The 56,892-nt window shown below is 67.4% G+C and carries 50 protein-coding genes (1 of these 50 only partly in view); 19 read left to right on the forward strand and 31 right to left on the reverse strand.

Going from position 1 to position 56,892, the window contains the following annotated elements; all coding sequences use genetic code 11:
* The first annotated feature begins 290 nt into the window (after positions 1-290).
* Positions 291-1,025 (forward strand): YoaK family protein, encoded by a 735-nt coding sequence (locus AC1DDO_RS15630; RefSeq protein ID WP_476972209.1) that lies wholly within the window; start codon positions 291-293, stop codon positions 1,023-1,025.
* A 17-nt stretch (positions 1,026-1,042) separates the two neighbouring features.
* Here the strand turns inward: AC1DDO_RS15630 and AC1DDO_RS15635 are convergent, their stop codons facing one another.
* The 5 genes from AC1DDO_RS15635 to AC1DDO_RS15655 form a co-directional block, all read right to left on the reverse strand.
* Positions 1,043-1,642, reverse strand: coding sequence for a TM2 domain-containing protein (locus AC1DDO_RS15635; RefSeq protein WP_476972210.1), 600 nt, complete (start codon positions 1,640-1,642; stop codon positions 1,043-1,045).
* A 118-nt stretch (positions 1,643-1,760) separates the two neighbouring features.
* A complete protein-coding gene (locus AC1DDO_RS15640) occupies positions 1,761-3,119 on the reverse strand; it encodes an MFS transporter (RefSeq protein ID WP_476972211.1) in 1,359 nt (452 codons plus the stop codon).
* 213 nt (positions 3,120-3,332) lie between these two features.
* Entirely contained in the window at positions 3,333-4,697 is a 1,365-nt protein-coding gene (locus AC1DDO_RS15645; protein ID WP_476972212.1) for a diacylglycerol/lipid kinase family protein, read from the reverse strand.
* Between the two features lie 170 nt (positions 4,698-4,867).
* Positions 4,868-5,203: a cupin domain-containing protein gene (locus AC1DDO_RS15650; RefSeq protein ID WP_441410024.1), complete on the reverse strand. Its 336-nt coding sequence runs from the start codon at positions 5,201-5,203 to the stop codon at positions 4,868-4,870.
* A 60-nt stretch (positions 5,204-5,263) separates the two neighbouring features.
* On the reverse strand, positions 5,264-5,581 hold the full coding sequence (locus tag AC1DDO_RS15655; protein WP_476972213.1) for an acylphosphatase: 318 nt from the start codon (positions 5,579-5,581) through the stop codon (positions 5,264-5,266).
* Positions 5,582-5,840: 259 nt separating this feature from the next.
* Here AC1DDO_RS15655 and AC1DDO_RS15660 point away from each other — a divergent pair, with 259 nt between their 5' ends.
* Positions 5,841-6,125, forward strand: a complete 285-nt coding sequence (locus AC1DDO_RS15660; RefSeq protein WP_476972214.1) for a YegP family protein — start codon at positions 5,841-5,843, stop codon at positions 6,123-6,125.
* Positions 6,126-6,199: 74 nt separating this feature from the next.
* On the opposite strand, the gene AC1DDO_RS15665 is transcribed toward AC1DDO_RS15660, so the two are convergent.
* Together AC1DDO_RS15665 and AC1DDO_RS15670 are read right to left on the reverse strand one after the other, a co-directional pair.
* Positions 6,200-7,123 carry a hypothetical protein gene (locus AC1DDO_RS15665; protein ID WP_476972215.1) on the reverse strand — a complete coding sequence of 308 codons (924 nt, stop codon included), beginning with the start codon at positions 7,121-7,123 and terminating at the stop codon, positions 6,200-6,202.
* A gap of 61 nt (positions 7,124-7,184) precedes the next feature.
* Positions 7,185-7,931, reverse strand: a complete 747-nt coding sequence (locus AC1DDO_RS15670; protein ID WP_476972216.1) for a hypothetical protein — start codon at positions 7,929-7,931, stop codon at positions 7,185-7,187.
* A 200-nt stretch (positions 7,932-8,131) separates the two neighbouring features.
* On the opposite strand from AC1DDO_RS15670, the gene AC1DDO_RS15675 reads away from it, so the two are divergent.
* Entirely contained in the window at positions 8,132-9,385 is a 1,254-nt protein-coding gene (locus AC1DDO_RS15675) for a mechanosensitive ion channel family protein (protein ID WP_476972217.1), read from the forward strand.
* A 134-nt stretch (positions 9,386-9,519) separates the two neighbouring features.
* A complete protein-coding gene (locus AC1DDO_RS15680) occupies positions 9,520-11,358 on the forward strand; it encodes an alpha-glucosidase (RefSeq protein ID WP_476972218.1) in 1,839 nt (612 codons plus the stop codon).
* A 316-nt stretch (positions 11,359-11,674) separates the two neighbouring features.
* Here AC1DDO_RS15680 and AC1DDO_RS15685 read toward each other — a convergent pair whose 3' ends face one another.
* A complete protein-coding gene (locus AC1DDO_RS15685) occupies positions 11,675-12,472 on the reverse strand; it encodes an alpha/beta fold hydrolase (RefSeq protein WP_476972219.1) in 798 nt (265 codons plus the stop codon).
* A 143-nt stretch (positions 12,473-12,615) separates the two neighbouring features.
* Positions 12,616-13,512, reverse strand: coding sequence for a pullulanase X25 domain-containing protein (locus AC1DDO_RS15690; protein WP_476972220.1), 897 nt, complete (start codon positions 13,510-13,512; stop codon positions 12,616-12,618).
* Between the two features lie 296 nt (positions 13,513-13,808).
* On the opposite strand from AC1DDO_RS15690, the gene AC1DDO_RS15695 reads away from it, so the two are divergent.
* Both AC1DDO_RS15695 and AC1DDO_RS15700 read left to right on the forward strand, forming a co-directional pair.
* Positions 13,809-14,645: a CPBP family glutamic-type intramembrane protease gene (locus AC1DDO_RS15695; protein WP_476972221.1), complete on the forward strand. Its 837-nt coding sequence runs from the start codon at positions 13,809-13,811 to the stop codon at positions 14,643-14,645.
* A gap of 9 nt (positions 14,646-14,654) precedes the next feature.
* The gene (locus tag AC1DDO_RS15700) at positions 14,655-15,272 is read left to right on the forward strand and encodes a hypothetical protein (protein WP_476972222.1); all 618 of its coding nucleotides are present in this window, start codon (positions 14,655-14,657) and stop codon (positions 15,270-15,272) included.
* A 62-nt stretch (positions 15,273-15,334) separates the two neighbouring features.
* Here the strand turns inward: AC1DDO_RS15700 and AC1DDO_RS15705 are convergent, their stop codons facing one another.
* Entirely contained in the window at positions 15,335-17,071 is a 1,737-nt protein-coding gene (locus tag AC1DDO_RS15705; protein WP_476972223.1) for a SulP family inorganic anion transporter, read from the reverse strand.
* 186 nt (positions 17,072-17,257) lie between these two features.
* On the opposite strand from AC1DDO_RS15705, the gene AC1DDO_RS15710 reads away from it, so the two are divergent.
* Positions 17,258-18,232, forward strand: a complete 975-nt coding sequence (locus tag AC1DDO_RS15710) for an aldo/keto reductase (RefSeq protein WP_476972224.1) — start codon at positions 17,258-17,260, stop codon at positions 18,230-18,232.
* Between the two features lie 71 nt (positions 18,233-18,303).
* Here the strand turns inward: AC1DDO_RS15710 and AC1DDO_RS15715 are convergent, their stop codons facing one another.
* Complete coding sequence (locus AC1DDO_RS15715) at positions 18,304-19,368, reverse strand: adenosine deaminase (protein ID WP_476972225.1); 1,065 nt, start codon at positions 19,366-19,368, stop codon at positions 18,304-18,306.
* A gap of 45 nt (positions 19,369-19,413) precedes the next feature.
* Here AC1DDO_RS15715 and AC1DDO_RS15720 point away from each other — a divergent pair, with 45 nt between their 5' ends.
* Both AC1DDO_RS15720 and AC1DDO_RS15725 read left to right on the forward strand, forming a co-directional pair.
* Entirely contained in the window at positions 19,414-22,110 is a 2,697-nt protein-coding gene (locus AC1DDO_RS15720) for an excinuclease ABC subunit UvrA (protein WP_476972226.1), read from the forward strand.
* A gap of 259 nt (positions 22,111-22,369) precedes the next feature.
* Entirely contained in the window at positions 22,370-23,023 is a 654-nt protein-coding gene (locus AC1DDO_RS15725; protein WP_476972227.1) for a transglycosylase family protein, read from the forward strand.
* Between the two features lie 133 nt (positions 23,024-23,156).
* On the opposite strand, the gene AC1DDO_RS15730 is transcribed toward AC1DDO_RS15725, so the two are convergent.
* Positions 23,157-23,729: a hypothetical protein gene (locus tag AC1DDO_RS15730; protein WP_476972228.1), complete on the reverse strand. Its 573-nt coding sequence runs from the start codon at positions 23,727-23,729 to the stop codon at positions 23,157-23,159.
* A gap of 145 nt (positions 23,730-23,874) precedes the next feature.
* On the opposite strand from AC1DDO_RS15730, the gene AC1DDO_RS15735 reads away from it, so the two are divergent.
* Positions 23,875-24,768 carry an MSMEG_6728 family protein gene (locus tag AC1DDO_RS15735; protein WP_476972229.1) on the forward strand — a complete coding sequence of 298 codons (894 nt, stop codon included), beginning with the start codon at positions 23,875-23,877 and terminating at the stop codon, positions 24,766-24,768.
* Positions 24,769-24,891: 123 nt separating this feature from the next.
* Here AC1DDO_RS15735 and AC1DDO_RS15740 read toward each other — a convergent pair whose 3' ends face one another.
* The gene (locus tag AC1DDO_RS15740) at positions 24,892-25,353 is read right to left on the reverse strand and encodes a hypothetical protein (protein ID WP_476972230.1); all 462 of its coding nucleotides are present in this window, start codon (positions 25,351-25,353) and stop codon (positions 24,892-24,894) included.
* A 217-nt stretch (positions 25,354-25,570) separates the two neighbouring features.
* Here AC1DDO_RS15740 and AC1DDO_RS15745 point away from each other — a divergent pair, with 217 nt between their 5' ends.
* The gene (locus tag AC1DDO_RS15745) at positions 25,571-26,539 is read left to right on the forward strand and encodes a response regulator transcription factor (RefSeq protein ID WP_476972231.1); all 969 of its coding nucleotides are present in this window, start codon (positions 25,571-25,573) and stop codon (positions 26,537-26,539) included.
* A 111-nt stretch (positions 26,540-26,650) separates the two neighbouring features.
* Positions 26,651-27,832: an ATP-binding protein gene (locus AC1DDO_RS15750; RefSeq protein WP_476972232.1), complete on the forward strand. Its 1,182-nt coding sequence runs from the start codon at positions 26,651-26,653 to the stop codon at positions 27,830-27,832.
* Positions 27,833-27,847: 15 nt separating this feature from the next.
* Here the strand turns inward: AC1DDO_RS15750 and AC1DDO_RS15755 are convergent, their stop codons facing one another.
* The 3 genes from AC1DDO_RS15755 to AC1DDO_RS15765 all read right to left on the reverse strand — a co-directional run bounded on the left by AC1DDO_RS15755 (position 27,848) and on the right by AC1DDO_RS15765 (position 29,661).
* Positions 27,848-28,213, reverse strand: coding sequence for an Hpt domain-containing protein (locus AC1DDO_RS15755; protein ID WP_476867197.1), 366 nt, complete (start codon positions 28,211-28,213; stop codon positions 27,848-27,850).
* Positions 28,210-28,791, reverse strand: a complete 582-nt coding sequence (locus AC1DDO_RS15760; protein WP_476867198.1) for a signal peptidase I — start codon at positions 28,789-28,791, stop codon at positions 28,210-28,212. Before AC1DDO_RS15760 ends, AC1DDO_RS15755 begins: the two co-directional genes overlap by 4 nt.
* A 258-nt stretch (positions 28,792-29,049) precedes the next feature.
* Complete coding sequence (locus AC1DDO_RS15765; RefSeq protein WP_476867199.1) at positions 29,050-29,661, reverse strand: TasA family protein; 612 nt, start codon at positions 29,659-29,661, stop codon at positions 29,050-29,052.
* 189 nt (positions 29,662-29,850) lie between these two features.
* On the opposite strand from AC1DDO_RS15765, the gene AC1DDO_RS15770 reads away from it, so the two are divergent.
* The 6 genes from AC1DDO_RS15770 (at position 29,851) to AC1DDO_RS15795 (ending at position 35,625) form a co-directional block, all read left to right on the forward strand.
* On the forward strand, positions 29,851-30,762 hold the full coding sequence (locus AC1DDO_RS15770) for an SDR family oxidoreductase (protein WP_476867200.1): 912 nt from the start codon (positions 29,851-29,853) through the stop codon (positions 30,760-30,762).
* A 42-nt stretch (positions 30,763-30,804) separates the two neighbouring features.
* Positions 30,805-31,194 carry a DUF1622 domain-containing protein gene (locus tag AC1DDO_RS15775; RefSeq protein ID WP_476867201.1) on the forward strand — a complete coding sequence of 130 codons (390 nt, stop codon included), beginning with the start codon at positions 30,805-30,807 and terminating at the stop codon, positions 31,192-31,194.
* A 41-nt stretch (positions 31,195-31,235) separates the two neighbouring features.
* Positions 31,236-32,024, forward strand: a complete 789-nt coding sequence (locus AC1DDO_RS15780; protein ID WP_476867202.1) for an isocitrate lyase/PEP mutase family protein — start codon at positions 31,236-31,238, stop codon at positions 32,022-32,024.
* Positions 32,025-32,243: 219 nt separating this feature from the next.
* Positions 32,244-32,783: a PadR family transcriptional regulator gene (locus AC1DDO_RS15785; protein WP_476867298.1), complete on the forward strand. Its 540-nt coding sequence runs from the start codon at positions 32,244-32,246 to the stop codon at positions 32,781-32,783.
* A 5-nt stretch (positions 32,784-32,788) separates the two neighbouring features.
* Positions 32,789-34,501: an ABC1 kinase family protein gene (locus AC1DDO_RS15790; RefSeq protein WP_476867203.1), complete on the forward strand. Its 1,713-nt coding sequence runs from the start codon at positions 32,789-32,791 to the stop codon at positions 34,499-34,501.
* A 71-nt stretch (positions 34,502-34,572) separates the two neighbouring features.
* On the forward strand, positions 34,573-35,625 hold the full coding sequence (locus tag AC1DDO_RS15795) for an alpha/beta hydrolase (RefSeq protein ID WP_476867204.1): 1,053 nt from the start codon (positions 34,573-34,575) through the stop codon (positions 35,623-35,625).
* A 43-nt stretch (positions 35,626-35,668) separates the two neighbouring features.
* On the opposite strand, the gene AC1DDO_RS15800 is transcribed toward AC1DDO_RS15795, so the two are convergent.
* The 3 genes from AC1DDO_RS15800 to AC1DDO_RS15810 form a co-directional block, all read right to left on the reverse strand.
* Positions 35,669-37,441: a gamma-glutamyltransferase family protein gene (locus AC1DDO_RS15800; protein WP_476867299.1), complete on the reverse strand. Its 1,773-nt coding sequence runs from the start codon at positions 37,439-37,441 to the stop codon at positions 35,669-35,671.
* A gap of 351 nt (positions 37,442-37,792) precedes the next feature.
* Positions 37,793-40,264 (reverse strand): Tex family protein, encoded by a 2,472-nt coding sequence (locus AC1DDO_RS15805; protein WP_476972245.1) that lies wholly within the window; start codon positions 40,262-40,264, stop codon positions 37,793-37,795.
* Positions 40,265-40,405: 141 nt separating this feature from the next.
* The gene (locus AC1DDO_RS15810) at positions 40,406-41,020 is read right to left on the reverse strand and encodes an SOUL family heme-binding protein (RefSeq protein ID WP_476867205.1); all 615 of its coding nucleotides are present in this window, start codon (positions 41,018-41,020) and stop codon (positions 40,406-40,408) included.
* Positions 41,021-41,250: 230 nt separating this feature from the next.
* Here AC1DDO_RS15810 and AC1DDO_RS15815 point away from each other — a divergent pair, with 230 nt between their 5' ends.
* Entirely contained in the window at positions 41,251-44,931 is a 3,681-nt protein-coding gene (locus AC1DDO_RS15815) for a TM0106 family RecB-like putative nuclease (protein WP_476867206.1), read from the forward strand.
* A 355-nt stretch (positions 44,932-45,286) separates the two neighbouring features.
* Here the strand turns inward: AC1DDO_RS15815 and AC1DDO_RS15820 are convergent, their stop codons facing one another.
* The 12 genes from AC1DDO_RS15820 to AC1DDO_RS15875 all read right to left on the reverse strand — a co-directional run.
* A complete protein-coding gene (locus AC1DDO_RS15820) occupies positions 45,287-46,114 on the reverse strand; it encodes a triose-phosphate isomerase family protein (protein WP_476867207.1) in 828 nt (275 codons plus the stop codon).
* A 69-nt stretch (positions 46,115-46,183) separates the two neighbouring features.
* Positions 46,184-47,527 carry an MFS transporter gene (locus AC1DDO_RS15825; RefSeq protein ID WP_476867208.1) on the reverse strand — a complete coding sequence of 448 codons (1,344 nt, stop codon included), beginning with the start codon at positions 47,525-47,527 and terminating at the stop codon, positions 46,184-46,186.
* Between the two features lie 132 nt (positions 47,528-47,659).
* Positions 47,660-47,788, reverse strand: coding sequence for a hypothetical protein (locus AC1DDO_RS15830; protein WP_476867209.1), 129 nt, complete (start codon positions 47,786-47,788; stop codon positions 47,660-47,662).
* Between the two features lie 12 nt (positions 47,789-47,800).
* Positions 47,801-48,568: an SDR family NAD(P)-dependent oxidoreductase gene (locus AC1DDO_RS15835; RefSeq protein ID WP_476867210.1), complete on the reverse strand. Its 768-nt coding sequence runs from the start codon at positions 48,566-48,568 to the stop codon at positions 47,801-47,803.
* Positions 48,569-48,604: 36 nt separating this feature from the next.
* Positions 48,605-49,591, reverse strand: a complete 987-nt coding sequence (locus AC1DDO_RS15840) for a 3-hydroxyacyl-CoA dehydrogenase family protein (protein ID WP_476867211.1) — start codon at positions 49,589-49,591, stop codon at positions 48,605-48,607.
* A 2-nt stretch (positions 49,592-49,593) separates the two neighbouring features.
* Positions 49,594-50,076: a ribose-5-phosphate isomerase gene (locus AC1DDO_RS15845; protein ID WP_476867212.1), complete on the reverse strand. Its 483-nt coding sequence runs from the start codon at positions 50,074-50,076 to the stop codon at positions 49,594-49,596.
* Positions 50,073-51,845, reverse strand: a complete 1,773-nt coding sequence (gene dhaL, locus AC1DDO_RS15850; RefSeq protein WP_476867213.1) for a dihydroxyacetone kinase subunit DhaL — start codon at positions 51,843-51,845, stop codon at positions 50,073-50,075. Before dhaL ends, AC1DDO_RS15845 begins: the two co-directional genes overlap by 4 nt.
* Positions 51,846-52,038: 193 nt before the next feature.
* The gene (locus AC1DDO_RS15855; RefSeq protein ID WP_476972233.1) at positions 52,039-53,043 is read right to left on the reverse strand and encodes a sugar phosphate isomerase/epimerase family protein; all 1,005 of its coding nucleotides are present in this window, start codon (positions 53,041-53,043) and stop codon (positions 52,039-52,041) included.
* Between the two features lie 147 nt (positions 53,044-53,190).
* Positions 53,191-53,901: a GntR family transcriptional regulator gene (locus AC1DDO_RS15860; RefSeq protein WP_476867215.1), complete on the reverse strand. Its 711-nt coding sequence runs from the start codon at positions 53,899-53,901 to the stop codon at positions 53,191-53,193.
* Positions 53,902-54,067: 166 nt separating this feature from the next.
* Positions 54,068-55,138, reverse strand: coding sequence for an alkene reductase (locus AC1DDO_RS15865; protein WP_476867216.1), 1,071 nt, complete (start codon positions 55,136-55,138; stop codon positions 54,068-54,070).
* 78 nt (positions 55,139-55,216) lie between these two features.
* Entirely contained in the window at positions 55,217-56,275 is a 1,059-nt protein-coding gene (locus AC1DDO_RS15870; RefSeq protein ID WP_476867217.1) for a 2,3-butanediol dehydrogenase, read from the reverse strand.
* Positions 56,276-56,431: 156 nt separating this feature from the next.
* A protein-coding gene (locus AC1DDO_RS15875) for an NAD(P)/FAD-dependent oxidoreductase (protein WP_476867218.1) crosses the window boundary here: on the reverse strand, positions 56,432-56,892 show its final stretch. Its footprint extends 1,330 nt past the window's final position; 461 of the gene's 1,791 nt are visible here — the last part of the coding sequence; the start codon falls outside the window, past its right edge; its stop codon occupies positions 56,432-56,434.

Below are 56,892 nucleotides of genomic sequence, written 5' to 3' on the forward strand. Positions count from 1 at the left end.
ACACCCCAATCCGGGCAGAGGCTTGCGTGACCGCCATCCCCTGCCGCAGAAGTGAAAAGAACTCATCCTTCAGCGCATCGGGCGCCCGATAACCACTCGGCATGGCAACCTCCAAAAATCAGATGTTGCAACGACCGTATGATTCTGCGCTGCCGTGATGGGCGCTAAGTGACCCCGCGTTGCTATTCTGGCGTGCATCCCGTCAACCTCGACGCCGAGCTCATCACCCCGGCTCATCACCGTGGCGAACCGCCCCAGCGGGCCGCTCCTCCATCGACGAAAGACTTCCCATGCTTAGCCGCCTCAAGTCCGCCGAGCCCGCCCGGCTCCATTTGGTCCTCATGCTCGTGTTGACGTTCTCCACGGGCGTGATCGACGCCGTCGGCTACCTGGGCCTCGACCGGGTCTTCACCGGCAACATGACCGGCAACGTCGTGATCCTTGGCATGGCACTGATCGGCGCCGACAATCTGCCCGTCGTCGGCCCGTCCATAGCCCTGGCCGGATTCGTGCTCGGCGCCATCATCGCCGGCAGGTTCCTCAAGCCCGAGGCCGCCGGCTGGAGCAGGCGGACCACGGCCCTGCTCACCGCCGTCGGCATCTCCATGGCGGCAGTCGCCGTCGTACTGTTTGCCCATGCCCCCCACGCCGGCGATCCCGTAACCCTGGCCATCACGGGAGCCCTGGCCGTCGCGATGGGCCTGCAGGCGGCGACGGCACGGCACCTCAGCGTCAAGGACGTGACCACAGTGGTGGTGACGTCCACGCTCACGGGCCTGGCCGCCGACTCCCGCCTTGGCGGCGGCACGGGAGCGCACTGGGGCAGGCGGCTGGGCGCCGTGGTCCTCATCCTGGCCGGCGCAACCGCTGGCGCAGCCCTGCTCCACGTTCATGCGGGCTTCGGTGTGCTGCTGACGGCCGCGCTCACCCTGGTGGTAGCCGCCGTGGGTGGGCTGGCCCGGCCCCGGACGCCGCTCACAAATGCCGCCGCGGAGCCCCCGACCTCGCTGGTTTCCGAACGCTGAACGCCTAGCGGCCACCGTCAGTCGCGCAGCGGGATTCCCGTAGCGTCATTCCTGAAATAGGAGGCACCGGCGAAGATCATGATGCCCTCCACGAAGCCCCACAGCCCGACGAGGCCGAACGTGAAGATGCCGACGAAGACGGTCAGCAGAATCTGGATGATGCCGACCGTGGTGTAGCCCAGGTAGAAACGGTGGACTCCCAGTCCGCCCAGGAAGATGCCCAGGAGCCCGGCGACAAGCCGGGACTTTGGCTGCAGGTAACCGTAGGCCGGATGGGGCATCGGCGGCTGCTGTGACATGTGGGGGTACTGCATCTGATGCTGCGGCTGCTTAGGCGGGTAACCCTGGTACTGCTGGCCCGGGTACGGCTGCGGAGGCATCGCCGGCTGATACTGCTGGGGAGCCTGATACTGGACGGGATATTGCTCTTGGTACTGCCGAGGGGCGACCGGAGGGTACTGAATCGGAGCCGCCGGCGCGTACGGCTGCTCTGACGCGTACGGCTGCGCTGACCCGTACGGCTGCGCTGACTCGTTCGGCAGGACGGCGCCATCAGCGGGTGCAACGGGATGGGCCGGTTCGGCTGCGCCGCTGGTCGGTTCGGGATGCTGGGTCATGCTGGTGCCCTTTCGGTGAGGTGAGGATGCTGCCCGCGCCCGGGCGGCAGCTCACCGTCAACAGACGGCATTCCCCCCCAAGAATCCACGAACCGGATTCATTCTGACCGAACCTGCGCTACCGCCGTTCCCGCCACGCCAGCGACACCATGAAAACCACGGCGCCCAGCCCCAGCATGACGAACACCATCAGCCCCCAGTTCGCCTGGGTCACGCCGCTGCCGTAGAAGATGCCGATCAGCACGGTGGCCGTGATCGCGCCCAGGTAGCGGCAGGTCTGGAAGATCCCGGCGGCCACCCCGCGCTCCTCCGGCCGGGTGGACACGTACATGCCCTGGCTCGAGGAAATGGCGACCACGCAATACGGCAGCCCCAGCAACGCGGTCAGCGCAATCACCAGCGGGACGGCGAGGGATACCGTCAGCAGCCACATGCACGCCGACGCGAAAATGAGCAGCCCGACGCCGGCGATCAGCACCCGCCGCACGCCGAACCTGTCGATCGCGCGGACCGCGAACGGCGTCCCGACCACCGAGATCGCGGCGAGGGGCAGCATGAGGATGCCCACGACGCCGGGATCGTAGCCGCCCGCGGTCTGCAGCAGCTGCGGCAGGCCGAAGAACGCGAAGTAGTAGACGCCGTTGAACAGCGCGAAGCCCAGGTAGACCAGCAGCAGCGGCCGGTTCCGGCCCAGCAGCCGCAGGTCCAGGAACGGCGGCCTGAACCGCAGTTCCCGCCACGCGAACAGCGCCGCGAGGACCAGCCCTCCGCCCAGCAGCCACCACCGGTAGTCGGGCAGCACATTCAGCAGCGCCATCATCACCAGCACCAGGGCGCCAATGAAGGCCCCGATGCCCGGCAGGTCCGAGTCCCGGACCAGCTCCGAGACCCGCCCGCGTTCCCGGACACCGTCAGCCGGGGCAAACCGCCGGACCACGAAGATCGCCACCAGGGACAGCGGGACGTTGATCAGGAACAGCGCCTGCCACCCCACCAGGCTCACCAGCAGCCCGCCCACCACGGGCCCGACGGCGGCGGCCGAGGTATTCGCCATCTGGATCCGGCCCAGCGGCCGTGTGGACTTCACGTTCGCCTCCCGCGCCAGTGCAGCGACCATGACGACGGCGCTCGGGTAGGCGGTCGCGGTGCCAAGGGCCATGAAGGCCCGGGCCACGCAGAGGAGCGCGAAGTTCGGCGCGAAGGGAGCCAGCGCGCAGGTCACTGCCACCAGCGCCATGCCCAGCAGGAACAGCCTCCGCGGCCCGAAGCGGTCGGCGAGCCTGCCCATGAGCGGCTGGCCGGCCGCGGAGGTGAGATAGAACGCGGTAATCACCCAGGTGACCGTGGCGACGTCGAGCCCGAAGTCCTCGCGCAGCACCACCAGGGCGACGGCGATCATCGAGGAATTCAGCGGGTTCAAGGACGTGCCGAGGCTGAGTCCGGCGACAGCCAGGCCTGTCCGGGGAGAGTTGCTCACGGCAACAGTCTGTCCTACCCCGCCAGCCGAAATCGAACCAGGCGACACACGCCGCGGCGTCGGGCGGGTTGGCGCGTCACGCAGGGCAGACTTTGGACGCGGCGGCAGCGGGCCGCTCCCGGGAAACCGCGGCGGACCCGGCGGGCGGCACCGGAAAGTCTGCTGTACGTGACGCCTGCCCCGCAAAGACCGACATGTCAGCCGACGGCGACGTCACTCCCCTGCCGACGCCGGAGTGGACGGCGCGGGCGCGTTCAGGTGCCGCCCCCACGCCAGCTCACGGAGCCGGACCAGGTCCAGGGATGGCTGGGCCGGCGGGACGCCCGGACGATTCCGCGGAACCAGGACCCGCAGCGCGCGCGGTTCGATGGTGCAGCGGACCGGCGTGGTCATCAGCAGGGCCTCGCCGTCCACCCCGACGGGAATCTCGGGCACGTCGGCACCGACCACCACCTCCGGCGCGGTCCGTTGGATCAGGCCATGCTTCGTGGCCCGACGCAGCAGGCCGACCGCTTCCCGGGTGCTGGCCGCGGAGAGCGCCACGGCGCCAAGAACGCCGCGGTCCAGCCGGGTCCGGCGGCCCAGGCCTGCGAGGTCGTTGCTGCCGTAGGGACCGTTGCTCACCAGGACTGCCTGCGGCCCGTCAACGGTTACGCCGCCCACCTCGGCCCGCAGCCGTGCACCCTTAGCGCCCTTGATCAGGTCCGGAAGCATTTGCAGCACCGTCCCGGCCTTGTCATCGCGGTACGCCGGGCTCTGCACCACCTCGGCGTACACCCCGAACGATGAGTTGTTGACGAATGTGCGGCCATTGATCTTGCCGAGGTCGACGTGCAGCTCCACCCCGTCCTTGAGGGCATCCAGGCAGCCGCTCGGGTCCTCCCGGTCCAGCCCGAGATCCAGGGCGAAATGGTTGCGGGTGCCGGCGCTGATCACCAGGAACGGCAGGTTGTGCTCGGCCGCAATGCCCGCCACCAGGGCCTGGGTTCCGTCACCACCGGCGACGCCGAGCAGATCGGCTCCGCGCTCCACGGCCTGCCGGGTCAACGCATCCACATCCACCGGCCCCGGCCCCTCAAGAAGGGCCACCTCGGCACCGAGTTCCTCCGCCTTCCGCTGGAGGTCAAACTTCACCACTTTGCCTCCGCCGGACCGTGGATTCATCACCAGGAAGGCGTGCTCCCAGGTGGGAGCGGGGTGCTCCTCCATCGCCTTGCCCTCCCCCCGTTCCCGGAGGGCGGCGCGGGCACAGACCAATGCAACAAACACCAGTGCAAGGGAGATGATCACCTCCCGGAGCAGGCTGGCTTGGATGTACAGGACCACCACCACCAGCGGGGCCAGCACCGCCAGCGCCAGCGCGCACCAGCGCAGAAAACCGCGGCTGATGAGGAACCAGTAGATCGCGGCCACGGACACCAACACGGCGCCGAGTCCGGTCACCACCAGAGCAATCGTGCCGGCGAACCCCGCAGCCACCAGGGGGACAGCCACGGCGAGGACGACGGCGGCATAGGCCCCCCTGGCCCACCACCGCCGGGTTTCCGGAACCTCTTCCAGGGAAGGCACGGCAGTCATCTCGCACCTCCGGTTTGCAGAACGACGACGGCGGCCCACCCGGCACCCGCCGCGCGCTCCCTGTCACGCCTGGCGCGCAAATGCCCGGGCTCCCTGGCCTTCCTGGAATTCACTTTCGGCCTCTCCTTCGCCTCGTCGAATGGCTGCGGGCCACCCGGAATCGGGCCGGTTCAGGTCTTGATCTTGGCCACCGTCATGAGGATCGCCGAGTCTTCCTCGGCCTCCAGGCTGTGCAGCCCGTCCGGCACGATCAGCAGATCGCCGGTTTTGCCCTGCCACGATTCGTTGCCTGCCCGCAGGCGCACACAGCCGCGGAGCACAAACACGGTCGCCTCGCCCGGGTTCTGGTGCTCGCTCAGCTGCGTTCCGGCCTTGAACGCCATGACGGTCTGGCGCAGAACTTTCTCGTGCCCGCCGAACACCGTGTCCGCGGCCCGTCCGCTCCCTGCCGCGAGGGCAGCCGCGACCTGCTGCCTGGCTAAGGCATCGATCGATATTTTCTGCATGGGCACACGCTACTCGCCTCGCGCCGCGCTGCCGAGGGTCCTTCGCCCCGAACCCGGGACCTAGTACGCCACGTCGAATCCGGCGAACTCACCGGTCGCGGCCGAGACGGACTCTTCAACTTGCTCCACCCGGCCCGGTGCCTCCGGCGAGCGCAACCAGCGCCGCAACTCCAGCACCACGGACTGCGGCCCCTCGGCCACGATGCCCACGGAGCCGTCGATGTTGTTCCTGACAGTGCCGCTGAGCCCCAGCTCCTCCGCCTTCCGGACCGTCCAGTACCTGAAGCCCACGGCCTGGACCACCCCGGACACCCGCGCGTTCAGCCGCACGGGTTCGCCGGAATCGGCCGGAAACTGCGCGGGGCGTTTCTCCGTCATGCTCCCAATTTAGCGCCCGCGGGGCGTCCTAGTTCTTAGTCATACAGGGTTTAGTCCTACACGGTTCAGTCATGCAGGCGCAGGCATCCGGGCCCAGTCTGACCGCCCAGACACAAAGGGACTTTTGGCTCTTTCGAGCCCCCGTCGAGCGCGAAAAGCTGTTTTTTGCACTGCATCAGCTTGTCGAAGATCCGGCAACCACACATTGAAGTGCTCTCACCCTCCACCGGCAGTTACAACTGCCCGAAAGGACTCGACAATGGCTGGACAATTCGAAATCTTCACCGACGCGGAAGCAAACATCCGGTTCCGGCTACTCGCCGCTGACGGGACCGTGTTGGCCATTTCCAGGGCATTTGAGGACAAACGCCAGGCGGCAAACGGCATCATGGCCGTCCGCGAGTGCGCGGGCACCGGGCTGATCCGGGAGGTCCGCAGCACCACCCCCTGGGCCGGTCATCACGGCACTGATCATCAAAGCACGAGGACCGCTTCGCAGACACCGGCAATTCACCACCACCACCGGCACCTGCCCGCCGTCTAGCGCGAATCCAGTTCGACGGCCGGCCGTGCTGCCGGCCGCTATTGCGCCGCCCAGCCGGAGCCCGCCGCCCGAATCTACTTCGCGGGCTCCGTCGCGGCGCCCGTGCTCGAATCCTTGGCAGCCGGCCGGAGCGAGGTGATCATCCGCCGGACGTCCTGGTACTCCGCCGTGGTGACATAGAGCTTCGCCTTCTCCAGATACGGCAGCCCAGGGTCCCCCGGAGTCGTGTTGTTCGCCGGATCATAGGTCTGGCCGAACAGCGCGCCGCTGGGCGGCCAGAGGAAGAGCTGGAACATCGGGCACGACACCGGTTCGGTCACCTCCGGCATCATGGTGATGCCATAGGACGCGTACGTGGGCGGCGACGCTTTCGCCGCTGTGACGTCCCCGCGGCCCTCGAAGACGTAGCGAGGCACATTCTGGTCCGCCGCGCCGGGTTCGGCGAGCGCCTGCATCGGCTCGGAATCGATGAGCATGTACGGCTGTTGGTCGCCACATTCGGCGCCAGTGACCACATTGGTGCGCAGCGCGGCCATCTGCTTCCCGGCGGCGTTCACCACGTCCACGAACTCCCCGCCCAGCGGCGCCTCCCCGGCCGGGTCACGGATCACCCACGCGGCCGGATAGTCGAAACTCAGCGTCCCGTCCGACGTCGTAAACGTCTTCCAGGCGGACGACGACGGCGCCGCCCCCGACGGCGGTGAGGTTGCCGGCGTCGTGGTTCCGGTCGCTGTTCCCGGCGCTGTTCCCGGCGTGGATTCCGTTGCTGTTTCCGAGGCGGCCCCCGGAGACGCGGCCCCCTCTGCCTGCGTTCCGGGCTGGGTGGTTCCCGGAGCCGGGGCTCCGGACGTTGCGCCCGGCGCTGTAGCGGCACCGGAGGTCGCAGGCGGCCCCGCCGGCGAGCCGCAACCGGCCAGCAGCAGGGTTGCGAACATCAGGGCCGCCAGGACCGGCGCCGGAACGAACGGTGGCACGGATGCCGCGGGTCGCCGCCTCATACGCACCGCCTCGCCCCCGGTGCCGCTTTCCTGCCGCTGCTTCACCATCAGCCCGGGCGCCCTACTGCCCGGCCGGACGCAGCGAGGTGATCATCTTCCTGATGTCGTTGTACTCGGAGGTCTCCAGGTACGCCTCGGGAGTGTCGATATTGGGCTCGTTGCCTGGCGTGGCGTCAAGGGGGTTGTAGACGCCTCCGAATGACGCTCCACTAGGCGGCCAGGTGAAGAATTGGAAGATCGGGCAGGCATCGGGCCCCGACGGTTTAGGCACCGAACTGATGCCGTAAGCCATGACGTTGGCCTTGGTGGGGTCCTTCTCCGCCGGGTACAGCCGCAACTCAAAGATGAAGTGCGGCGTGACCCCCTGCTGGACCAGGGCCGGAACGGGCACCAGGTCAAACACGGAGTACGGGATCCGCTGCGGGCATTCCGCGCCGGTGGCCACGTTGGTCCGCAGCGTGGCCACTGACTTGCCGGCCGCGGTGAGGACCTCCACGAACACCGCGCCGGGAGTGGTCTCGGCGCCGCGGTCCTTGACGGTCCACTCGGCCGGGTGGTCGAACTGCAGTTTCCCGTCCGCGGTGGTGAAGATCTGCCAGTCCGCCGCCGTCGGTGCGGGCGTGGCCGGCGAGGACGGCGCCTCGGTCGGGGCGGCATCGCTGCTGCCCGGCGCGGACGTCAGCGGGGGGACTGAGGGAATCGCCGGCGACGTCGGAGCCGGGGTCGCGGGCGCGCCGCAGGCGCCAAGCAGTGCCGCAACCAAGAAACCGGCCGATACTGCCGAGCCGATCACGCTGAATCGACGCATGTCACCCTCCCCCCGGGATTCAAGTGGTCCGACCAATCTAGAACGTCAGGGGTGACAAACAAGTGCCAAAGGTCCCGGGGCGGGGGCGGGCCTTCCCGGGGCGGAGGCGGGCCTTGCCCCCGTCCGCAGCGGCGTGACCGGACCCACGTTGACATCCCGGCGATTTCAATTGCCTCCGGAAGCTTGCTAGAGCTTAAACAATGCAAGAGTTCCTGACACAAGCAATGCCGTTCCTGGCCATGGCCCTCGCCGCGGTTGCCGGACTCGTCCTGTCCTGGCTGGTGCGCAAGATTGTGCTCCGGCTCAACCGCAGCAAACCCGAACTGCGCGAGACATCCCGCGTGGCCCGGATGCCGTTGCGGCTGTCACTGTGCCTGATCGCCGTCCGGATCGCACTGGCCACCGCCACCGGGGACCTCGAATGGCGCCACGGCCTGGACCACTTGCTGCTGATTGCGCTCATAGCTTCCCTGGCCTGGCTCGCCATCGCCATGCTGCTGATCGTCGAGGCGATGGTCCTGACCCGGTACCGGGTGGATGTCGCGGACAACCGCCGCGCCCGGCGGCTGCGCACCCAGGTGATCCTGGCCCGGCGGATCGGCGTCGCCCTGATCGTGGTGGTGGCCCTGGGCAGCATGATGCTCACGTTCCCCGCCATCCAGGCCCTCGGCGCAGGGCTCCTGGCCTCAGCCGGCGTGATCTCGATCGTCGCCGGCCTCGCCGCGCAGACCTCGCTGGTCAACGTCTTCGCCGGCATCCAGCTCGCCTTCACGGACGCCATCCGGGTGGACGACGTGGTGGTGGTCCAGAAGGAATGGGGCCGGATCGAGGAGATCACCCTGACCTACGTGGTGGTCCACATCTGGGACGACCGCCGGCTGATCCTGCCCTCGACCTACTTCACCACCACCCCGTTCGAGAACTGGACCCGGCGGCAGTCCGAGGTCATGGGCACGGTGGAGTTCGACCTCGACTGGCGGGCCCCGGTCGAGGCGATGCGCGCCGAACTGAAAACGGTCCTGGCCGAGACGCCGTTGTGGGACAAGCGCGTGGGAATCCTGCAGATCACTGACGCCACCGCCGGCTTTGTCCGGGTGCGCATCCTGGTCAGCGCCGCGGACAGCGCTGCCCTGTTCGACCTCCGCTGCCTGATCCGCGAGGAACTGGTGCTGTTCCTGCAGCAGGACCACCCGACCGCACTGCCCCACATTCGCCTCGAGTCACTGCCGTCGGCAGCGCCGGGATCCACCGGATCCGACGCGTCCGACGCCGTCACGGGGTCCCGGCGGTCGGTCAAGGATGGCGCGACGGCCGAGCACCACCGGCACGCAGACCCCCAGGACTCCCAGCTGTTCACCGGGTCCATCGAGGCGATCCAGCGTTCCAAGGCCTTCTCCGGTCCCGGCGATGACGTCTTCGAGGACCGCGACAACGCCGTGGCCTCGCAGAACTGAGCTTTCACCCAATAGCATCACCCAACAGCAGGGCCGGACAGGTCTTCCCAGCCCTCCCCAACTGGTCAATAATCAGACGTTGGCGGGTCAGCAACGCGCTGCCCCGATCTGACGGACCAGCTGAGGAGTCCCCCATGACGGTCGAACAAGCACCCGCGGAAACACCCAAGGCCACTGCGAGCGACTGGTTCCAACGCGCCGTCGTCTATCAGATCTATCCGCGCAGCTTCGCCGACTCCAACGGCGACGGCATCGGCGACCTCCGCGGCATCATCAGCAAGCTGGACTACCTGCAGAAGCTGGGGGTCGACGTCGTCTGGCTCTCCCCGATCTACACCTCGCCGCAGGATGACAACGGCTATGACATCAGCGACTACCGCAATGTCGATCCGCTCTTCGGCACGCTCGAGGAGCTCCGCGAACTGACCGACGGGCTGCACGCGCGCGGCATGAAGCTGGTGATGGACCTGGTGGTCAACCACACCTCGGACGAGCACCCCTGGTTCGTGGAGTCCCGATCCTCGAAGGTGAACCCGAAGCGCGACTGGTACTGGTGGCGGCAGCCGCGGGACGCCGGAGCCGGGGCCCAAGGGCGGACGGCCGCGGAGCCGAACAACTGGGGCTCGGCGTTCTCCGGACCCGCGTGGGAGTTCGACGAGGCCTCCGGGGAGTACTACCTCCACATCTTCTCGAAGAAGCAGCCGGACCTGAACTGGGAGAACCCCGAGGTCCGGGCGGCGGTCTACGAGATGATGAACTGGTGGCTGGACCGGGGCGTGGACGGCTTCCGGATGGATGTCATCAACTTCATTTCCAAGGACACCTCGCTGCCGGACGGGCCCGTTGCCGACGGCAAGCTCTTTGGCGACGGCACTCCGTTCTACATCGACGGCCCGCGCATGCACGAGTTCCTCCAGGAGATGCACCAGGAAGTCTTCGCCGGCCGCACCGGTGAACTACTCACGGTCGGCGAAATGCCCGGCGTGACCGTGGAGGACGCCGTCCTGTACACCGACCCCGCCCGGGCCGAGGTGGACATGGTGTTCCAGTTCGAGCACGTGGCTCTGGACCAGGAGTACGGCGACAAGTGGCGGCCCAAGAAGCTCCTGCTCACCGAGCTGAAGCAGACCCTGTGCCGCTGGCAGGAAGGCCTGGCCGAGACCGGCTGGAACAGCCTGTACTGGGGCAACCACGATCAGGCCCGCGCCGTGTCCCGGTTCGGCGACGACGGCCAGTACCGGGAGCTGTCCGCCAAGATGCTGGCCGGGATCCTGCATCTGCACCGGGGCACGCCCTACGTCTACCAGGGCGAAGAACTCGGCATGACCAACATGACGTTCGGCGCGATCAGCGACTACCGCGACATCGAGGTCCTCAACCACCATCGCGAAGCCACCACGCACCTCGGGCACACCGACGCCGAAGTCCTCGCCGCGCTCGCGCCGCTGAACCGGGACAACGCACGCACCCCGGTTCAATGGGACGCCTCCCGGCACGCCGGCTTCACCACCGGGGCTCCCTGGATCGCGGTGAACCCGAACGCCAACCACATCAACGCCGCCGCCCAGGTGGATGATCCGGATTCGGTCTTCAGCTTCTACCGCAGAGTGATAGCCCTGCGGCATGCTGAGCAGGTGGTCTCGCACGGGACCTTCACCATGCTGCTGCCGGATGACCCGCACGTCTACGCGTTCACGCGGGCGCTGGCGGATTCCGCCGGTGCCCCCGCGGACGGCACCGCGACTGCGGAGTTGCTGGTGGTGGGCAACTTCTCCGGTGACGAACGCGGCATCGAGCTCGGCGATCAGCGCTGGGATGACTCAGAGCTGGTGCTGGGCAACTACCAGTCCGACGCCGGCACGTTCGACGGCGGTACCTCCGGCGGCGGTTCAGGCGCCCCTGCCGTGCGGGCCGGCGCGATCCGGCTGCGGCCCTGGGAACTGCGGGTCTTGCGGCGGCGCAGCGGCGCCTGATCGTCATAGCCGGAACGCCAGCCACGAAATCGCCGGCCCAGAAAGGAAGCCAGTTATGACCATTCCCCCACCCGCCGAACCCGACCCGTTTCCGCCGGAACCGGGCCCCACCACGCCGCCGCCTGAGCCCGGGGACCCGTTCCCGCCCGAGCCCGGCCCGGTCACGCCGCCGCCGGTTCCGGGGCCAGATCCGGTGCCCGGTCCCGCGCCCACGCCGTCACCGGCTCCGGGTCCGTTCCCGACGCCCAATCCCCTCCCGATTCCGGACCCCGGCCCGGTGCCCCCTCGGCCGGACCCGACCCGGTTCTAGGGACCGTCATCCGCCGGCGACGCCGTGAAGGAACCGGCGGACCTGGGCGTTGAAGGCCTCCGGCGCTTCGACCGCTGCCATGTGTCCCACGTCGGGAATCAGCACGAGCGTGGAGCCCGGTATCTGGCGGTTCATCTCGCGGGCCACGCTCAGCGGTGAGCGGACGTCCGCCGTGCCGTACAGCAGCAGGGTGGGCACCGCGATGCCCGGCAGGACATCGCGATAGTCGGCATGGGCGTTCGCGTGCAACAGTGCCCGCATGCCGCCGGGATGAAAGTCGGCCATGATGGCGCTGGTTTCCTGGACGTCCGCGGGATCAGCACGGTCCGTGAACAACGTGGGAATCCACACGGGGATGAATTGTTCGGGCGGCTGCTCGAGTTCGGCCAGCACCTGCGCGTAGCGGCGCTCCACTTCCTCGGGCGGCAGGGATCCCGCCCAGCCGGCATACGCCGAGACCAGCAGCAGCGACGCCGGCACTGACGGGTAGGTCCGGTAGAACTCCAGGGCAATCCCGGAGCCCATGGACAGCCCGAGGAGGTGCGGGGCGCCCGGCACGGCTTCCCGCAGGAATCCGGCAAGGGCGCCGGCCAAGTCCTCGCCGGTGAAGTCCGGCGGCGGATCGTCCGAGCCGCCGCACCCGGGCGCGTCCCAGGCGAAGACCGTGAATTCATCCGACAGCCCGTCGAGCTGCCGGCGCCAGATCCGGCTGTCCTCGTAGGCGCCGTGCAGCAGGACCAGCGGAGGACCCTGGCCCGCCCGCTGATACCGGATTCGCAGGCCCGCAACCTCGACCGTATCCATGAGGCAATGCTAGGTGGGTCCGGCGTCCCCGGGCAGGCTCAGGACGCGCAAATCCGCCCGCGACACGCAAATGACCCTGCGACACCGGAATTCGGGCGTCGCAGGGTCACGTGCGTGTCGGCAGGATGTTTGGGTGTCGGTGCCTACGGCAGGACGATGTCCCGCGTGCGGTGATCGTACTGGATGACCAGGAGGCCGCCGCCGTGGTGCACCTCGTGGTTGGGGCCGTCGAAGACGCCGAACGCACCGTAGTTCTCGTCCCACGAGCGGTTCAGGGCGATCTTGAAGGTGTAGAAGCCGGCCGGAACGTCCGCGGCGATCTTCCAGAGCTGGTCCACGTGGTCCAGTTCCATCTGGGCTTCGTCATACTGCGGCGCCCAGTTGGCCGGCGCACCGATCAGGACGTTGAAGTCACCGGCAACCGCGACGGCTTCCGGCTGTTCGATGGTTTCGACGCTGACGGCCGGTGCCGCCGGGGCTTCTGCCTCTGTTGCAGGCGTGGCCTTGGCGGCGGGCTTGCGCTTCCGCACGGCCTTGGCCACCGGGGCCACGGCCTCCTCGACGAGCTTGGCGGCCTTGCCGGCAACCTTGGACGTCTTCGACGGCGCTTCGTCGGCCTTGGCCGGCTTTGCTGCCTTCTCCGGCTTTGCTGTCTTTACGGGCTTTACGGCCGGAGCGGACGGCAGCGGCGTGCCGGCCGGAACCGCGGTGCCGGCGTCGAGCGCGGAACTGAAGGTGGCAGGCTCGGCGAAAGCAACCGTGGCGCGCTGGCCGTCGTCGGTGATTGACCAGCCGGAGCGTCCCTTGACCAGCCAGCCAGCCTTGACCAGCTTTCCCGTGGCCGTGGTCAGCGTCTTGTGGCCGCGGGGAATGCCGCCGCTGAGCAGTTCACCCTCGTGGTCGTTGAGGGGCACCCGTGCGATTGCCTCGCCCAGTACGGCTCCGGCGTTCAGCTTCTCGCCAGTCCAAACCTCCTCTGCGAGGACATCCAGCACGGCCTTAAGCCGAAGGTTGGTGTTTTCCGCGGTGTTCGCGCCCATGGGTCTCCTTTAGAAGCAATTGATCCACCTGCATTTTGCCAAGGAAAGGTGAGATTTTGCGAGTGGATTTCGTTAACTCTATGTGTCGTGACCCACTATGACAGGGCCCACCGGGGTGAATGAGGGTCCAACTCACCGCTACCCACGAGTAGAAAACCCAGCTCGGGGACACTTACGGCTCATCAAAGGCCGAGGCCGGCCGTAAGTGACCCCGCGTTGGTTTTGGGGAGTGCTGGATCGGGGGCGGCCGTAGGCGGACAATGGGCCGCATACGTCCCTGTTGCCCAGGAGACTTCATGGCCCGTTTCAGAATCTGGCTGCAGCGTCACCGCCTCCCGGCGTTCTTTGTCCTGGCCTTCGCGATTTCCTGGTGTTCCTGGCCTCTCTATGCGGCCGGACTGATGCCGCAGTTCGAGTTCCTGCCGATCGGTCCGCTCGCGGCGGCGCTGATCGTCATTGGGCTCGCCGAGGGCAGAGCCGGCTACCGCGCGTGGGGCCGGCGGCTGATCCGGTGGCGGGTGGGCTGGGTCTGGTACGCCGTGGCCCTCCTCCTCCCGGCCGCGATGGCGCTGCTCACCGGATTCGCGACCATGGCCCTCGGCGCCCCGGCACCGGGGCTGGCCGAGGTGACCTGGTCCGGGCTCCTGGCCGTCTTTGCCGTGCGCCTGGTCAATCCGCTGGATGGACCGCTGGGAGAGGAGCCCGGCTTCCGCGGGTATGCCGCGCCCCTGCTGCAAGCCAGGTGGACTCCGTTGCGGTCCGCGGCGCTCCTTGGCGTTGTGGTGTCCCTCTGGCATCTGCCGCTGGTCGTGTTCGGGCAGCTCAGCCTGATCGGGCTGCCCACCACCTTCGTCATCACCTTCCTCTACGTGTGGCTGTTCAACCGCACCGGCGGCAGCGTGCTGCTCACGTACCTCTTCCACAACGCCCAGGGCACGTTCACGGTGGGTTCCTTCGGCTTCACCGGTGCCGACGCCGACCGGGCGGAACTGATCTACTTCGCCGTCGTGGTCCTGGCCGTCCTCACCACCGTTCTCCTGGACCGGGCCGCCTGGCGCACGGCGCCTGCCTCCGCCATCGACTCGGTGCAGCTCCCTTCCGGCGCATCCGGAACGGATCGAATCCACCGCTAGGGAGAAACCATGTCCTCACCCCTGCCGGCCCATGCCGGGCCCATCGCCCTGGCCGCCGGCCTGGCCTTCGCCGCCGAGGACCTCTGGCGCCTGGCCGCTGCCGACCACAGCCTCGAGCGCATCGAAATGATGCGCCAGACGCCGTTCCAGCTGGCCAACGCGTTCTACTTCGTGGTCTTCATCGGACTGATGCTCGCCCTGGTGTCCGTTTACATGAGGTACGCGGACAGCGCCGGCGCCCTCGGCGTCGTCGGGTTCTGCGCCGCCCTCGTCGGCACCATGGACATGGCCGGGAACATGTGGTTCGACGGGTTTGCCGGGCCGTGGATCGCCGACACCGCGCCCGGTGCCATCCTCGCCGGCGGGTCCGGGATGCTGGTGATCGGCGCGCTCTCCAGCTACGTGCTGTTTGCGCTCGGCTGGATTATCTTCGGCATCGTCGGCTGGCGGACGCACATGTTCCCGGCGTGGACCGGTGCCGTGTTCGTGGTCGCCGGGGCCCTGGGTTTCAACGTGGGCCTGCCCCCGTACGGGATTCCGATCGGCCTGGCGATGGCCGCCCTGGGCTGGTGGATCACCCGCAGCGCCCGCAAGACCTCCGAGCAGCGCCAGGAGGCGCGTTCGTAGGCTTTGTTTGTGGTCCGCTCTACATCGGGACCTCGTGCGGCCCCGTGGCGGCCAGGCGTCGACTAGTCCCCGGCGCTCCAATCCGCGCCGGTCTGGGCGGAATAGGCCGCCACCGCGGCGTCAATGGTGCGGTAGAAGTGCTGCGGCTCGATTTCGCGGGTCAGCTCGAATTTTTCCACCTTCGCCCGGACCCGGTGTTTGAGTTCCGCGAAGACCAGCGAGGTGCCCTGCGCGTTCAATTCGCGGTCCAGGTCCAGCAGCATGTCCGCGGCGGTGGTGTCCACGTCCGTAATGGGTTCGGCCGCGATGAGGATCCACCGTGGACTGGGGTCGACCCGCGCCAGCCGCCGGATGTTGTCCCGGAAGGTGGTGGCGTTGGCGAAGAAGATCGGCGCGTCGAACCGGTAGATCACCAGGCCGGGCAGGTGCTTCGCATCCGGGTGGACGTTGATGTCGTGGAATCCCTCGAGGCCCGGCACCCGCCCGATCACCGTCTGGTACGGCCACCAAGACCGGCGGAACACGTTGAGGATGGACAGTCCCACCGCGATGCCGATGCCGGGCAGCACACCGAGGAGGACCACCCCGAGGAAGGCCGCGAGCGACAGGCCGAACTCGGTCCTGCTCTGGCGGAAGAGGCGCACGGTGCCCGGAATGTCGGCGAGCGAGACGGACGCAGTGATCACGACGGCGGCAAGGGCCGGCTGGGGCAGGTTCCGGAACATCCCGGGCAGCAGCACGAGCATGAGGACGATCAGCAGGGCACCGGTCAGGCCCGTGAGCTGGGTCTTGGAGCCGGAACGTTCTGCCACGGCGGTCCGGGAGCCGCTGGTGCTCACCGGGAAGCCCTGGAAGAAGCCAGCGGCCAGGTTCGCGGCACCGATCCCGATCATCTCCTGGTTGCCGCGGATCTCCTGGCCGGAACGCGCGGCGAACGCCGTCGCCGTCGAAATCGTGTCCGTCAGCGAGACCAGCGCAATTCCCAGGGCGCCGGCAAACATCAGCCCGATGTCCTGCAGGGACACGTGCGGGATGGTGAACGGCGGGAAGCCCTGCGGGAGTTCCCCGACCAGGGAGACACCCTTGTCGGCGAGGCTGAAAACCGTGGTGGCCGCGATCGCGAGCACCACCATGACGAGTACTGCCGGGACCTTGGGCAGCCACCGTTGCAGTGCCAGGACCACCACGATTCCGCTGATGCCGACGGCGGCCGCGGCCGGCACGGTCTCACCGCTGGCCAACCCCTGCACGAAGCCGACAAGGTCACCGATGAAGTTGTCGCTGTCCACCTTGAACCCGAAGAGCTTGGGCAGCTGGCCGACCAGGATGGTGAGCGCCAGGCCGTTCATGTAGCCGATCATCGTGGGCTTGGAGATCAGATCAGCGATGAAGCCGAGCTTGGCGACCGAGGCCAGGATCATGATGGCCCCGACCATAAGCCCGAGCATCGACGCGAGCGCCACTGCCTTCTGCGGGTCCCCGCCGGACGCGACCAGCGGCAGGACCGTGGCCGCGATCATCGGGCCCAGTGAGGAGTCCGGCCCAAGGACGAGGATGCGGGACGGGCCGAAGACCGCGTAGGCGACCAGGCACAGGACGGTGGTGTACAGCCCGGTGATCGCAGGAAGTCCGGCCAGCTCTGCGTAGGCCATGCCCTGGGGAACGAGCAGCGTCGCCAGGACGATCCCGGAGATGATGTCCTTGCCGAGCCAGTCTTTTTGGTACGCGGCGGCGACGTCGAGTCCCGGCATCACCTGGCGCAGCGGGCCCTTGCGCCGCTGTCCGGTGGTGTTGGTCATATCTGCACTCTGCCGCGCGGCACACCCCGGCGCATCCCCCGGCAAGGGTGAGCCCGCGTTACATCGACCAGCCGTTGTGCCCCACGCCCGATAGGCCTAGAGTGGCGGTCTGCCAACTGCGAGCCGTCCCCCTGCACGAACAGGCCGGCGGCCGCCCCCCACTTTTCTGATTCAGGAGATATATCCATGGAATCCCGTACGCTCGGTTCGCTCACCGTCTCGGCCCTGGGTTTGGGCTGCATGGGAATGAGCGAGTTCTACGGCCAAAGCGATGAAAACGAGTCCATCGCCACCATTCAGGCCTTTCTCGACGCCGGCGGGAGCCTGCTCGACACCGCGGACATGTACGGCCCGTTCACGAACGAAGCGCTGGTGGGCCGGGCCATTGCCGGCCGGCGGGACGACGCGGTCCTGGCCACCAAGTTCGGCAATGAACGCCGGGCCGACGGATCCTGGGTGCGCATCAATGGCTCCCCGGACTATGTACGCGCCGCGTGCGACGCAAGCCTGCAGCGGCTGGGCGTGGACCACATCGACTTGTACTACCAGCACCGGGTGGACAAGACCGTCCCCATCGAGGAAACCGTCGGAGCCATGGCTGAGCTGGTGCAGGCCGGCAAAGTCCGGCACCTTGGCCTGTCCGAGGCCAGCGCCGACACCATCCGCCGAGCCCACGCGGTGCACCCCATCACCGCGCTGCAGACCGAATACTCATTGTGGGAACGCGAGCCGGAGACCAAAGTTTTCCCGGTCCTGGCCGAGCTGGGCATCGGATTTGTCCCCTACAGCCCGCTGGGCCGAGGCTTCCTGACCGGCCAACTGCGCAGCCCGGATGACTTCGCGGCGGACGATTTCCGCCGGCACTCCCCGCGTTTCCAGGGGGAGAACTTTGCCCGCAATTTGCAGCTCGTGGACCGGGTCAAGGAGTTGGCGGATGCTAAGGGCTGCACCCCTGGGCAGCTGGCCCTGGCCTGGCTGCTGGCCCAAGGCGAGCACATCGTTCCCATCCCGGGCACCAAGAAGCGCGACCGGCTGCGGGAGAACCTGGGCGCTGCCGACGTCGAACTCTCCCCCGAGGACCTCACCCGCCTGGACGAACTCGCGCCAGCCGGGGTGGCAGCCGGATCGCGTTATCCGAACATGGGCACGATCGACACCTAGCTCCGTTGCCCTGTCAGCTATGGTCCCTATCCGCCCGTTTTAGGGACCCTATCTGATAGGGCAACGCGGGGTTAGTGCCCTGACGCGGCCAGGTCTGCCAGCAGCTCGGCTTTGCGTTCCTCGCTGGCGAAGGATGAACGGATCGAGTTCGCGGCCATCCGCACGCAGTCGAACTCGGACAGGCCGATCACCGATTTGAGCTGCGCGAAGTTGTCGTCCACGTACCCGCCGAAATACGCGGGATCGTCCGAGTTCACGCTGACGTTCAGCCCCGCCGCGAGCATCGCCGGCAGCGGGTGCTCGGCCAGCGTGTCCACGGCCCGGAGCCTCACGTTGGACAGCGGGCACACGGTCAGCGGCACGAGCTCGTCCACCAGCCGTTCCACCAGGTCCGGATCTTCCATGCAGCGGATGCCGTGGTCGATCCGCTCCACTTCGAGGATGTCCAGCGCATCGATGATGTACGACGGCGGGCCCTCCTCGCCGGCGTGCGCGATCCGGTGCAGCCCGGCTTCCTTGGCCCGGGCGAAGAGCCGCTCGAACTTCGCCGGCGGGTTGCCCACCTCGGCCGAGTCGAGCCCGATTCCGGCGATGGGGGCGTCCATCGCCAGCAGCTGCTCGAGCACCTCGAGGGCCGATTCCTCGGTGAGGTCGCGCAGGAAGGCCGCGATCAGGAGGGTGGAGATACCGAACTCTTCACGGGATCCGGCCAGCACCGACGCCACGCCGTTGACGCACGTCTCCAGCGATACCCCGCGGGAGAGGTGGGCTTGCGGGTCCAGCATGATCTCGGCGTGCCTGACGCCGGCGAGCGCCGCCCGGGTCAGGTAGGCCCGGGTCATGTCCGCGAAGTCCTGCTCCGTCTGCAGCACAGCCATGTTGGCGTAGTACAGGTCCAGGAAGGACTGCAGGTCCGTGAACTCGTAGCGCGAGCGCAGCTCGTCCAGGTCCGCATAGGGCAGCTGGATCCCGTTGCGTTCCGCCAGCGCGAAGATCAGCTCCGGTTCCAGGGTTCCTTCAATATGCAGGTGCAGTTCCGCGACCGGGAGGGCGAGCGGTTCGCCGGCCTCGGGCGCTTCCGGTTCTTCTTCCGGCTCTGTCTCCGTAAGCCGAGTCTCGGCGTCGTTCGTTTCCATCCGGTAAGGATATGCCCGCCGGGCATCACCGATAGAGTCGAATCAATGCAAAGCAACCAGCATGCTTCCGATGTGCCGCAGCCGCCCCTTCCCGAAGCGGTTCCTGACGCGGTTCCCGATCTGGTTCCTGATCTGGTTCCCGGCAGGCCGACGGACGGCTTTGTCCGGGTGCGCGGTGCCCGCGAGAACAACCTGCGCAATGTGGACGTGGACGTGCCCCGCGACGCGATCGTCGCCTTCACCGGCGTCTCCGGCTCGGGCAAGTCCTCGCTGGCCTTCGGCACCATCTATGCCGAGGCACAGCGCCGCTACTTCGAATCCGTAGCCCCCTACGCCCGCCGCCTCATCCAGCAGGGGCACAACCCCAAGGTGGAAATGATCACCGGGCTGCCGCCCGCCGTCGCGCTCCAGCAGCGCCGCGGGACACCGAGTTCGCGGTCCACGGTGGGCACCCTCACCACGCTGTCCAACTCGCTGCGCATGCTCTTCTCCCGCGCCGGCAGCTATCCGGAGGGAGCCGGCCCGCTGGACTCGGACGCGTTTTCCCCGAACACCGCCGCCGGCGCCTGCCCCGAATGCCACGGCCTGGGAATCGCGCACACCGTCACCGAGTCCTCGTTGGTCCCGGACACCTCGCTGAGCATCCGCGACGGCGCCATCGCCGCCTGGCCCGGCGCCTGGCAGGGCAAGAACCTGCGCGACATCCTCACCCACCTGGGCCACGACGTCGACACCCCCTGGCGGAAGCTGCCCAAAAAGGACCGCGACTGGATCCTGTTCACGGAGGAGCAGCCCGTTGTGGAAGTAACGCCCCAGCGCGACCGGGTCGCCAAGCCGTACAAAGGCCGGTTCTGGAGCGCCAAGAGCTACGTGCTGCATACGCTCGCCGATTCCAAGAGCACCACCATGCGCGAGAAGGTACTGCGCTTCATGGAAACCGGCCCGTGCCCGGTCTGCCTCGGCAGCGGCCTCACGCCCGCCGCCCTCGCCGTCACCTTCGCCGGGCGCAGCATCGCCGAGCTCAACGCCGTCCCCCTGACGGAACTGGCAGACATCATCCGCCCCACCACCGAGCTCACGAAGGCCGGAACCGCCTCACGCAAGCAGTCCTCCGGCGAGGGCAACGAGGTGGCCGTCGCCATCACGCGCGACCTCCTGCAGCGCGTCACGGTGCTGCTGGACCTCGGCCTGGGCTACCTCGCCCTGGGCCGGGCCACCCCCACGCTCTCCCCCGGCGAAATGCAGCGGCTCCGGATCGCCACCCAACTCCGCTCCGGCCTGTTCGGCGTGATCTACGTGCTGGATGAGCCCTCGGCCGGTCTGCATCCCGCCGACGCCGAGCCCCTACTGGCCGTCCTGGACCAGCTCAAGTCCTCGGGCAACTCGGTGTTCGTGGTGGAGCACAACATGGACATCGTCCGCCGCGCGGACTGGCTCGTGGATGTGGGTCCCCGCGCCGGTGAAGGCGGCGGCGAAGTGCTCTACAGCGGGCCCGTGGCCGGCCTCGCCGACGTCGACTCCTCCGTCACCCGGCCGTTCCTGTTCCCGAACGGGTCACCTGGGGGCCCGCGCGCGGACGACGGCGGTGCGGACGACGGCGGTGCTCGCCGCGCCGCCGGCCGCGCCAACGCTGACGGCGGCGGTGCTGGCCGCGGCGGCAGCCGCCGGGAGGCCGCGGACTGGCTCGAACTGCGCGACATCAGCAGGCACAACCTGCGAGACCTCGACGCCAACTTCCCCCTCGGTGTGCTGACCGCGGTGACCGGCGTCTCCGGCTCCGGCAAGTCCACCCTGGTCAGCCAGGTCCTGGCCGACGTGGTCGGCGCCCGGTTGCACCCGGAAACCGGCGCCGAGGCGGCACCCGCTGTTGAGGACCTGGAGGCCCAGGCCGGTGCGTCCGCCGGCGCGCTCAGTGTTGGACCGGCCAGTGTTGGACCGGTGTCGGGCCTGGACCAGCTGGACCGGCTCGTCAAAGTGGACCAGAAACCGATCGGCCGCACCCCCCGCTCCAACCTCGCCACCTACACCGGCCTCTTCGACTCAGTCCGCAAGGAGTTCGCAGCCACGGACCAGGCCAAGGCACGGGGCTTCGGCGCCGGCCGCTTTTCCTTCAACGTTGCCGGCGGCCGCTGCGAGACCTGCCAGGGAGAAGGCTTCGTGGCCGTGGAGCTGCTCTTCCTGCCCGGCAGCTACGGCCCCTGCCCCGAGTGCGACGGCTCGCGCTACAACCCGGAAACCCTCGAGGTGACGTACCGCGGCAAGAACGTGGCAGAGGTGCTGGGCCTGACGGTCAACGCCGCCGCAGAATTCCTCGACGGCGTGCCGGCAGCGGCGCGCAGCCTGCAAACGCTGCGCGAGGTGGGTCTGGGGTATCTTCGCCTCGGCCAGCCGGCCACCGAACTCTCCGGCGGCGAGGCCCAGCGCATCAAACTCGCCACCGAACTGCAGCGCGCCCAGCGGGGCCACTCCCTGTACCTGCTGGACGAGCCCACCACCGGGCTGCACCCGGCCGATGTCCAGCTCCTCATGGCCCAGCTCCACCGGCTCGTGGACGCGGGCAATACCGTCATTGTGGTCGAACACGACATGGATGTGGTGGCTGCGGCGGACTGGGTGATCGACCTCGGCCCGGCGGGTGGGGACGCCGGTGGCCAGATCATCGCGACCGGAACTCCCGACGCCGTCGCTGGTTCCAAGCTCAGCCGGACCGCCCCGTACCTGGCGGCGATGCTCGGCAGCTGATTCACGCGAACATGATCGCCTGCGCCCGGCGACGAGATGATAACGGCAAAACCATCAAAAATAACGTCTTGATAACGGACCGTGCCTCGCTTAATCTGATTCCATGCCCGGCAACCGGGCATTGCATGCCCGGTGCTACCACCACCAGATACTGCCCGACCGGTAGACACCGCATATGACCTCTATTGTCAGGGGCGGGCAGTGGCGCGACAACGTCCGCGACGGACCGAGCGCTGGTGGCCCTCAGGAGCATCCGACCATGAAAAATCTCACCTATGGCACTGCCGCGCGCCGCGGCATCACCCTGGCGGCAGTTTCGCTGGCCGCCGTCGCACTCTCCGCAACCTCCGCTAACGCTGCTGTCCCGTCGCACACCACTGCGTCCGTCTGGGATTCGCTTGCCCAGTGCGAAAGCGGCGGCAAGTGGAACACCAACACAGGGAACGGCTACGCGGGCGGCCTGCAATTCAGCCAGAGTACGTGGGCGGCCCATGGCGGCACGGGATCCGCGGCGAACGCCAGCCGTGAACAGCAGATCGCCGTTGCACAGAAAGTGCAGGCCAAGCAGGGTTGGGGCGCGTGGCCGGCCTGTGCCGCGAAGCTGGGCCTGCGCGGCGGCGCGGCAGCTCCGCAGGGCGCAGCCGCAGCCCGGCAGCCCGCCGCCGCTTACACGCAAGCCACAGTGCCCGTCCGGCAGGCAGCGCCCAAGGCAGCCCTCCCGGCACCACGCCACGTGGCACCGGTGGCTGTGAGTGGTGCCACCTACACCATCCGGAGCGGCGAGACCCTGAGCACGATCGCCGGGAAGCTCAACATCGCCGGTGGATGGCAGTCGCTGGCGGACGCGAACGTTGCGACCATCAGCAACCCCCACCTGGTATTCCCGGGCCAGGTGCTGCAGCTTCCCGCCTAGGGCTTTCCGGCCAAAGCACGACGCCTTAAAGTACGACGCCGGAGCGATCCCGCAAGGGGACGCTCCGGCGTCGTGGTGCTTTGGTTAGCTGTGCTGCCTGGGTGAGCCGTGCAGCTTAGGTGAGCCGTGCAGCTCAGGCGGCCTGCGGTAGTTCGCGGACAATCTGGAGTTTCCACGCGGAGTCGTCGCTCGTGTCCAACAGGGCCACCGTGCCCATGGCCAGGTGCAGTGCCACCCGCTTCGCGGCGAGGAGCTCCAGGTAAAGGTTTTCGTTCACCCGGGCAGGGGCGTCGATGACGTACTTCACTGCGTCCCGGACTTTGCGGTAGTTGTCGCTCCGTTCACGGTGCAGATGCAGCTCGAGCATGCGCCGCTGCCGGATCCGCGGCTCGTGGCGGTTCAGCCAGGACACCGCCGCGTGGACCCCAACCACCAGGGTCAGTGACACCGCGTAGATCCACCAGCCCGTGTTGAGCAGAAAGAGGGGCAGGTTGGCGATCGCCACAACGGCGATGCAGAGGCGCAGCGCCACTATCCGCCGCATGGTCAGCGCGAACGATGCCATTGCGGCACGGAACCCATGCTGTTCCTTACGGGCTGCCACCGGGTCAAGGATGACTTCCTCGAGCACCAGGATGCCGTTCGCTTCCGGTCCGAGCAATTGGCCGTATTTCGGCACAAACGGCAAAACGGGGGCTGGATTCATGGCGTGTCCTCCGGGCGGCATTGTTGGGGTCCTGCTATATTACGCCCTTCCGTAATGAGCTGTCTGCTTCATTCCAAAATGTGAACATGCGCACGCGCGGTCCCGTGCAATTGGTGGTTTCGTCCCGTGGCCTCAAACTGGAGAGATGCAGACTTTCCTCCCCTTCCCCGATTTCCAGCAGAGTGCCGCGGCTTTGGACCGCATGCGGCTCGGCAAGCAGCGTGTTGAGGCGCTGCAGATCCTGCGTGCGCTGGTGATCCCGGAGTACGGCTGGCACTCGCACCCGGCCATCCGGATGTGGATGGGGTACGTTCCCGCGCTGACCATGTACGGCCTGGCCATGGTGGATGAATGGACGTCCCGCGGCGGCGAGGACACCACCCGCGAGAAGATCATGGAGTTCGCCCCGCAGGCGGCCCACCCCGGCTACGCCGCCAAAATCCCCATGCCGCCGTGGCTGGGCAACGAGGATCTCCACCTCAGCCACCGCTCCCGGCTCGTTGCCAAGGATCCGCGGTTCTACTCCAAAGTTTTCCCGGGCACGGATCCGGACCTCGAATACGTCTGGCCCGAGCCCAAGCACGAGCTCCTGCCCGAGGATCCCGCCGGCGAGCGCATGTGGGTATTGCGCCTGCCGCTCGGCGACACCGGGCCCGAGCAGCTGAAGACCATCAGCCTGCCGCCCGTGGGACGCGCCAAGGCCGCGGACGAGGACGACTACCAGTTCGTCTACGCCGATTCCGGCTCGCGCCGCCCGAAGGTCCGCAAGGTGCCCCCGAAGCAGCTTGTCAAGAAGCCCACCCGCAAGCGCCAGCAGCAGGAAGAGGCGTTCACCACCCTTCCCGGCAACTCCGTGGTCGCCATCCCGGTCAATGGCGGCAGTTCCTTCGCCATCGGCAAGGTCCTGGGCCGTCCGATCACCGTGGACGGCCAGTTCGCCCGCAACTTCCAGGTGGACGAGATCGTGGACCGTTCCGCCTTTGATTACCCCGCCCTGCTGCAGGACCCGAGGGCGTTCTTCCCGATTCCGGCAAGGTAGCGGACGCGATGCGGGCGGCGTGGCCGCTCGCCGCCCCGGCAACGTAACCGCCCGACACCCGGGCAAGGTGGCCGCCCGACGTGGCGCCGGCGTCGGGCGCCACACGCGGCAGTTCAGGACCCGTCAGCAGGTGACGGTCTGCTGCAGCGCTGTCCCGGTCCAGGAACCGACCTTCGCCGTCAGGGTGAAGGTATAGGTTCCCTTGCCGATGTTGGAACCCATGGTCACCTGATTCTGGCCTGACCCGGTCAGCGGGACCACCGACGGCGAACCGGTGGGCGGCGTCAGCGTGGCCGTATAGCCCGTGGCACGGTCTACCTCGGCAAAAACCGTGAACGTGATGCCGGCACCCTTCGCTCCACGAACGTTGCACTGCAGCGTGCCATCGATCGACGCCGGCGCGGGAACCTTGTACGTTCCGACGCTGAGGGAGGCGGTGGTTTTGGCTGTGAACGCCGCATAAGCCAGGCCGGGTGCGCCCAGGACCAGAGCCGCGGCCACCGGGACGGCGAGCAGCCCGCGCAGTCGCGCCAGCCGGGCGGGCTTGACCCGCGGGGCTGCCGGAGTGGGCTGGGCGACGTTCACTGATTGCGCTTCCTGTCAGAACTGGCGATCCAATAGCTCCTACTCTGGCAGGGCAGTTTCAACCCAATGCCGCGAAAAACTTCAACATTTGCTCAAGAAAACCGTGTTAGCCTAAATCCACCGTGGCCCTTGGGGCTTGTGTCACACGCTGTGACTCAAGGGGTCACAGCCGCACAAGAGGTCTCATCGTCTTAGAAGCTGGGGTTTGGGTGGTTCCGTGAGTCAACTGCGGGCTGTGGTCGTGGATGACGACGCCGACGTTCGGCTGCTGCTGCGCCGGACACTCGAGATGCAGGGGTTTGCCGTTTTTGAGGCGGCCTCCGGGTCCGACGCGCTGGTGAGCATCCAGGAAAACAGCCCTGACGTGGTGACTTTGGACCTCAACCTTCCCGATCTCGACGGCGTCGAAGTATGCCGCCGGATGCGGAAGTTTTCCGAGGCTTACGTCCTCATGATTACGGCCCGGGTGGACGAGATCGACGAACTGATCGGCCTGGAAACCGGCGCCGACGACTTTATCAGCAAGCCGTTCAGCCCCCGCACCGTGCAGGCCCGGGTGACGGCGGTCTTGCGCCGCCACCGGCCAACCCCGCAACGCCCCACACCGCAGCGCCGGGCCACTGACTTCATGCCCCGGGCCACCGACCCATCAGCCGGGATGAACGCCGGGACGCCAGCCGGCCCGAACGGCACACCACGTCGCCGGGCAAGCGATGCCGTGCCGGTTGCCGACGCCGCGTCCGCCCCGCCAGAGCCTCCCCGTCGCCGGGCAAGCGACGCAGCACCCCACAACCCGCCCGGCAACCCGCCCGCCGCTCCTGCCGGCAACCCCGCCGTCGCAGCGGGTCATGACCGCCGGCATGACGACGCCGGCGTCGTCCGTCACGGTCCGCTCGTGGTGGAGGTCGAAGGCCGGGCCGCGTCGCTGGACGGCGTCGAACTGGTGCTGACGCGCACCGAATTCGATCTCCTGGAAGCCCTGGCCGGCGCGCCGCGCCGGGTCTGGACACGAAAGGCCCTGCTGACCAAGGTATGGGGCACCGAGTGGCCCATGGACGAGCACCTCGTGGAGGTCCATATCGGCAACCTGCGCAGGAAACTGGGCGACAAAGGCCGCGAACCACGGTTCATCCGCACGGTACGGGGCGTCGGATATCGGATGGCCCCGGCCGAAGGGGTGGGCTAGCTGGCCGCGTCACCGCCAGCCCCTGCCCCGCGGGACCACGAAGCCGGGCCCCTGCGCCGGTCCGTGCTCGCGGAGTACGGCCTGCCCCAGCTTGAACAGCAGACCGCCGCGTTGGCAGCCAGTACCCCCGACACTCGACGACAACTCCAGAACCTACTCAGCCTTGCCACGACCACCACAGGAATCCCGTTCGGCGTCGTCAACATCATTACCGAAGACGAGCAGCATCACATCGCCGCCATGGGGATCGACCCCGGGGTGTGTTCACGCGAAGAGTCGATGTGCAGCCGCGTCTTCCTCAGCGGCGGGACCACTGTGGTGCCTGACGCGTCGCAGGATCCGATGTTCCGGGACCACCCCTTTGTCACGGGACAGGTTGCTGCCATCCGGTTCTACGCATCGGTCCCGCTCACCACGACGAGCGGATTCGTGCTCGGGTCGCTGTGTGTCTTCTCGCTCGCGCCCGCCGGACTCTCCCCCGAAAAGCAGACTGCCCTTGAGATCATCGCCGCCCAAGTGGTGTCCGTACTCGAGCTGCAGCACCACGCCCGGATGCTCGCCCGGAGCCTGGCAGAGGCACGCAGCAGCAACGATCTGCTGGAATCCTTTGCCGGCCGCATCAGCCATGATCTGCGCAACCCGCTGACCAGCATCATCGGGTTCACCGAGCTGGCTGAGCTGCAGCAGTCCGCGGACGCTGAAGAGTTCGGCATCATTGGCCGGACGTCCCGCCGCATGCTGGCCATGGTGGATGACATTCTGTCCTTTTCCCGCATCGGCGGAACGCTCCGCCTACAGCCCGTGTCGCTCCGGGGCGTGGTCCGGGACATTGAAGAGGATCTGGTTCTGGCCCTCAAGGACGCCGGGGCGGAAGTCGAAGTTACAGAGTTCGTCCTGGAAGCCGACGCCGGACAACTGCGTGTCCTCCTGCAAAACCTCATCCACAATGCCATGGCCTACCACCGCCCGGGCGTCCCGCCGAGAATCCTCGTCACGGCAGCAGCTGTCCCCGACGGCGTCGAGGTTCGGGTGACGGACAACGGCAAGGGCATCCCGGTGCGGGACCGGGACCGCGTTACCGAACCGCTGGCCCGGCTGCACCGCGACGACGATCCGCCGGGTTCCGGGCTGGGACTGGCAACCTGCCTGCGGATCGCAAAGGCGCATGGCGGACGACTGGAGATCGGTGCGGGACCCGACGGCGGCACTACCGTGGTGGTCACGCTGCCCGCTTCGGCACAGGCGTCCGCAGCACAGGCCACGTCCCCTGCTGTGCAGGCTTCGCGGAACTAGGCAGGCTTTGCGGACCTAAGGTTTCGCGGAACTAAGCAGAATGCCCACCTGCCGGGCAAAGTCCGCAGCGTTGGAGTCCAGAACCCTGGCACCGCTCCGGGCAGAATCCAGGTCGCCGGCCCGGAGGCTCCGCTCGATCGCACGGCTCCTGCCTTCGAGCTGCGTGGCTCCGGCCATCGCCGCCGAGGTGGCCACGCTGAGGATCGCGACCAGGGCCCCCTCGCTCTTGCCTTCGAGCAGGCTGCGGTGAATGGTCTCCAGCCGGTCCGGCAAGGCTTCGAGGAAACGGCCAACGAAGCCTTCGGCGAAGGACCGGGAATCCAGTTCATAGGAGAGCTTGTCGATCTGCCGGGTATCCAGGACCAGGCTGTGGCCGGTCATCCCCTGCTCTCTTCAGAGCCGGCGCCCTTGACGGCTTCCGTGGCGGGCGTCCCTTCGGAAGCCACGTCGGCAGGCTTCCGCCAGATCGCCGACAGCACGACGATCACCAGCAGCGCAGACCCGCCGTAAAGGAGCACGGACTGGACCAGCGGCTGGCGCAAGGCCCTAATGCCGTCGCCAAGATACGGTACGACGCCCGCTTGGGTGTAGACGTAGTCCTCAGACAGGACAGCAGTCCAGGGATCCGGCCCCGGGTTGGCGTCACCCTTGGTGGTCACGGACGCGGTACCGGCGTTGTCGCGTTTGATGCTGGCCACCCGGTGGGTTTCGATCCGGTGATCGTCAATCGGGATGCTGTAGGTGATGACGTCCCCAACCTTCAGCTCGGAGACCGGCGTCCTCACGCTGACAACGACGTCGCCCGGGTTGATCCCCGGCGACATGCTTCCGGTGAGCATGGTGGACGTCTGGTAGTTCAGGAAGCGCGGACCAACGGCGAGGAAGAGGAATACCAGTGCGGCGGCGACGAGAACGACCGTAAAGAGTCCACGTGCGGCCCAGCCAACCGCTTTGGGCATGAAGCCGCCGCGAGCAGGCGCCGGGCGTCCGGCCCGGCGTCGTCCATGAATCCGCCGTGGAGCGTCCTGGACTGTGCTCTCACGGACGGCGCTCTCACGGACGGTCCCGCCTGCCGATGGGAGGTCAATTGATTCCCTCGGACCCAGGTTGATTGCTGCACTCACGGGATCGTTCCTCCTGCCGGTGTGGATAGTACGAATAAAAACCGGGGGCCCAGTCCGGCCGAGACCGGGCCGGATTGAGCCCCCGGAGCCTAGTTACTTGTTGGTGGCGGCGCGGAATGCGGCGTCGAAGCTGAACTTGATGGAGCTGTTCTTGCCCTGGAAGGTATTGTCCGCCGATGCCGGAACCGACATGGTGACGCGAAGGAAGTCGGTGCTGCCCGCAGTCAGGGATTTCAGGGTGCCCGGCAGCGCGTTGACCCCAACCACCCGACGAGCGGACAGGACGGTGGTGGGAGTACCCGATGAGCACGTGTAAGTGAAGGAAGGAGCCGTGCCAGCTTCGGTCCAGGCCACAGGGCAGCTGTCAATCTGCATCTGGAGGCCGTTCGATCCGTCCGTGTCCAGGATGGATGACGTTGTGGCGGAAGTCGTGAGCGTGATCCCGGTCAGGTTCTGATCGCCGTTGTTGACCAAGGTGACAGCCCGCTGGATGGAGTCACCGGGGATGGTTCCGGAGGCTGCAACATTGAGTCGGTCGTTGGCACCACCAGCCAAATTTACGGTCGCTGAATTGACGGCGGCGGAAGCCGAGGTGCTGGCGGTGAAGCCACCGTAGGTACCCATCCCGGCCACACCGGCAGCTGCGGCGAGGAGGGCGGCGGAGGCCAGGACCTTGCTGGACGTGGACTTGAGGTTGAGACCCATGGGATTTTCCGTTTCGTGGAGCCGGCCGTGGTTGGCCGGGCGACGTATGTTGTGTCCGCCAGCCCCCTGGCTGACTCCTACAACAATGCCGGGGCTCCTTCAAGGCAAGGCCGCAGTGGGCGACAAGATCAGTTCAAGATTTTCTCAAGCCTGTCCGTGGGGATTCCTGAAGGCTGGCAGACTGGCCTCATGACTGTTCTGTTGGCCGGTTGCGGCGATCTAGGCACCGAGGCCGGGCTGCGTTTCGCGGCGGCTGGCCACCGCGTGGTGGGATGGCGCAGGTCGCCGGAGAAACTTCCGGCCGCCATCCAGGGGGTTGCGGCCGACCTGGGCTCCGGCGAGCTGCCGCCCATCCCGGCGGACACCACCGCCGTCGTCGTCGCGATCGCCGCGGATTCCCCGACCGAGGACGCCTACCGGACCGCCTATGTGGACGGTCTCGCCCATGTGCTGGACGCAGTCCTGGCGTCCGGTCCCAGCGTCCGCCGGGTCCTCTTTGTGTCCTCCACCGCCGTTTATGGCGACGCCGGCGGCGGCTGGATTGATGAACGCACGACGCCGGAACCCGGCGGATTCTCAGGCCGCATCATCCGCGAAGCCGAGGAGCTCCTCTATAGCCGCCTGCGCGGCACCGGTATCACCCCGGTGGTGCTCCGGCTCGGCGGGATCTACGGCCCGGGACGGACGCGACTGATCGACCAGGTCCGCGGCGGAAGCGCCGTCATTCCGGCGGCGTCGCGCTTCACCAACCGAATCCACCGGGACGACGCCGCCGCCGCAATCGTCCACCTGTGCACCATGGACTCTGTTCCCGGGCCCGTGTATCTCGGCGTGGACAACGAACCGGCCGAGCTCGGCGAAGTGCTGGGCTTCCTGGCGGAAGAGCTGGGACTCCCCCGGCCGGCGTCGGAGTTTGTGGATACGACGGGCGGTGGCCCGGCGTCGGGAGAGAATTCGGCGGCGCGCGGCGAACCGTCGCGCGGCGGCAACAAGCGGGCCAGCAACGGGCTGCTTCGCAGCACAGGTTTCGAATTTCAGTACCCGAGTTTCCGGGAAGGCTACCGAGCCATTCTCGCCGGCACCGGCGTCCGGCACCCGTAAGGCCCCTTTTGAGCTCGCCGCCCACTTTCCCTGAGGAGGACCATGGATTTTCAGCACATCATTGAGACGGTCGGCGGCTTCATGGACTTCGCTGGCGTCGCCGTCATGGTGATCGGCGCCATCGTGTCCATCCCCATGGCGCTGCGGGGAATCCAGCCCAGGCGCCTGCCCGCGGGATCCAAGCCGCTCTCCGTCTACCGGTCCTACCGGCAGCTGCTGGGCCGCTCCATCCTCCTTGGCCTGGAACTGCTGGTCGCGGCCGACATCATCCGCACCGTTGCCGTGACGCCAACCTTCGAGAGCGTTGGCGTGCTGGCCATCATCGTGCTCATCCGGACCTTCTTGAGTTTCTCGCTCGAGCTCGAAATCACCGGGCGGTGGCCCTGGCAGACTCAGCCCGCGGGTTCCACGGCCTCTTCGGCGGCCGGCTAGGGACTCTTTCGGGTGCTTCGGACCCCGGTTAGGCTCGGGGGATGACAGAAAACGTGCGTTCCCATGCCCCCAAAGCCGCAGAACTGCTCCGTCTCCACTACGCCCCGGAGATCCTCCAGGTCATCAACGTCTGGGACGCGATCACCGCGAAAGTGGTCGCCCACGTTCCCGGAACCAAGGCGTTGGCCACGGCCAGCCACTCCATCGCTGCCTCTCATGGCTACGAGGACGGCGAGCACATCCCGGTGGACGAAATGATCGCCGCCGTCGGGCTCATTGCCTCCGCTACGTCGCTGCCCGTCAGCGCCGATCTCGAAGCCGGATACGGGAACCCCGGGGAAACGGTGCGCAAGGCGATCGGCGCCGGCGTTGTCGGAGCCAACATCGAAGACCAGATGCGCCCGCTCGCCGAGGCCGTCGAGCAGATGAGCGCGGCCGTGCGCGCCGCCGAGAGCGAGGGCATCGACTTCGTCCTCAACGCCCGCACCGACGCCTTCCTCAAGGCCGGCGACCGCGACCCGGCCGCCGTACTGGCCGATGCCATTGAGCGCGGCCGGGCGTTCCTCGACGTGGGTGCTACGACGGTGTTCGTGCCCGGGCTGCTGGATGAGGCCACCGTCACGGCGCTGGTGGAAGGAATCGGCTGGAACAAGATTTCGGTCATCAACGTGCCCGGCTCCCTCGCGCCTACGAAACTGCAGGAACTTGGCGTGGCCCGCATTTCCTACGGCCCGTGGACCCAGCGCGTGGCGCTGACGGCATTGGCCGACGCGACGGCGGAACTGCTGGCCGGCGGGGTGCTCCCGGAAGGCACCCGGGCGCTGAACTGACGCCCCCCGACCAGACCGACCCCTGGGCCGGGCTCGGCACCCCGACAGTCCTTGACCCGGGTCGGGTGGCACTGCCGGCGCTGGTAAACCGCCATGGCCAACTACAGGGGCCGCTTCTTGACCCCTGAGCGGGCCGCCGTCCCTCTTGGTTTCGCATTTTTTCGCATGTATCGTTGACTATCGCTGTATATCGTTCGCGATCTTCCCGAGGAGAGCATGATGCGCAATTCACACGCGGCAGGCGGATTTGGCGGCAACAATATCGACAGCATGTGGCAGGCCGTCGAGGAACTGCGTTCGAAGTTCGAGAAGCGCTCGGGATCCCGGGCGGGGCGCGGCGAGGTGCGCTCGGCTGTTCTGGGACTGCTCGCCGAGCGGCCAATGCACGGGTATCAGATTATTCGCGAAATCGAGGAACGCAGCGGCGGGACCTGGAAGCCGAGCGCTGGCTCCGTCTATCCAACCCTCCAACTGCTGGCCGACGAGGAAATTATCCGCGCTGAGGAGTCCAACGGCCGCAAGATCTATTCCCTGACGGAGGCGGGCCGCGAGGAAGTAGCTGCCGGCATGTCGGCGCCCTGGGAGACGTCGGGTCCAGCATCGGGTGCCGGGTTCGCGGCGCTGCCCAGGGCGGGCGTCGAGCTCGCGCAGGCCGCCTCCCAAGTGGGACGCACCGGCACGCCGGAGCAGGTGCAGGCGGCCGTCGCGGTGCTCAATGACGCGCGCCGCCGGCTGTACGCTATCCTCGCCCAGGGCTGACAGGAGTGACATCCGATAGCCGGGACCGGGCAGCTCCGGTCCCCGGCGCCGGGAACCACCGGGCCCGTTACCGCCGCATCCTGCGTTTCGCCGCGTGGCATCTCGCGGTGACCTGGTGGTTTGAGCTGCTCCTCCCCCGCATCGGGCTGGTGAGGATTGCCGAGCGCAGCAGGTCGAAGAGGATGCGGCGCTTCGCGCAGCGCTTCCATGCGTTGGCGGTGGACCTCGGCGGACTCATGATCAAAGTCGGACAGTTCCTGTCCTCCAGGCTCGACGTGCTGCCGCCCGAGATCACCAAGGAACTCGAGGGGCTGCAGGACGAAGTGCCCCCGGTTTCCTTTTCCGCGATCCGCACCCTCGCCGAAGCTGAACTCGGCGCGCCGCTGGAGCGGTTGTTCGCCTCCATCGAGGAGACACCGATCGCGGCAGCGTCCCTCGGGCAGGCGCACCGGGCCAGGCTTCGCCCGGACGATGCCGCCGACACCGGTCTCGACCGCGTGGTTCTGAAGGTACAGCGGCCGGGCATCAACGCCATTGTCGACGTCGACCTTGCCGCACTGCGCAAAGTGGGCGGATGGCTCAGCCACGTGCGCCTGGTGTCCGATCGTGCTGACATGCCCGCCCTGGTCGAGGAGTTTGCCCAGACCAGCCTTGAGGAAATCGACTACCTGAATGAGGGGGCGAATGCGGAGCGGTTCGGGGTCGATTTTGCCGATGACGCCCGGGTGGAGGTGCCCGGCGTCGTCTGGGAGCGAAGCACCCGCCGCGTGCTCACCCTCGAAGACGTGACAGCGATCAAAATCACGGATTCGGTGGCGCTGCTGGCCGCCGGTATCGACCCGGCGCAGGTCGCCCCGGTTTTTGCCTCCGTTATGTTCGACCAGATGTTCACCACCGGGTTTTTCCACGCCGATCCGCACCCGGGCAACATCTTCGTCACGCCGGCTACGCATCCATCCGCAGCGCACCCCTGGAAGCTGACCTTCATCGACTTCGGCATGATGGGCGAGATCCCGCCGAGCACACGCAGCGGCCTGCGAAAGCTGCTCATCGCGGCCGCTTCGCGTGACGGCAAGGGCCTGGTGGCCGCCATCCGGAACGTCGGTGTGCTGGTGCCTTCGGCCGACACTGCGGAGCTTGAGCGAGCAATGACCCACCTCTTCGCCCGCTTTGGCGGGATGGGCTTCGCCGAGCTGCGCGAAGTGGACCCCCGAGAGTTCCGGGAGTTCGCGGTGGAGTTCGGCGACACTGTCCGGTCCTTGCCTTTCCAGTTCCCGGAAAACTTCCTGCTCATCATCCGGGCCATGTCCCTGACCTCTGGTGTGTGCAGCTCGCTGGACGCCCGCTTCAATCTGTGGGACTCGGTCGAACCCTATGCGGCGCAACTGCTGCGCGACGAGCGCGGCAACATCGTGCAGGACGTTGCCCAGCAGGCGCTCGATGCAGCCGGGATGGCGCTGGGTCTGCCGAAACGCCTGGATGGGGTGCTCACCCGGGTCGAGGAGGGTTCACTGTCGGTGGTCAATCCGCGCCTTGAGCGGCAGCTGGCACGGCTCGACCGCACGGCGCAGCGATCGGCAGCGGCGCTGATCTTCGGCGCTCTCCTGGTTTCCGGCTCCGTGGTCCGCGCGGATGACATGGTGCTCGGCAATGTCCTGATGATCGCGTCGGTGCTTCCGCTGCTGCATGGGCTGTGGGTGGGGCGCAGCGGCCTCTGATCGGACCGGTGCCGGGTTTTCTCGCGCCGGGACACCATCGGGTTCCGCCGCCACGGAGATATCATCAAGCCGTGAAGGAAGGCCAACCTCTTCGTCCTGAGGACCCCACCGAAGCCCCCGGTCCCGTCCCCACAGGGCCCAACCCCACTTTGTGGAAGTCCTCGATCCTGAACTGGAGCGGCGCTCTCGCCGCGGCTGCCCTGATTGTGGTTCCGCTCTGGATGCTGCTCAGCAACCCGGCTGTCGTCGGCGGCCACCCCGCCCTGCCGACTCTCCTCTTGGCGGCCGTCGCACTGGGGAGCGTTTGGGCGTTGGTCCTGGTCCGACGCCGGTTGTTCCGCGACAGACAACAGCGCAGCGGCGCTATTTCCACCTGGCAACTGGTCCGAGGGATCGCAGGCAGGCTCACGATCCTCGGTTTCGTGGCGGCGCTGATATGGCTCAGCCCGTTCCCCCACCACCCCGAACTCGGGAAGACGGTCCCGGTCAATGGACCCACCGCGACCGCGACCGCCGGGTCAAGTGCCACAGAAGACGCCACTTCGATCACCCTTGCCCCGGCGGGCAAAGCCACCACGGGCCTCGTCTTCTACCCCGGCGCCAGGGTCGACGCGCACGCCTATCAGGACCTGTTGCAGCCGCTCGCGGCCGCGGGTCATTTAGTCGTCATCCTGAAAGTACCCCTTGGCGTCTCCCTGCTGGACACCGACCAGGCCCGTGCAGTCATGGACCGGCATCCCGAAATCGTTTCCTGGGCCGTCGGTGGTCATTCGTTGGGAGGCGTGAGCGCATCATCCTTCGCGGCGTCGAATCACGACGTCGCCGGGCTGCTTCTCTTTGCTTCTTACCCCGCAGAGAACATGAAGGACGCGCAGGGCCTCGCGGTACTCTCCATCTCCGGCTCAAACGATGCCCTGAGCACCCCGGAGAAGATCGCGGCGTCGAGGTCTCTGCTCCCGCCAACCACCACCTACGCAACGGTGGTGGGCGGCGTGCACGCGTTCTTCGGGGACTACGGTGAGCAGCCCGGGGACGGCGAGCCGGGCATCCGCCGCAACGAGGCGCAGCAGCAGATAGTTGCAGAGTCGCTGCGTTTTATGGACCGGCTCAGGGCTTCGGGCTAGGAAGCGAACATTCCTCAGCTCCAGCGCTACGGACGCCCACCCGCTACCGGCCCGCGGCGTACCCCTGCGCGCCGCGGGGATTCGCGGCAGCCTGCAGGACCCCCGTTTCGGGATCCCGCACGACGGCGGACAGCCGCCCCAGCGCCCAGTCACCAGCCCGGGTGACGATGTGCCCTCGGCGCTCGAGTCCTTCGATGACGTCCTCCCCCAGCCGGTCCTCGACGACAGCCCCACCCGGCTCCCAGGTGCGCGGCCAGAAGGACCCGGGCATCGACGTCGTATGGAACGTCGGCGCGTCGATCGCCTGCTGCGGCGAGTACCCGCCCACGATCGTGCGTAGCAGGTACGGCAGCTGCCATTGGTCCTGCTGGTCGCCGCCGGGCGAACCCAGCGCGGCCACGGCGTGGCCGTCCCGCAGCACGAGGGTCGGCGTCAGCGTGGTGCGCGGGCGTTTGCCGGGCGTCAGGGTGGACGGCGTACCGGGCTCCAGCCAGGTCATCTGCAGCCGGGTACCCAGGCAGAAGCCAAGCTCAGGGATTGCCGGGGATGACTGCAGCCAGCCGCCGGACGGAGTGGCCGAGACCATGTTTCCCCACCGATCCACGACGTCGATATGACACGTATCGCCGCGCGTCTCCCCCGCGGGTGTCACCGTCGGCTCGCCGACGCCGAGCCCCGCCGCGGACGCCCCGGCGACTGCTGAGCCATCCCCAGCGAGCGCCGTCGGCGTGTAGTCGGTGCGCAGGGGCGGCCAGTAAGGTTCCCGACCTGGCACCGTGCCGGGCCGGAAATCGTGGGACGCCCGCTCCGAGATCAAGGCCCGCCGGCCGGCGCAATAGTCAGCAGAGAGCAGGTACTCCAGCGGCACGTCCGTGTCGCCGTAGTACGCCTCCCGGTCCGCGAGGGCGAGCTTCTGCGCTTCCAGGATGGTGTGCGCCCCCAGTTCAGTGGACGGATCGAGGTAACGGTCATCGAACCCGGACAGGATGGCCAGGGTCTGCAGCAGCGCCGGTCCCTGGCCCCAGGGCCCGGTCTTGGCGATGGTGTGGCCGCGGAATTCCACGGTGGCGGCGTCCTCGTACCCGGCTTCGAAACCGGCCAGATCGTCCAGGGCGAGCACCCCGCGGTGGTCGGTGCCCGAGGAGTGCCGGTGCGGGGCCTGCACCGAATCCACGATCGCCCGGGCCACGAAGCCTTCCCGCCACGCGCGGCGGGCGGCATCGATGCCTGCTTCGCGGGTGGATGCCTTGACTCCGGCCTGCACAAGCCGTTCCAGCGTGCGGGCATAGGCCGGGTTCCACACCAACTCACCTTCGGCGGGGATCCTGCCGCCGGGCATCCACAGCTCGGCCGAGGTGGGCCAATGCGTCTGGAACAGTGCAGACACCGCCGCGATGGTGGTTCCGACCCGGCCCAGCATCGGATGGCCGTCCCGCGCGTAGCCGATCGCGAACTCCAACACCGCGTCCAGTTCCCACGTTCCGTGGTCACGCAGCAACAACAACCAGGCGTCGACGGCGGCAGGCACCGCGGCAGCCAGCGCACCCGAGCCCGGAACGAGGTCCAGGCCTTCGGCCAGGTAATGCTCCACGGTGGCCCCTGCCGGCGCCGGGCCCTGGCCCATCAGGACTATCGGCTGGTCCGGTTCGTCCGCGGTGACGAAAACACCAGTCATGTCCCCGCCGGGTCCATTGAGGTGCGGTTCCACAACGTGGAGCACGAACGCCCCCGCCACCGCGGCGTCGAAGGCGTTGCCGCCGCGCTCAAGCACCGCCTGTGCAGCCGCCGTCGAGAGCCAGTGCGTGGACGCACTCATCCCGAAGGTGCCCTGCAGGGTGGGCCGGGTAGTGAATGGCTCCGGGCTTGTGAACGGCACACGCGCCGCGAACGGTCGGTCACCGGAGACCTCTTGAGCCACCGGCGGGGCGATGGTTTGTTCGCGGTCCAGCCAGCCCATGAATGCTCCCCTGCTCGTCAACGACGTCGGTGTCCGGCACATTGAGGCAATGGACCTCTGACCGGACCGTGGCCTCCGGCAATCATGGTGCAGATCGTCAGCAAACGTACTAGTTATGCGCCGAGCGGTAGGTTTTCAGCGATAAGCGGCGGGCGCGCTTCCGAGCAGAAGCCCCCGGCAGCGAGCGCTGTCCGGGGGGTGCTGAGGGCGCTACTTGCCCAGGCCAGCCTTCCGGAGCGCCTCGGCCATCGCGGTGTTGACGGGCGACGGCGTGGGCCTCGGCTGGGAGGCAGCCGGTTGCGGCTGCTGCTGCCGTCCGGTTGCCTTCGGGTTTTGCCCCTGGCGGGGCTGCTGCTGTCGGTCTCGCCCCTGCCGCTGCTGTCCGGGGCTCCCCTGCCCGGGCTGCCCTGGCTGCCCTTTCCGGGACTGCTGCTGAGGCTGACCTTGCCGGGCAGATGGTGCGCCGCCCCCGGAAGCTGCCGGTTCGTCGTCGAGCCTTAGCGTCAGGGAGATGCGTTTCCGCTCCGGATCCGCTTCCAGCACCTTGACCTGGACCACCTGCCCGGACTTCACCACCTCGCGCGGGTCGGAGACGAACCGGTTGGCCAGCGCGGACACGTGCACCAGGCCGTCCTGGTGCACGCCGACGTCGACGAACGCCCCGAACGCCGCCACGTTGGTCACGGTCCCCTCCAACACCATCCCGGGCCTGAGGTCCGAGATCTTCTCGATGCCCTCGGAGAACGCCGCCGCCGCGAAGGCAGGCCGCGGGTCACGGCCGGGCTTCTCGAGCTCGGCGATGATGTCCTGCACCGTGGGCAGCCCGAAGGTGCCGTCCACGAACTCCTGTGGATTCAACGCCGCATAGCTTCCGGCGGCGGGCGTTTTTCCGGCCGCAGCCTTGATTTTCCGGGCCACCGGGTACGCTTCCGGGTGCACGCTGGAGGCGTCCAGCGGTTCCGCTCCCCCGGTGATCCGCAGGAAGCCGGCACACTGCTCGAACGCCTTGGCGCCCAGCCGCGGCACCTTCTTCAGCTCGCTGCGCTTGTTGAAGGGCCCGTGCTCGTTCCGGTACGCCACGATGTTCTCGCTCAGCAGCGGCCCGACGCCGGCCACCCGGCTCAGCAGCGCGGGTGAGGCGGTGTTGACGTCCACGCCCACTGCGTTCACGCAGTCCTCGACGACGGCGTCCAGGCTGCGGTCCAGCTTCGCCGCCGTGACGTCGTGTTGGTACTGCCCGACGCCGATCGACTTCGGCTCGATCTTCACCAACTCCGCGAGCGGGTCCTGCAGCCGCCGGGCGATCGAGACGGCTCCCCGCAGGGACACGTCCATGCCGGGCAGTTCCGCGGCGGCGAGCGCCGACGCCGAATATACCGAAGCCCCGGCCTCCGACACCACGATCTTCTGCGGTTTGGTGTCCGGTTTGGTGGCCGAATTGGCGGGCTCAGCGGCGGGCTCAATGGCGAGTTGCTTGAGCAGTTCGGCGGCGAGCTTGTCCGTCTCCCTCGACGCCGTGCCGTTGCCGATCGCGACGAGTTCCACGCCGTGCTTCTTCGCCAGGGCCACCAACGTCCGCAGCGCCTCGTCCCACTTCCGGGCCGGGGCGTGCGGGTAGATGGTGTCCGTCGCGACCACCTTGCCGGTGCCGTCCACCACCGCGACCTTCACACCGGTGCGCAGGCCCGGGTCCAGGCCCAGGGTGGCGCGGTTCCCGGCAGGCGCGGCGAGCAGCACGTCGCGCAGGTTCGCGGCGAAGACCCGCACGGCCTCGTCCTCCGCAGCGGCGAACATCCGGCTGCGCAGGTCCGCCGTCAGCCGGGCCAACACCCGCGAGCGCCACGCCACTTGGGCGGTCTGCAGCAGCCAGGCGTCGGCGGGCCGGCCCCGGTCGGCAACCCCGAGGAACCTGGCCACGGCGGCTTCGTAGCGGCCGCGGGCGGCGGTGAGGGCGGCGTCGTCGTTCGGTTCAGCCTCGGCGAGATCCAGCTCCAGCACGCCGTCCTTCTCACCGCGCAGCAGCGCCAGGACCCGGTGCGAGGGCATCCCGGCCGGCTGCTGGGAGAACTCGAAATAATCCTTGAACTTCTGCCCCTCGGCGTCCTTGCCCTTCTTCACGCGGGACACCATCCGGCCCTGGGTCCACAGCCGCTCCCGGAGCGTTTCCGCCAGGTCGGCATCCTGTGCGACGCGCTCCACCAGGATGGACCGGGCACCGGCGAGCGCCGCGGCGGCATCCCCAATCGAGTGTTCGGCGTTGAGATACTTGGCCGCTTCGCGTTCCGGGTCCAGCTCCGGACGCTTCAGCAGCGCATCTGCGAGCGGCTCCAGCCCGGCTTCGCGGGCGATCTGCGCCTTGGTGCGCCGCTTGGTCTTGAACGGGAGGTAGATGTCCTCGAGCCGGGACTTCGTGTCGGCCCCGACGACGGCGGCCTGCATTTCCGGGGTCAAGGCACCCTGGCCGGCGATCGCTTCGAGGATGCTCCGGCGGCGGTCCTCAAGCTCGCGGAGGTAGCGCAGCCGTTCCTCCAGGTCGCGGAGCTGCGTGTCGTCCAGGGTGCCGGTGGCTTCCTTACGGTACCGGGCGATGAAAGGCACGGTGGACCCGGCATCGAGCAAGTCCACGGCGGCCGTGACCTGCCAGGCCTGGACGCCGAGTTCCGCGGCGATCTGGGTGGCGATGCCGGACTCCTGCGCGTGCGCAGACGTGGCCTGGGGCGACGTTGCCTTTGGACGCGTCGCCGCCCGGGGCGGTGCGGAAGGGGCTGCGGGAGCTGCAGGGGAAGGGCGCTGCGGGAGTTGAGTCACCCTGCCCATTTTGCCTTACCCAAGTCCTGCCCCGGCAGTGCCGGATCCGGACTCGGGCGCCTCGACATCCTGGACGACCTCGTTCCGTCGGAGGAACGAAGGCTTGAACGGCGGATCGAAGCGGGCGAATCGTGGCGGCCCCACGGCCTTCAATCCGGCTACCACGAGTGCCGCCTGGAGGCCTGTGTTGTGACGTTCAAAGGCCGCTTCCGACCCGCTGCCGGCGAACCGCAGCGCAGCCGCCAGGGACCCGGGGATGGCCCGGATCTTGATGTCGGAGTTTGCCGGGGCCGGGGCAGTCTCCGCCGTCAACCCGGCGGGGAGCACAAAGGCGATCACAAACTCGGCGGGCACATCGCTTCCCGGCAACGGACCGCGCTGGAGGACCGGGGCTGTCATCGCCAGCTTCTGCGAAGAACCCAGTTCCTGGAGCACCGGGGCCGTCATCGCGAGCTCCTGACGGGCGGTGTTGCTGCCGCTGATGTAATTGAACAAGTGCCGGAAGGCAGCATTCCCGGCCCGGTCAAACGTCGCGGTGACCTGTATTTCGGCCACAACATGCGCGGGATATCGACGCAGCTCGAAGTGCGCGAACCGCCGGACCAGTTCGAAGGGCTGCTGTTCGGTCATGGCCCAGACCCTACGCCGAACCTACGACAGGAACCAGAGAGGATCTCGTTACAGGAACCAGAGAGGATTTCGCCGGTTGCCATTCCGGGTTGCCGGGGCGCCTGCTCCTGCTCCGCCCGCTGAATTGTCGGAGGTCTTTGATAGCTTGAACGAGGAAGGCCGGACTCGGCTCATGCAGGCTTAATCAACAGAGCGCCCAATCAACAGAGGGCAACAACAACGGGGGCACCGTGTTTTTCCTTGAACCTGAGGTTCCGGGCTCATCACCGGACCTGGTCTACTCGGCGAGCGATCTTGTGGTGGCCGCGAGCTGTGAGTACCAGCTGCTCCGGAAGCTCGATGAGAAGCTGGGCCGCACGCCGAAGGCTGCCTTCGAGGATGACGAGATGCTCCGGCATGCCGCCGTGTTGGGTGACGTCCACGAGCACCGGGTCCTCGATTCCTTCATCGCCGAGTTCGGGATGTGGGATCCGGCCACCGCCCGCGGCGTCTACGACGTTGTCCCGGCCCAAGGCATGGACCGCGCCACTCTCCTGGCCAAGCATTCCGAGTCCATTGAAGCGCTGCGTTCCGGAGCCGACGTCGTGTTCCAGGCAGCCTTCTTCGACGGGCAGTTCCATGGGCGCTCGGACTTCCTGGTGCGGCAGCCGGACGGTAGCTACGCCGTGTTCGACACCAAACTGGCACGCCATGCGAAGGTGACGGCGCTGCTCCAGCTTGCGGCCTACGGGGACCAACTCCTGAGGGCCGGAATCCCGGTGGATCCGGCGGTGACACTCGTTTTGGGCGCTACGGTGCAGCTGGCCGACGGCGGGTTCGACTACGTCCGCAGCCACCACAAACTCGCCGACATCCTGCCGGTGTTCCGGGAACGCCGGGAGCGTTTCCTCGCCCTGACCGCCGGCCACAGGGCGCAGCCCGGCCCTGTGCGCTGGGGTGCGGCCGGCCTCACGGCCTGCGGCCGCTGCGACTACTGCCAGGAGATGGTCAAGGCCACCGACGACGTTCTCCTGGTGGCGAGGATGAACTCGGCGCAGCGCAAGAAGCTGCACCAGCAGGGCATCTATTCGGTCAAGGACCTCGCGCAGGCAACCCTCCCAGCGGCCAATGCCGCGCTCCTGCGCCTCCAGCAGCAGGCGAGAATGCAGAGCGGGATCGGCGGATCCGACGGCGGCGTCCGGTACGTCAAGGACGGCGAGGAGCACTCGATCCGCTACGCGGTCATCCCGGAGAACACCCTTGCCGAGCTGCCGCCGCCCAGCTGCGGCGATATCTTCTTCGACTTTGAGGGCGATCCGCTCTGGCAGGAAAGCGCCACCGGGATTTGGGGGCTCGAGTACCTGTTCGGCGTCATCGAAGCGCCGACCCAGCCCGGCGCCGCCGGAATCTTCAGGCCGTTCTGGGCCCATAGCCGGGAGGCGGAGAAGCAGGCCTTCCTGAACTTCCTCGCCTACGTGGAGAAGCGCAGGCAGGAATACCCGGACATGCACGTCTACCACTACGCCGCCTACGAGAAAACGGCCCTCCGCAAGCTCTCCGTGATGCACGTAGCCGGCGAGGACACCGTAGACCAGTGGCTGCGGGACGGACTCCTGGTGGACCTCTACCAGACGGTCCGGAACAGCATCCGGATCTCCGAAAACTCCTACAGCATCAAGAAGCTCGAGCCGCTCTACATGGGGACCAACCTGCGCTCCGGGGACGTCAAGGACGCCGGAGCTTCCGTGGTTGCCTACGCCCACTACTGCGACGCCCGGGACAATGAGCGGCCCGAGGAAGCAGAGAAGATCCTGGCAAGCATCTCGGACTACAACGAATACGACTGCCTGTCCACGCTCGAGCTCCGGAACTGGCTCCTGGGCCTGGCGCAGGAGCGCGGGATCAGCCAGGGCGCCCTCGCCCCGACCAACGCCACCAGCGGCAAGGACTCCGGCACCAGGAAAATCAGCGCGAGGGAATCCGGCGCCGGGGATGACGGTGACGCAGTGGACACGGGTTTGACTTCCGCCGAAGTGGCGTTGGCCGCGTTCGCCTTTCCGGAGAGCGGGCTGGCCGAGGACGATCGAAAAGCCATCGCCATGCTGGCGGCAGCCGTCAGTTATCACCGCCGCGAGCGCAAGGCGTTCTGGTGGGCGCACTTTGACCGCTGCGAGAACGGCCCCGACACCCACCACCAGCAGGACCGCAACGTCTTCCTGGTCGAGGATGCGGTGGTGCTGGAGGACTGGTGGAAGGACGGCGCCAAACTGCCCGAACGCCGGGTAAAACTGATCGGCACCGTCAGCCCTGGCTCGGACCTCCGCGAGGGCAGCACCTGGTTCCGCATGTATGAGCCACCGCTTCCGGCCGGGCTCGAAGGCACGGGCATCGACGGGACCGGGCGCAACGGCTGGTTCGGAACCGAGATCCTGGAGCTCGGCCACGAGGACGGGAAGGACACCGTCGTCATCCGGGACAAGCTCCGAAGGAATATCGAACCGTACCCGCAGCTACCCATCGCATTGACCGAAGACCAGCCGATCCAGACCAAGAGCCTCGAGGAGGCGCTGGCGGGCCTGGCCGATGTTGTCGCCGACGGTTTACGCCGGTCGACCAAGGGCGGCAAGAGCCCGGACGACGCGACGCCCCGTGTTGCTTTCCCGCACCACCCTGCCCTGGATCTGGTGCGGCGGGTGCCGCCGCGGCTTATGACGGGGCATCCGTTGCCCATGCCCAGCGACGGCCAGGACCGCTACATCGACGCCATCACCGAAGCCGTAACTGCTTTGGACCACTCTTATGTGGCTGTCCAGGGTCCGCCCGGGACCGGCAAAACCCATGTGGGCTCCCACGTGATCGCCCGTCTCGTGGCCCGCGGCTGGAAGGTCGGGGTCGTGGGCCAATCCCACGCCGTCGTCGAGAACCTGCTGAGGACGGCCGTGGTGAAGGCCGGAGTGGACCCCGCGGTTGTCGCCAAGGATGTGAAGCACGGGGAGCCGCTTGCCTGGGACCAGCGGTCGGCGCAGGACGTCGCCCGGCTCCTCGGTTCGCCCGGCGGAGCAGTGGTGGGCGGCACGGCCTGGACCATGACGGGGTCCAGTGTTCCCGCGGGGTCCCTGGACCTGCTGGTAATCGACGAGGCCGGCCAGTTCTCCCTGGCCAATACGCTTGCGGTCGCGCAGGCCAGCAGCCGGCTGCTGTTGCTCGGCGACCCACAACAGTTGCCGCAGGTCAGCCAGGGCGCGCATCCGGAGCCGGTCGACGAGTCCGCCCTGGGCTGGATTTCCGCGGGGCATGCCACGCTTCCGCCGGAACTCGGGTATTTCCTGGCCGACACGTGGCGCATGAATGCCGAGCTGTGCCTGGCCGTGTCCGAACTCGCCTACGAGGGTCAACTTCGGTCCGCCCCTGCCGCGGGGCTCCGACACCTGGATGGGGTTCCTGCCGGGATAGAAACTGTCCTGGTGGAGCACACGGGCAACACCACGTCCTCGCCTGAGGAAGCCACCGAAGTGGTCCACCAGGTGCGGCGGCATCTGGGGCTGCCGTGGCATACCGATCAGGGCACCCGGCCCCTGGAAGCGTCGGACATTCTGGTAGTGGCGGCCTACAACGCCCAGGTCAACGTGATCCGCGAAACTCTGGAAGCCGCCGGCCTGGCCGAGGTCCGCGTCGGAACGGTGGACAAGTTCCAGGGGCAGGAAGCCGCAGTGGTGATCGTGTCCATGGCGTGTTCGGCGGTGGCCGAGGCTCCGCGCGGAATGGAGTTCCTGCTCTCGCGGAACCGGATCAATGTGGCGGTCTCCCGCGGACAGTGGCGCGCAGTGATCGTCCGAGCGCCGGAACTGACGAACTACCTGCCCACGCATCCGGAGGGCATGGAACAGCTGGGCGGCTTCATCGGCCTGTGCCAGCGATCGGTGGCTTCCTAAGCCTCACCCGCCACTCCGTGGGACACGCCCTTGGTTGTGCCTGACCACCCGCGGGACATGCCCATTCTTCGCCCCGCCCACTGGACACAAAGGTGTTCTGCCCACTCTTCACGACCAAGGCTGGACATGCCCCTTGGTCGTGCCTGACCAGCCCGTGGGACATGCCCATTCTTCGCCCCGAACACTGGGCACAAAGGTGTTCTGCCCACTCTTCGCGGCCGAGGCTGGACATGTCCCTTGGTTGGACCTAGCCAGTCTGACGGAGATGCCCATTCGTAGCCTCCCTCAGTGGGCACGAGGGTCTTCTGCCCACTGTTCGCGGCTAAGGCTGGACATGCCCCGCGGTTGTTCACAATCAGGGGAGGACATGCCCAACGGTGGCAGGCTCCGGCGCAGGGAAGCCTTCGGCCAGCAGGAGTGCTTCATCCAGCACTTTGCCGAAGTTCGCGGGGTCGTGCGCAAATCGGCCGAGGAACAGGCCCGAGACACCCTGAAGTGTTGGCAGCAGTCCGGGTTTGGCCGACCCGCCGTAGATGACCGGCAGCCCCGGAACGCCAGCCGCGGCGAGGCGCCCACGGAGCCGCTGAACGACGTCGGACACGTAGGCGGCGGCAGCGGGCTCGGCCGCCCCGATGGCCCAAACCGGTTCGTACCCCACAACCAAGCACCCGGCGAGGTCCCAGTCTGCGTCGACGGCCGACTCGATCTGGCGGTACACAAAGTCCGCTGCCACCGCCGGCTCCCCGCGCTCAGTCTCCCCCACGCACAGCAGCGGGGTGAGCCCGGCGTCGTCCGCTGCCCGGACTTTGAGGGCCACCATGGCATCGTCCTCCTTGAAGTGCCGCCGGCGTTCGGCGTGGCCGATCTCCACGAGCCGGACGCCGAGTTCCGCGAGCATGGTCGGCGCCACTTCCCCGGTCCAGGGGCCGTCCGCCCAGCCGCAGTTCTGTGCCCCGAGCAGCACCGGAGAATCCGCCAGGAGACGGCCCGCCGCGGGCAGGACGGGGAAGGATGGAATGACAAACGGGACAACCCGCCCGGCCGCGAGGGCCGGACGGGCGTCCACTTCGTGCCGCAGCCGCCCAAGCCAGTCCAGGCTGTCCCGGTAGCCGAGGTACATCTTGGTGCTGACCCCCACCAGGATGCGGGTGCTGGAGGTCTGGCCGGCGGGACTGTGCTGCATGTGTTGGTGCTTTCTGCTGGATCCAGTTACTGGAACCCGGATGGGAATGGATGACGGGGCCGGGAGGCGTTACTGCTCCAGCAGTTCGTCGGCCTTGTTCTTGAAGCGTCGGGTCGCGAACATCATGGCCGCTGCCAGGAACGGGAGCACGCCCAGGGCGTAAACGCCGCCGGTGTCCGAGGCGGTGAACTGGTTGACCGAGGTCCGCAGGATCGGCGCGACGAAGCCGCCGAGGTTTCCGAGCGAGTTGATCAGGCCGATTCCCGCGGCTGCCGCTGTACCGGTGAGGAACGCCGTCGGGTAGGACCAGGCAATGGGGCCGATGGAGAGGAAGCTGCACACGGCGAGGGTGATGAAGAGGATGCCGAGCGCCGGAATGTGGTTGGCGCCGGCCCATGCGGAGCCGAAGATGCAGAGTCCGGTGGAGATGAACAGCCCGGTGCCCCAGACCCGGCGGCGGACCACGGTGTTGGCGGCTTTGCCGATGAAGTAGCAGGCGAAGATGCCGAAGAACCACGGGATGGCTGCCATGAGGCCGACGGCGATGCCCACCTTCTGGCCGGTCAGCTGCGCCACCTGCTGCGGCAGATAGAACGTGACACCGTAAACGGCGATCTGCAGGCAGAAGTAGATGACGGTGAAGTACCAGACCTTGCCGTTCTTCATAGCAGCCAGGACGCCGCGCGGCCCGGATTCTTCCTTGACGGTGTCCTCGAGTTCCATGACTTCCAGGAGCGCGTTCTTCTCGTCCTTGTCCAGGAACTTGGCGTCCTGCGGGCTGTTGATGAGGAAGAAGTATGCGGCGATACCTGCGATGACGGCCAGCATGCCTTCGACGAAGAACATGACCTGCCAGCCCTGGACTCCGGGCACCTGGTCGCCAATGTTGATCAGCCAGCCGGACAGCGGGGCGCCCATCATCTGCGAGAACGGCTGGGCCAGGTAGAAGATGGCGAACATCTTGACGCGGACCTTGTTGGGGAACCATGCGGCCAGGAACATGATGACGCCCGGGAAGAGCCCGGCCTCGGTGACACCGAGCAGGAAGCGCAGGATGATGAAGGACGTCTCGCCCTGGACGAACGCGAAGCAGGCGGAGACGATGCCCCAGGTGATGGCGATGCGGGCCAGCCACACCTTCGCCCCAAACTTGGTCAGGAGCAGGTTGCTCGGGATCTCGAACAGGGCGTAGCCGATGAAGAAGATCCCGGCGCCCAGGGCGTAGGCGCCGGCGGTGATGCCCTTGTCCACGCCGAGGGCGGCTTCGGCGAAGCCCACATTGGTGCGGTCCAGGAAGGCGACCACATACAGGATCACCAGCATGGGCATCAGCCGGCGGGAGGCCTTGGAGATGGCCGATTTTAGGACCGGTGTCTCCAGTAGGTCCCGGGTGGACGTTGTTGTTACGGACATCAAAAACTCCTCGTCGAGCAATCAGTGGTGTAACTCAGGGGGTGAATCAGGTGCGTGGTGAGCGGCCGGAGCCGGCCAAGCCAAGCAAGGCAAAGCAAAGCCAAGGCCAGGGCCGGAACCAGGCCAAGGAACCTAGCGTGAAAAAACCATCATCAGAACGCCGGCCAGGCAGGCCAGGATGCCGACGGCGAGGTAGATCTTCCGGCCCTTGCTCCAGGCTGCGAGTCCGGAGGCGGCGGGGGTTTGACTGTGTTGGGCCACGTTGCTTCTTCCTTAGTGCATGTAGAGTCCGCCATCCACATTCAGCGTCTGGCCGGAGATGTACCCGGCGTCCTCGCTGATGAGGAAGGCGATGGCTGCTGCGATGTCCCGGGTGGAGCCAACGCGGTTGACCACGAGGTCCTGGGTGAGTTCGTCCTTGCGCTCCTCGCTGAGGGTGCCGCCCATGATGTCGGTGTCGATGGGGCCCGGGGCGATGGCATTGACGGTGATGTCGTATTCGCCCAGTTCGCGGGCCGTTGCACGGGTCAGGCCGATCACGCCGGCCTTCGCCACCGAGTACGGCGTCTTGGAGAAGGTGCCGCCGCCGCGCTGCGCCGAGACGGAGGAGATGTTCACGATGCGCCCCATCCTGTTCTTGACCATGGATTCTGCGACGCGGCGCGTGGCGTAGTGGACGCCGTTGAGGTTGATGTTCAGCACGCGGTCCCATTCGGCGGCGTCGAGCTCCAGGTAGGGAACCGGTGAGCTGACGCCGGCCACGTTGGCGAGCGCAACGATCTGCGGCAGTTCCGCTTCTATGGCGTCGATGGCAGCGCGGACGGAAGCTTCGTCGGAAACGTTGGCGCCGGCGCCGAAGGCCTGGACGCCGTATTCGGCGGCGAGTTCCTTGGCCGCCGCCTTGCAGCGCGCGTCATCGAGGTCGATGATGCCGATGTTCCAGCCCTGCGCCGCCAGGTAGCTGGCGGTGGCCCGGCCGATGCCTCGCTCGGACACTGCGCCGGTGATGATGGCAGTGCGTTCTGCGGGGAAAATGCTCATGGGAATGCTCCTGAAGTGAAAGTGAAAGAGGCGGACTCAGTTGATGGGGGCGGGGCCGAGTTCGTCGATGAGCTTCTGCATGGCCACGTACGCCTTGTTCCGGTAGGCGATCAGTTCCGGGGTGCGCTCTGCCGGGACATTGAGGAAGCCTGCGCCGGTCTTGGTGCCCAGCTTTCCGGCCTCCACGAGATCGGTGAGGATCTTCGGCGTCGCAAAGCGTTCCGGGAAATCGGTCTGGAGTGACTTGTAGCAGAAGTTGTAGACGTCCAGCCCGGCCATGTCGGCGATGGCGAAGGGGCCGAAGAACGGAAGACGGAAGCCGAAGGTGGTGCGGACCAGGGTGTCGACGTCCTCCGCCGTCGCGATCTCCTGCTCCACCAGCTGGGCGGCTTCGTGGAACAGCGCGTACTGGAGCCGGTTGAGCACGAACCCGGTGACGTCCTTCACGACGGCGGTCTGCTTGTTGGCGGCGTGCACGAGGTCGCGGACGGCGCCGACCGTGGCCGCCGAGGTGCCGGCGTGAGGGATGATTTCGACGCCGGGGATGAACGGGGACGGGTTGGAGAAGTGCACGCCCAGGAAGCGTTCGGGGTTGGACACCGGCCCGGACAGGTCCGCGATGGAGATGGTGGAGGTGTTGGAGCCAATGATGGCGTCCGGCCGGGCTGCCGCACTGATGCGGGCTAGGGTCTGGTGCTTGATCTCGATGACTTCGGGGACGGCTTCTTCGATGAAGTCGGCGTCGGCGACGGCTTCCTCAATGTCCTTGGCGGCCCAGAGGTTTTCCTTCAGGATGGCGGTGGAGCCTGCCGGGAAGAGTCCCGCGGCAACGAATTCGTCGGATTCGGCCAGGAGCCGCTCGTAGTTCTTCTGCGCCACTTCGGCGGACACGTCCGCGAGCGCCACCCGGGCGCCGCCGAGCGCCAGGACCTGGGCGATGCCGCCGCCCATGTAGCCGGAGCCGACGACGGCGATCTTGCGGGCGGCGTTGATGGCGGCTGCGGTTTCTGTTGATTCGGTCATGTTCAGACTGCCTTCGTGTATTCGGGCTCGTAGGAGCAGATGGCGTCCACCTTGGCGGCGGAGGAGGAGTTTTCATCGAAGCGGTGGCTCAGCCATTCGCCAACGAGCTTCTTGGCGAGTTCCAGCCCGATCACGCGCTGGCCGAGCGTGAGGACCTGGGCGTTGTTGCTCAGGACGGACCGTTCCACGGAGTAGCTGTCGTGGGCGGTGACGGCACGGATGCCGGGGACCTTGTTCGCAGCGATGGCCACGCCCAGGCCGGTGCCGCAGATCAGCAGCGCCCTGTCGGCGTCGCCCTCGGCGACTTTGCGGGCCGCGTCGACGGCCACGTGCGGGTAGGCGGTGGAGTCGTCCGCTCCGACGCCGACATCCAGGACGGAGGCGACGCGCGGGTCCGCTTCGAGCAGGGCCTTCAGGGCGTTCTTGTATTCGACGCCGGCCTCATCGTTGCCGACGACGATGCGCCAGCCTGGTGTTGTGCTCATGCTGTTACTCCTTGTTCCGCCGGCTCGGATGTAGCGAGCCGGGTTCCTGTGCTGGAAGTTTCGTTGTGTGCAGAAATCCGTGTGGCAATGAGTGCGAAGGACACCGCGCCGGGGTCGGGGTGGCCGAGGCTCTTTTCCGCGAGCGGTCGGGCGCGGCCCTTGAGCGGACGCAATTCGGACGTCGCGTCCGCGGCGGTTGTGGCGGCTTCCGCTGCGGCGGCGAGCGAGGCAGCCACGGGGGTGCCGGCGTCGAACGCGGTGAGGAAGGCGTCCCGGAACGGCACGAGGGCGTCCACCATGGTCTTGTCGCCCAGCTCGGCCTTGCCGAGCTCGGTGATGGCGTCCACGAAGGCCGTGACCGCGGCGGCCGCGTCCTCGCCGCTGTAGCTGTCCTGGTTGCCCAGGGCCTGTCCGGCCGCGATGATTGCCGAGCCCCAGAGCGCGCCCGAGGTGCCGCCGGCGCGTTCGCTCCAGGCCTCCCCCGCCGAGGTCAGGACGCGCGACGGCGACGCGCCGCCGTCGTTCGCCGCGGCCAGCTCGGCAGCGGCGACTGCCGCGTCCACGCCGCGCCGCATGCCGATGCCGTGGTCGCCGTCGCCGGCAATGGCATCCAGGCGGCCAAGTTCTTCCTCATGCTCGATGATCACGTTCTGCGTCTGGCCGAGCAGGTCTGCAGCCAGCCGGCCGAGGGCTGCGGCCGCTGCGGTGGGGCGCTCGACGTCGGCGGCTGCTTCGGCCACGGGACCGGCGAGTTCGCGGCGGGCGCGGGGCGCGAGGTTTCCCTTGCGGAACGCCGGGGTGTCCGCCGGGGCGGCCCAGTACTGTTCGAGTTCCTCGTCCAGCCACAGCAGGGTCAGCGAAAGTCCGGACATGTCCAGGCTCGTGACGAGCTCCCCGCATTCGGGTTCCACCACGGTAAGCCCTGCGGCGGTAAGGAGCTTCTCGACCTTGCCGAACAGCAGGAAGAGTTCGTCGTACTTGACCGTTCCGAGGCCGTTGATGATTGCGACCACGCGGGTGCCGGCGTCATCCGGCTTGTCGGCCAGGAGCCGGCTGACCAGGAGTTCTGCCAGTTCCGAGGCGGTGGGCATGGGGTGATCTGAGATGCCCGGTTCGCCGTGGATGCCCAGGCCGAGGGACATGTGCCCCGCCGGGACCGTGAACAGCGGCGCGTCGGCACCGGGCAGGGTGCAGCCGTCGAAGGCCACGCCGAGGGAGCGGGTGCGGTAGTTGGTCCGGATGGCCAGCCGTTCGACGTCGTCCAGGCTCATTCCCGCCTCCGCGGCGGCGCCGGCGATCTTGAAGACGGTCAAGTCCCCGGCGATGCCGCGGCGCTTCTCGATCTGCTCCAGCGGGGCGCTGGCGATGTCGTCGGTGACCAGGACCGTGCGGGTTTCGATGCCTTCGGCGTTGAGCCGCAGCTGGGCCTGGCCGAAGTGCAGGACGTCTCCGGCGTAGTTGCCGTAGCTAAGCAGCACGCCGCCGCCGGCGTTGGCGGCCTTGGCCACGCGGTAGATCTGGCCGGCCGCGGGCGAGGCGAACATGTTGCCGCAAGCCGAGGCGGTGGCCAGGCCGGGTCCGACGAGGCCGGCGAAGGCCGGGTAGTGCCCGGAGCCGCCGCCGACCACCAGGGCCACCTGGCCGGCCGGGACCTCAGTGGAGCGGACGACGCCGCCGTCGACACGGGCAACGTAGCCGCGGTTGGCCGCCACGAAGCCGTCCAGTGCCTCATCCGCGAAATCGGCGGGATTGTCGAAGATCTGGGTCATGGTTTCCTCATTGAATCCGTGTTGGAGAACTAATGCTGTGGGTAGAGAGCTGGGGTGGTGCGGCCGCCCCCCAAATGGCTTGACGGCCGCACCAGGACCCCGGTGTCACGTGCCGGGTCGGGTTCCCGTGTCACGTTCCGGTGTCACGTGCCGGGTCGGGTTCCCGTGTCACGTTCCGGTGTCAGGCGCCGGGTCAGACGCTGGCGAGTGCCGTGGCTGCGGGCTGCTGCCGGCCCTGGGCCACCTGGCTCTGGCCGAGGGCGTAGCCGTCGGTTTTCGGCAGGACCTGGCGTCGGAGGTAGTCCTGGTTGCTGGCCGTGACGGAGAGACCGTCGCCGCCGTAGTGCTCGGTGCACAGGATGCCCTGGAAGCCCACGGACAGCGCGACCTTGAACGCCTCGCGGTAGTTGATGAGGCCGCTTTCCATCGGGGCCGGCATCGCGACGTAGGTGTCACGGGCCACGTCCTCGTCGCGGATGTAGTTCTTCATGTGCCAGTAGTTGGAGTATGGGAGGGTCTTGGCGACCATCTCGCGCCAGTCCTCGATCGGGCGGTGCAGGCGGATGAGGTTGCCGATGTCAGGGTTGAGGCCGACGTTGGCCAGGCCGATGTCCTGGACCAGCTGGACGGAGGAATCCGCGGTGCCAAGGTACGTGTCCTCGTACATTTCGAGCGAGAGCAGTACGCCGACCTCGGCCGCGTGCTGGCCGAGTTCCCGCAGGCGGGTCACGGCCTTGCCCCAGGTTTCCTTGTCCCCCACCGGGTCCTTGTAGCCTTCGACGGTCCAGAACCACATCTGCTTCAGCTGCTCGGCGGTGATGGCCTGGTGCAGTCCAAACGAGACGACCTCGCAGCCAAGCTCGGCCGCAGCATCGATGGTGCGGTGGCTGTAGGCCAGGTTGGCTTCCCAGTTGCCCTCCTCGATCACGCTGCGGCGGATGGCCGAGATGACGGGGATGCCGATGCCCACGTTGTCGGCGGTCCGCTTGAACTCGGCGAGGCGGGCCGAGCTCAGGTCGCCGGGGCGGACCCAGCTGTCCGTGAGGTCTGCGTCGGCAAAGCCGGCTTCCTTGACCTCGGTAAAGACCTCGGCCCAGGCGGAGGCGTCGGCGTCGTTGATGTGGTTACCCTGCGCGTCGGTTCCCGGGAATTGCAGGAGCGCTGCGGTGATGGGCCAGTTTTCGGCTGTGTAAGCCATGGGTTCACTCCTTCGTGGAATCCTGTTTCCTATAGGATTTACTATCGAAAGGGTGTTGTCAAGGTCACATTCACTACATTGGCAACAATCGAAGATCCTATAGGGATTTAATCCGCGTTTGAAAAGGCCCGGAAAAGTGCTTGGCGGTTATTCCGCAGGAGCGTCCGCGATGGCGCGTCCGCGCACTTTTTGCACGTGCTCGGCCATGGCAGCTGCGGCCTTCTCCGGGTCGCCCGAGGACAGCGCATCCAGGACCGCCTGGTGCTCGGCGATCGCCTGCTCCGCGTCCGTGATGCCGACGCCGCCGAACAGACGGAAGCGCTGGACCTGCCCGCCGAGGGCAGCGTAGGCGGCCACCATGAACTGATTGCCGGTCTGCTCCGCGATCAGCCGGTGGAAGCGCTCGTCGGCGTCCAGATAGTCGCGGTACTCCGCAAACGACGGGCCACGTGGTGCTTTCTTGAGGTCGGCGACCGCCATGGCCAGCTCGGCATGGTGCGCCGGCGTCAGGCGGGCGCACGCCAGGCGGGCGTTAACGGGCTCGATGGCCAGCCGCGCCTCCATGAGTTCGGCGAAGTCCTCCTGGGTGAACATCGGCGCAACGCGGTAGCCCTTGAGTGCGACGCGGCGGACCATTCCGGTGTGTTCGAGCCGCGCGAGCGCCTCGCGCACCGGCGTCGGGGAAACGTTGAGCTCCCTGGCGGTTCCATCAATGCTCACTGCGGTCCCGGGTTCGAGCCGCCCGTCCATCAGCGACGCCAGAAGCTCTTCATAGACGTGGTCGGCGAGGACCTGCCGGCTGATGGGACGGCCCGCGGAATGGCCCTCAGGGCGACTCCCGGAGGAAGCTAGTTGCATGTTCAGATCCTATAGGACGCCGGACATGCCCATTCTGTAAGGCAAAGAGTGGGCAGAACGGTGTTCTGCCCACTCTTTGTGGCCAAGGCTGGACATGTCCAGCGGTGGTGGTGCCGGCGCTACTTAGTGACGCAGCGCCCCTCGTACCGCGTTGACTCCGCGCTACCTAGTTCTGGTAGGCCGGGTAGTCGGTGTAGCCAGCAGGGCCCTCGGTGTAGAACGTGGCCGGATCCGCCTCGTTGACCGGCAGGCCTTCGCGCCAGCGGCGCACCAGGTCCGGGTTGGCGATGGCGGGGCGTCCGACGACGACGGCGTCAGCGTGGCCGTCGGCGACCAGCGCGGTGGCCTCGTCGCGCGTCGTGACAACGCCGAAGCCGGTGTTGATCAGGAACGTGCCGTTGAACCGTGCGCGCAGGTCCTGGACCAGCTCACTGGTGGGGTCCTTGTGCAGGATGCTGAGGTAGGCCAGCTTCAGCGGAGCCAGGGTGTCCACGAGGTGGCCGTAGGTGGCCCGGACGTCCGCCGCGTCGAGTTCCACGGCACCTTGGACATTGTGTTCCGGCGAGATGCGGATGCCGACGCGGTCCGCGCCAATCGCATCCACGACGGCCTGGGCAACCTCGATCACGAAGCGCGCCCGGTTTTCCGGGGAGCCACCGTAGACGTCGTTGCGCTGGTTGGCGGACGGAGCCAGGAATTCGTGCAGCAGGTAACCGTTGGCCGAGTGAAGCTCAACGCCGTCGAATCCTGCCTCTACCGCTCTGCGGGACGCCGTGACGAATTCCTCGACGATGCCCGGCAGTTCCTCGGTGGTGAGGGCGCGCGGGACGGGGAACGGCTGCTTGCCCGCGTAGGTGCGGGTTTCGCCGTCGATCGCAATGGCGCTGGGCGCGACGACTTCGTGGCCACCGGTGGTGTCCACATGCGTGACGCGGCCTGCGTGCATGACCTGGGCGAAGATCCGGCCGCCTTCGGCGTGCACAGCGGAAGTGACGTTGGACCAGCCTTCAAACTGTTGGTCGGTGACGAGCCCGGGCTGGCCCGGGAAGCCCCGGCCGGCCGGGCTCGGGTAGGTGCCCTCGCTGACGATCAGGCCGAGTGAGGCGCGCTGGCGGTAGTGCTCAACTACCAGCGGCCCCGGGATTCCTTCCTGACCGGAGCGGACGCGGGTCAGTGGCGCCATCACGAGTCGGTTGGGCAGTTTCAGGTCGCCGAGGGTCATCGGGGAAAACAGCATGCGCAATTCCTTTCACGGTGAATGGGTTCACTGGCGGCAACTGCGCGGCGTCTGCAACTATTCCATCTGAGACTCGGATCACGATGGGTGGACGATGATCTTTACCGCGGTGTCGTTGTGGTTGATCAGCGTGTCGAACCCTTTGTCCACCAAGTCATCCAGGGCGATTCTGCCGGTGATGAAGGGTTTCAGGTCGACTTTTCCTTCCTGGACGAGCTTGATGGCGGCTTCGTGATCGCCGCAGTAGGCAATGGTGCCGCGCAGGTCAATTTCCTTCAGCACCACTTTCTGCATGTCGACAGTGGCCGGGTGGCCCCAGATGGAGACGTTGACGACGACGCCGGCGGGCTTGACGACGTCGAGCATGGTGTCCAACACCGCGTTCACGCCGGCACATTCAAACGCCGCATTGGCCCCTGCACCGCCGGTCAGTTCCAGCACGCGCGCCTTGACGTCGTCGGTGCTGGGGTCCAGGACATGATCCGCGACGCCGGACGAGGTCGCCTTCTCCTTGCGGGCGGCCGACAGCTCGGTGACGATCGTGGTGATGCCGATGCCCTTGAGGACCGCGGCGGTCAGGAGACCGATGGGTCCGGCACCGCCGACGACGGCGACGTCCCCGGCTGTGAGGCCGCTCCTTCCGACGGCGTGATACGCCACCGCGAGGGGCTCGATGAGGGCGGCCTCGTCCAGGGGGATGTCGCCGACCGGATGGACCCACCGCGTGTCGACAACGATCTTTTCGCTCAGGCCGCCACCGCCGCCCGCCAATCCGATGAAGCCCAACTTGGTGCACAGGTTGTAGTGCCCGCTGCGGCAAGGGCCGCATTCGTTGCAGACGACGTACGGCTCAACGACGACGTTGTCTCCGACGGCCAGGCCGGTGACGCCTTCCCCGAGTTCCTCGATGGTGCCGGAGAATTCGTGTCCCAGGGTGACCGGGGCGGCCTCGTGGGTAAGCCCGTGGGGATGGCCGGGCGGCGGGGTGAAAATGGGTCCTTCGAGAAATTCATGAAGGTCGGTGCCGCAGATACCGCACCAGGCCACGGCGATCTTCACCGTTCCCGGACGCAGCTCGGGCTCCTGGATGTCTTCGATCCGGAGATCCTCGCGGGCATGGAATCGTGCTGCTTTCATGGGGTTTCACCTTCGGATTCCAGGCCGTGGATGCGCCCGGGCAGGCGCATCCACGGAATGTTTTGGATGTTCACAGCGGGGCCGTAACCCCAGTGTGGTGGCCGTGCCGGGGATTGTCACGGCCTTTGCTGGTCAGCCGGCATGGTGCGGGCATGGTCAGCGGGTGTGGTGTGTGGGCTGCAGCTCGAAGACCGGGGTCGGCAGTCCTTCCATCCGCGCCTTCAGCTGCAGCGCCAGATAGTTGGAGTAGTGCCGGCTCTGGTGCAGGTTGCCGCCGTGGATCCAAAGGTTCTCCACGTTTGTGGGCTTCCACATGTTGCGCAGCTCCCCCTCCCACGGCCCCGGATCCTTGGGTGTGTCCGATCCGAACCCCCAGCACTTGCCAACGGCGTCGGCCACCTCGGGCGAAACCAGATCGGCCAGCCAGCCGTTCATCGAGCCGTAACCCGTGGCGTAAATGATGACGTCGGCCTCAAGTTCCGTGCCGTTGGCCATCACCACGGAGTTGCCGGTGATCTTGCTGACCTCGCCGTTGGCCAGCTTGACCCGGCCGCCGATGATCAGCTGCGAGGCACCGACGTCGATGTAGTAGCCGGAACCGCGCCTCAGGTACTTCA

This window comes from Arthrobacter sp. 10N43, from assembly GCF_056394525.1.

Excerpts from the sequence above, each read along its gene's own strand:
- AC1DDO_RS15630 (WP_476972209.1), top strand. The coding sequence starts at position 291 with ATGCTTAGCCGCCTCAAGTCCGCCGAGCCCGCCCGGCTCCATTTGGTC.
- AC1DDO_RS15635 (WP_476972210.1), bottom strand. The coding sequence starts at position 1,642 with ATGACCCAGCATCCCGAACCGACCAGCGGCGCAGCCGAACCGGCCCAT.
- AC1DDO_RS15645 (WP_476972212.1), bottom strand. The coding sequence starts at position 4,697 with ATGACTGCCGTGCCTTCCCTGGAAGAGGTTCCGGAAACCCGGCGGTGG.
- AC1DDO_RS15650 (WP_441410024.1), bottom strand. The coding sequence starts at position 5,203 with ATGCAGAAAATATCGATCGATGCCTTAGCCAGGCAGCAGGTCGCGGCT.
- AC1DDO_RS15655 (WP_476972213.1), bottom strand. The coding sequence starts at position 5,581 with ATGACGGAGAAACGCCCCGCGCAGTTTCCGGCCGATTCCGGCGAACCC.
- AC1DDO_RS15660 (WP_476972214.1), top strand. The coding sequence starts at position 5,841 with ATGGCTGGACAATTCGAAATCTTCACCGACGCGGAAGCAAACATCCGG.
- AC1DDO_RS15665 (WP_476972215.1), bottom strand. The coding sequence starts at position 7,123 with ATGAGGCGGCGACCCGCGGCATCCGTGCCACCGTTCGTTCCGGCGCCG.
- AC1DDO_RS15670 (WP_476972216.1), bottom strand. The coding sequence starts at position 7,931 with ATGCGTCGATTCAGCGTGATCGGCTCGGCAGTATCGGCCGGTTTCTTG.
- AC1DDO_RS15675 (WP_476972217.1), top strand. The coding sequence starts at position 8,132 with ATGCAAGAGTTCCTGACACAAGCAATGCCGTTCCTGGCCATGGCCCTC.
- AC1DDO_RS15680 (WP_476972218.1), top strand. The coding sequence starts at position 9,520 with ATGACGGTCGAACAAGCACCCGCGGAAACACCCAAGGCCACTGCGAGC.
- AC1DDO_RS15685 (WP_476972219.1), bottom strand. The coding sequence starts at position 12,472 with ATGGATACGGTCGAGGTTGCGGGCCTGCGAATCCGGTATCAGCGGGCG.
- AC1DDO_RS15690 (WP_476972220.1), bottom strand. The coding sequence starts at position 13,512 with ATGGGCGCGAACACCGCGGAAAACACCAACCTTCGGCTTAAGGCCGTG.
- AC1DDO_RS15695 (WP_476972221.1), top strand. The coding sequence starts at position 13,809 with ATGGCCCGTTTCAGAATCTGGCTGCAGCGTCACCGCCTCCCGGCGTTC.
- AC1DDO_RS15700 (WP_476972222.1), top strand. The coding sequence starts at position 14,655 with ATGTCCTCACCCCTGCCGGCCCATGCCGGGCCCATCGCCCTGGCCGCC.
- AC1DDO_RS15705 (WP_476972223.1), bottom strand. The coding sequence starts at position 17,071 with ATGACCAACACCACCGGACAGCGGCGCAAGGGCCCGCTGCGCCAGGTG.
- AC1DDO_RS15710 (WP_476972224.1), top strand. The coding sequence starts at position 17,258 with ATGGAATCCCGTACGCTCGGTTCGCTCACCGTCTCGGCCCTGGGTTTG.
- AC1DDO_RS15715 (WP_476972225.1), bottom strand. The coding sequence starts at position 19,368 with ATGGAAACGAACGACGCCGAGACTCGGCTTACGGAGACAGAGCCGGAA.
- AC1DDO_RS15720 (WP_476972226.1), top strand. The coding sequence starts at position 19,414 with ATGCAAAGCAACCAGCATGCTTCCGATGTGCCGCAGCCGCCCCTTCCC.
- AC1DDO_RS15725 (WP_476972227.1), top strand. The coding sequence starts at position 22,370 with ATGAAAAATCTCACCTATGGCACTGCCGCGCGCCGCGGCATCACCCTG.
- AC1DDO_RS15730 (WP_476972228.1), bottom strand. The coding sequence starts at position 23,729 with ATGAATCCAGCCCCCGTTTTGCCGTTTGTGCCGAAATACGGCCAATTG.
- AC1DDO_RS15735 (WP_476972229.1), top strand. The coding sequence starts at position 23,875 with ATGCAGACTTTCCTCCCCTTCCCCGATTTCCAGCAGAGTGCCGCGGCT.
- AC1DDO_RS15755 (WP_476867197.1), bottom strand. The coding sequence starts at position 28,213 with ATGACCGGCCACAGCCTGGTCCTGGATACCCGGCAGATCGACAAGCTC.
- AC1DDO_RS15760 (WP_476867198.1), bottom strand. The coding sequence starts at position 28,791 with ATGCCCAAAGCGGTTGGCTGGGCCGCACGTGGACTCTTTACGGTCGTT.
- AC1DDO_RS15765 (WP_476867199.1), bottom strand. The coding sequence starts at position 29,661 with ATGGGTCTCAACCTCAAGTCCACGTCCAGCAAGGTCCTGGCCTCCGCC.
- AC1DDO_RS15770 (WP_476867200.1), top strand. The coding sequence starts at position 29,851 with ATGACTGTTCTGTTGGCCGGTTGCGGCGATCTAGGCACCGAGGCCGGG.
- AC1DDO_RS15775 (WP_476867201.1), top strand. The coding sequence starts at position 30,805 with ATGGATTTTCAGCACATCATTGAGACGGTCGGCGGCTTCATGGACTTC.
- AC1DDO_RS15780 (WP_476867202.1), top strand. The coding sequence starts at position 31,236 with ATGACAGAAAACGTGCGTTCCCATGCCCCCAAAGCCGCAGAACTGCTC.
- AC1DDO_RS15785 (WP_476867298.1), top strand. The coding sequence starts at position 32,244 with ATGCGCAATTCACACGCGGCAGGCGGATTTGGCGGCAACAATATCGAC.
- AC1DDO_RS15800 (WP_476867299.1), bottom strand. The coding sequence starts at position 37,441 with ATGAGTGCGTCCACGCACTGGCTCTCGACGGCGGCTGCACAGGCGGTG.
- AC1DDO_RS15810 (WP_476867205.1), bottom strand. The coding sequence starts at position 41,020 with ATGACCGAACAGCAGCCCTTCGAACTGGTCCGGCGGTTCGCGCACTTC.
- AC1DDO_RS15820 (WP_476867207.1), bottom strand. The coding sequence starts at position 46,114 with ATGCAGCACAGTCCCGCCGGCCAGACCTCCAGCACCCGCATCCTGGTG.
- AC1DDO_RS15825 (WP_476867208.1), bottom strand. The coding sequence starts at position 47,527 with ATGTCCGTAACAACAACGTCCACCCGGGACCTACTGGAGACACCGGTC.
- AC1DDO_RS15835 (WP_476867210.1), bottom strand. The coding sequence starts at position 48,568 with ATGAGCATTTTCCCCGCAGAACGCACTGCCATCATCACCGGCGCAGTG.
- AC1DDO_RS15840 (WP_476867211.1), bottom strand. The coding sequence starts at position 49,591 with ATGACCGAATCAACAGAAACCGCAGCCGCCATCAACGCCGCCCGCAAG.
- AC1DDO_RS15845 (WP_476867212.1), bottom strand. The coding sequence starts at position 50,076 with ATGAGCACAACACCAGGCTGGCGCATCGTCGTCGGCAACGATGAGGCC.
- dhaL (WP_476867213.1), bottom strand. The coding sequence starts at position 51,845 with ATGACCCAGATCTTCGACAATCCCGCCGATTTCGCGGATGAGGCACTG.
- AC1DDO_RS15855 (WP_476972233.1), bottom strand. The coding sequence starts at position 53,043 with ATGGCTTACACAGCCGAAAACTGGCCCATCACCGCAGCGCTCCTGCAA.
- AC1DDO_RS15860 (WP_476867215.1), bottom strand. The coding sequence starts at position 53,901 with ATGCAACTAGCTTCCTCCGGGAGTCGCCCTGAGGGCCATTCCGCGGGC.
- AC1DDO_RS15865 (WP_476867216.1), bottom strand. The coding sequence starts at position 55,138 with ATGCTGTTTTCCCCGATGACCCTCGGCGACCTGAAACTGCCCAACCGA.
- AC1DDO_RS15870 (WP_476867217.1), bottom strand. The coding sequence starts at position 56,275 with ATGAAAGCAGCACGATTCCATGCCCGCGAGGATCTCCGGATCGAAGAC.